Below are 55353 nucleotides of genomic sequence, written 5' to 3'. Positions count from 1 at the left end.
CGGCTCGACGATGTTCCTGAATACGCAGGATCGCGTTCGTGTCGAAGATCTGCTGCGCGGCATTATCGTTTTGTCGGGCAATGACGCCTGCGTCGTCATTGCCGAGGCGCTCAGCCCGGATGGAACCGAAGCGGGATTTGCGCGATACATGACCCAGCGGGCCAAGCAGATGGGCATGAACAATTCGAACTTCGCAAATTCGAACGGCTGGCCCGCCGCCGGGCATATGATGTCGGCTCATGATCTGGCCGTTCTTGCAGACCGGCTGATTACCGACTTTCCGGAATACTATCCCCTTTTCGCCGAAGAAGTTTTCGAATTCGATGGCCGCGCGCCGTCAAACGCCCGCAACCGCAACCCGCTGCTGCGGCTGGATATCGGCGCAGATGGCCTGAAAACCGGCCATACACAAGAAGCGGGCTATGGCCTTGTCGGGTCCGCCAAACAAGGCGACAGGCGTGTGATCTTTGTGCTGACGGGTCTCGACAGCACCGGCCAACGGGCAGAGGAGGCTGAGGCCGTGGTTAACTGGTCGTTTCGAAATTTTGTCGAGAGGACAGTTGCCACCGCGGAAACGCCGATAGCCGAAGCCAAACTGTGGATGGGCGAGAAAAAGACCGTGGGGCTTGTTCCCGAAGGTGATCTGAATGTGCTGTTCCCGGTTCTGGGCACTCAGAATGTCGAGGCCGAAGTGGTCTATGACGGCCCGATCAACGCGCCCGTCAAGAAAGGTCAGCAACTGGCCGAACTGGTGATCAAGCCCGAAGGGTTGCCGGAAATCCGGCGCCCGCTGGTGGCAGCCGAAGATGTTGCGATTGGCGGGTTTGTGGTGCGCATGCTGACCGTCGGCGGTATCGTGTTGAAAGACGTGATCAACAACCCGCTGGAGTCGATGTGACGAAAGCGGGGTTATTTCTGACCTTCGAAGGCATTGACGGTTCAGGCAAGTCAACACAGGCGCGGATGCTGGCGGAACATCTGCGCGCGCAGGGTCACGAGGTGGTACTGACGCGCGAACCCGGCGGTTCTGCGGGGGCCGAGGAAATTCGCAGCCTGGTTTTGGAGGGCGACCCGGATCGCTGGTCGGCCGAGACCGAGATCCTGCTGTTCACAGCAGCCCGCCGCGACCATCTGGAGCGTACAATCGAGCCCGCGCTGGCGGCAGGGAAGGTGGTGATCTGCGACCGCTTTGCTGACAGCACACGTATGTATCAGGGCTTGTCCCGGGGTGACCTGCGAAATCTGGTGGATCAGTTGCACAGCCTGATGATCGGGCGCGAACCGGACATGACGCTGCTGATCGATATGGACCCTGAAACGGGCCTGGCACGCGCCAAGGGGCGACAAGGCACCGAAGAACGGTTCGAGGATTTTGGCCCGAAATTGCAGAAGAAGATGCGCGCCGGCTTTCTGGCGCTGGCCGATGAGTTCCCCGACAGGTTTCACATCGTGGATGGCAACAGGGACATGGACAGCGTTGCGCAGGATGTGACAGAAATCGTCCAGGCAGCACTGCGGTAGACGATGAGCGACGATATCCCTTCTCCGGATCAGGTGCCGGGCGCACCACATCCGCGCGAAACCGTTCGGCTTTTTGGCCAGGATGCGGCTGAACAGGCATTCCTGACCGCCTACACGTCGGACCGTTTGCATCACGGTTGGCTGCTGACAGGGCCACGCGGTGTCGGCAAGGCGACCCTTGCCTGGCGAATTGCAAGGTTTCTGCTAGCCACGCCGCCGGCCGAGGATGGCGGCTTGTTCGGCGCGCCGCCTCCGCCCGAGACGCTCGATATCGATCCCGATCACCCGGTGGCCCATCGTATTCAGGCCGGGGCAGAACCGGGTTTGGCGGCGATAACCCGGTCGCTGAACGATCAGGGACGGCTGCGCGGTGAGATCGTCGTGGATGACATCCGCAAGCTTGGAAAGTTTTTTGGCCTGTCTTCTGCGGACGGCGGCCGCCGCGTCGTGATCGTGGATTCAGCAGACGAAATGAACGTCAGTGCTGCCAACGCGTTGCTGAAAATGCTGGAAGAGCCGCCTGCCCGTACCACCCTTTTGCTGGTATCGCATCAACCCTCACGCCTGTTGCCAACCATCCGTTCACGCTGTCGCACGCTGCGCTTAGGCCCGCTGAACGCGCAAGACATGCAAGCCGCCCTGTCACAAACGGAAACCGAAATTCCCGCGCAGACAGAACACCTTGCCGCGCTTGCCGCAGGTTCAGTCGGAGACGCCGTGCGTTTGATCAATCTGGGTGGTCTGGACATCTATGCCGAACTGATCGCCATTCTGGGCACCTTGCCCCGCATGGATCGCCAGCGCGCGCTGGCCCTGGCCGAAGCGGCAGCACAGCGCGGCGCGGCGGACCGGTTCGAACTTTTGCTTACCCTGATCGACATCGCTCTGTCACGGCTGGCCCTGACCGGGGCAACGGGCACGCCCCCGCTTCCGGAAGCCGCCCCCAACGAGGGTGAAACACTGGCGCGTCTGTCAGCATCGCCGGATCAAGCCCGTCGCTGGGCCGAGGTCGCCGCAACGATCACAGCCCGGGCGCGACATGGTCAGGCTGTCAACCTTGACCCTGCCGCTCTGGTCCTAGATACGGTGTTCAAGATACAGGAAACCGCCGGTCAGAACAGATGAGCGACACCCCCCAGATTACCGACAGCCACTGCCATCTGGACTTCCCGGATTTCGAAGGCCAGTTGGACGACATCATCGCGCGTGCAGCCCAGGCTGGCGTGACCCGGATGGTGACGATCTGCACCAAACTGCGCAACGAACCCGCTGTCCGTGCGATTGCCGAAGCCCACGCGCCGGTCTTCTATGCCGCTGGCACACACCCGATGAGCGCCGCGGACGAGCCATTGGCCTCGGTCGATGATCTGGTCGCCTTGGCACAGCATCCGAAACTCGTCGGCATCGGTGAAACCGGCCTGGACTATCACTATACCGCAGATAGCGCGGAAGCTCAGAAACAGTCCCTGCGCATCCATATCGAAGCAACCCAGCGCACCGGGTTGCCCCTGATCATTCACGCCCGCGCAGCTGATGAAGATATGGCCGGCATTCTGGCCGAAGAATATCGCAACGCGCCCTATTCCTGCGTCATGCACTGCTTCTCCTCCTCTGCTGAACTGGCCAAGGCCGCCTTGGATTTAGGTTTTTACCTGTCGATGTCCGGCATAGCCGCCTTCCCCAAGAGCCAGGAATTGCGGGACATTTTCGCAAGCGCCCCGGTGGATCGCATTTTGGTGGAAACCGACGCGCCCTATCTGGCCCCGCCGCCCTATCGCGGCAAACGAAACGAGCCGGCCTATACTGTGCACACGGCCCAAAAGGGGGCCGAAATCTTTGGCATGGACTATGCCGCTTTTGCTGACCAGACACAGGCAAACTTCGACCGGCTGTTCACCAAAGCGGCATCATACAAGGCCGCCGCATGACCGGCTTCCGATTTACAATTCTGGGCTGCGGGTCCTCTGGCGGCGTGCCGCGGCTGGGCGGTCAGTGGGGCGATTGTGACCCTGCGAACCCCAAGAACATCCGGCGCCGCTGTTCGATGCTGGTCGAACGCGACGGGCCAGATGGGACAACCTCGGTTCTGATCGACACCACGCCGGATATGCGCAGCCAGTTGCTGGACACGGGTACAGGGCGGTTGGACGGGGTCGTCTATACGCACTCCCACGCAGACCATGTGCATGGAATCGATGATTTGCGCATGATCGTGTTCAACATGAAAACCCGCGTTCCCGTTTGGGCGGATGGAGACACCCAGAACGCCTTGTTGGGGCGGTTTGGATACGCGTTCATTCAGCCGGAAGGCTCTCCTTATCCTCCGATACTCGAGCTCAAGTCCATCAACGGTCCATTTGAAATCGACGGCCCCGGCGGCCCGATTCCGTTTCGTCCTTTCAAAGTGAATCACGGTTCGATCGATTCCCTTGGATTCCGCATAGGGCAACTCGCCTATCTTCCGGATGTCGCCGAGATCTACGACGATGCCTGGCCCGAAATGAAAGGGCTGGACTGCCTTGTCATCGACGCCCTGCGCCGCTCACCTCATCCAACGCATGCGCATCTGGAAAAGACGCTTGGGTGGATCGAAGAACTCCAACCGAAGCGCGCGGTTCTGACCAACATGCATATCGATCTCGACTATGCCACCGTCGATGCGGAAACCCCCGACCACATCACCCCCGCCTTCGACGGGATGGTGATCCATCAGTCGCAGTAGGCCGCTGCCCGTCGCCCGCATGATATCGCAGCAGGCCCGTCGCACGGGGGCCACATGCTGCAAAGCCTGATCGACGTCATTCTTCCCGTTTTCCTTGTGATCGGGGCCGGGTATACGGCAACCCGCACGGGGTACTTCAAAGAAGCGCATGTCGATGGGCTGATGAAGTTCACCCAAGGCTTTGCGATTCCCTGCCTTTTGTTTCTGGCCATCGCGCATCTGGACCTCAGCGCCAGTTTCGACCCCCGGCTTTTGGCCAGTTTCTATTCCGCTGCCGCCCTGTGTTTCACAGCAGGCCTGTTCGGCGCGCGCATCATTTTCGGGCGCGATTGGGAAGATTGCGTTGCCATCGGGTTTTGTTGCCTGTTCTCAAACTCTGTCCTGTTGGGTTTGCCGATAACCGAACGCGCATATGGGCCCGAGAACCTGACCGGCAACTACGCGATCATCGCCTTCCATTCTCCGTTTTGTTACGGCGTCGGGATCACGGTGATGGAGGTCGTGCGAAATCGCGGTCATGGTGGCGTGCGCATGGCAAGGTCTGTTTTGTCCGCAATGTTCAAGAACGCGCTGATCCTTGGTATCGCCCTTGGGTTTCTGGTCAACCTGTCCGGCCTGGCGATCCCTGCCGTGGTCGACGAAGCACTGGGGTTGATCACCCGTGCTGCCCTGCCCGGGGCGTTGTTTGCCCTGGGCGGTGTGCTGGTCAAATACAAGCCCGAGGGCGACCTGCGCACCATTGCTTATGTCTGCTGTATCTCTTTGATGCTGCATCCCAGCCTGGTGTGGGTGTTCGGCAAATCCACGGGCCTGCCGCAGGATCTGTTTCGGTCTGGGGTTTTGAATGCGGCCATGGCTCCGGGTTTCAACGCCTATATCTTCGCCAACATGTATGGTCGCGCAAAACGAGTCGCAGCTTCGGCCGTACTTATCGGAACGGCCTCGTCCATTCTGACCGTCTGGCTATGGCTGACACTTCTGGGCTAACTGAGGTGTTGACTTCAGGTTGATGTGAAACACCTATCGCGCAACGCAGCAGGAGATCCGAATGTCACATGCCATAATTGTCGCTCATGGCCAACCGTCAGACCCGGAACCGGCCGAAGCTGCACTTGCGGCATTCGCCGCCAAGGTCAACGCGCTTACCGAGCATGTAGCGGTACATTCAGCCACTCTGGCGGCGCCGGGTGCGTTGGAGGCGAAGCTGAACCGCGCGCCCGAAAACACGGTCATCTATCCACTTTTCATGGCAAAAGGGTGGTTTGTCACCAGCGCGCTACCCAAACGGCTTGGGCACCATCCGGCACGGATTTTGGACCCGCTTGGAATTGACCCGGACCTGCCGGCCCTGACCGCAGAGGCCCTGCGATCGGAATTGTCCGACAAACACTGGGCCGCTCGGTCCACCGATCTGGTCATTGCCGCGCATGGTTCCGGGCGCAGCCGGAACCCGTCGACCGTGGCGTTGCAGTTTGCGAAACAGCTTGCAGAACTGATTGCGTTCAAATCCGTTCGCGTCGGTTTCGTCGAAGAGCCACCTTCCATATCTGACGCTGCAAACGGTACCGAAGGTCAGGCGCTGTGCCTTCCGTTCTTTGCCTGTGCCGGAGGGCATGTGCAGGAAGACGTCCCGCAAGAGCTGGATCGCGCAGGGTTTTCAGGCGTGGTCCTGCCGGTGGTGGGAGAGTTGCCTCCGATCCGGCAACAGATAGCCAAAAAGATAAATGCGGCATTCGATTCAGCCTGAAGCCCCGATACGTGCCCATCGTGTTTTCTGAACGCATTCAGGTTTGCGCCTTTCTCAACGCTGAATACATGCGATGGCAAGACCGGCCGTCGCGCTTGGCCTGATAAAGGGCCAAATCTGCTGCGTGAAGAATGTCGGCGGCATTGGGGCAGTCGAACTGCGTGGACAAGGCAGTGCCAATACTGGCCGAGATCGAACAACTCTGATTCTGAAAGGTCATCGGTTCCTTCAACCTTGATATCAGACGACCAGCAATGCAGGCCAGAGTATCTTCCCGAGTCAGATCTTTGAAAACAATGACGAATTCATCCCCGCCGACCCGGGCCACGGTGTCGTTGCTTCGTGTTTCCTGCTGCATGATGCGGGCGGCCTGCTGCAAGACGAAATCACCCGCCGCATGGCCCAGCTTGTCATTTACAGATTTGAAAAAGTCCAGATCCAGATGCATGAGCGCGAAGGTGGAATTCCCCGAAATCAAATGCTCGAGCAAGTGATCCATCGCCCTGCGGTTCTTAAGTCCGGTCAATGTGTCGGTAAAGGCCTGCTCTTCGGCTGCAAGCATCGCACCCTGTAGCCGAAGGTTGAGAGAGCGGGATGCCTCCATCGCGGCGGATTTGGCTTCGACCAGATACAACAGCTCAATCGCCAGATCCGTGCCCGAGAAATCAGCACTTGTCAGCGCATAGTCCCGTACCGCATCCAAAATCGAGATACCAAATGACAGATTGATGACCGCGCCACCGGAATGCGGCAAAGGAGCGACCAAGCCTTTGAGGGTTGTGCGCGGTTCATCATGAAACCTCAGATGCAGCTTCGCCCCCGCCATTGACATCAGGGCGGGAATGGTGGTGATCGTTCTGGGGCGGATCAGTTCAAACACATCCAGAAATCCCTGCCCCACCAGCGGCAGTTCAGGTCGCAACTTTTGCAGGGTCGGACCTGCTTGCTGAATATGCCCGTTTTGGTCCACCAACAGGAACATCGGGCAAAGCGTTTCCAGCAGACCTGCCAGTTCTTGGGTATCTGTCATCCGTTCCGAGCCCCCAGATCAAAATGCCGCCCCTCGGCAAAAGCGCTTTCAACCAACATGATGGAAATGACGTCACTGCCTTGCTGCTGCCCCTCGTGTGACAGCATCACCAGCGCACCATAGTCATCCGCCATTGCGCGCAGGACCCCAACCATGACATTGGAATACCCTGGCAGGCCCGGAGAGCAACTCAGCTGAAATTCCGTGGCTGACAGCTCTCTCAGTTCCAAGGCCGGCAGGGTCAAATCAGACACGGCCAGCCGCACGCGGTCCGCCAGATCGTCGAGCGAATGAAGAAATTCCACGTAACTGACGCCGCCGAACCTGAGAAGTCGGCGCAGCCCTTCCATATTCGGATGAGACACGAGATACGTTCCCAGGTCCTCAAACACTTCGGCTTGCGGCCGATCGAGGTCTGCGCTCAGCGCCTCCATTACCTTGGACGTCATGTCATCGTCATAGACGAGCATGGCCTCGAACTCGACAAACCCCAGCCGCGCGGCTTCGGTCACGCGCAACCAGCAGGATCGCCCGTAGGTCGCACAGACAAAGGACTGTATCGCCCGATTGATCAGACCATGCATCAGTTGCCCCAGTTTGGTGTCCTGTGCACTGTGGCCGGAAAAACCTTAACAAATAGCCAAAATCCACCCTGAGTTGTAGCTAATTCAACCGAGTATCAGCGCGATACCACCTGTCCGGTCAGAAATCCGTGGGCGCGCCGCCTTCCGCTTTGCGGCGTTCGACAAAAGCGGCCAGCTCCTCGCGAATGCTATCATCGATCGGGGGGGCTTCAAAGCTCGAGATGATCTCCTTGAACATGTGATGCGCGCGTTCTGCCGTCCAGATACCGCCGGCGACCTCCCACCCTTCATAGTTTTTCCAATCACTCAGGAAGGGTTGATAGAATGCCGTGGTATAGCGATCCTGCGTATGCTGAATGCCAAAGAAATGACCGTCATTGCCGACTGCCCTGATCGCATCCAGTGCAATCTCGTCCGGCCCTGTGGCGGTCAACTCGGGGTTCATATAGCGTTGAATTTGCTGTAGGATTTCGCAATCCATGATAAACTTTTCCGGGCTGGCGATCAGACCGCCCTCAAGCCAACCGGCTGCGTGGTAGACCATATTGGTGCCCGATTGCACGGCGGCCCAAAGCGAGTTCGAAGTTTCCCACACCGACTGCCCGTCCGGCACATTTGCCGCACAAACACCCGAAGACCGCATGGGCAAACCATAGAACCGCGCCATCTGGCCGGTCATCTGGGTCGAACGCATGTATTCCGGTGTTCCAAAGGCCGGCGCGCCGGATTTCATATCCACATTCGACGTGAATGTACCGATCACACAGGGAATACCGGGGCGCACGTATTGGAACAGCGCAATGGCACACAGCGCCTCGGCCAAGGACTGCGCCACGGCACCCGCCATGGTAACGGGGGCCATCGCACCCGCCAGCGTAAAGGGCGTGACAACAATCGCCTGACCACGCCGCGCCAGGCGCAGACACCCGTCGATCATCGGGTGATCGTGTTTCAGCGGCGAGGTCGAGTTGATATTGGTATACATCCGCGGCGCGGCTTCGAACTCCTCGTGACTCAAACCGCCTGCGATGCGCACCATCTCCATGACATCTTCGACGCGTTCCTTGCCCAGCGAATAGGCGTGCATCGCCTTGTCGGTCAGGGTCAGCTTGTCGTACAGCACGTCCAGATGGCGCACGCTGGCGTGGATATCGACCGGCTCGACCGGGTATCCGCCGGCGAAATGGATGCAGTTGAAGTATTGCGTCAGCTTCAGAAGGTTCCGGCACATCTCGCGATTGCCCGGTACTTTTTTCCCGATCTCCATGTCCCAGTAATTCGGCGGGGAAGAGACGTTGCCGAACAGGATGTTCTTCCCGCCGATTTCGATCTTGCGATCCGGATTGCGAGGGGTGATCGAAAAACGGCTGGGAGCCTTGGCGATCATCTCCATGACAAAGTCCCGCCCCATGCGGACATTGTCGCCGTCGATGGTGCAACCCGCCTCGCGCAGGATGCCTATTGCCTCTTCGTTGTAAAACTCGATCCCGATCTCTTCGAGGATGCGCATCGCCCCTTCATGGATCGCTTCGATACCGGCCTGATCCAAAGGTTCTGTGGGGCGATCGATATTGACCGGCGGATCCCAGGGCATCTGGTCAATCGCTGCACTGCCCCTGCGCGCAGCCGCCCCTGCGCGCCCTCCTCCGCGGCGCTTGCGTGTCTTGGTCTCGGCCATCGGTGCCTCCTGTTCTTGCTTTCGTAAAGCAAGCCCCGAAGAGACGCCTATGGCCGCTCCGTCTGCGACAGAATATGTCGGTTTTTCATCCCGTTTTGTCGAATCTCGGATTTGAAAATCAGATTTTGGCCAACCATTCGGTAATATGTCCGATATCCGGCAAAATCACATCCGCCATCGGAGCCAATGCATCCGCCTCGGCCAAACCGGTCAAAACACCGATCGTGGTCATCCCCGCCGCACGCCCGGCCTGCAAGTCATGAAGACTGTCACCCACCATCGCGATACGAGATGGCTCGACCCCAATATGGGCGGCAAAGGCCAGCAACTGGCCCGGTCCCGGCTTGAACCCGTGACCGCTGTCATACCCGGCGACGAAATCGAAATGCCCCCTTATCCCGACAGATTCGAGATGCTGCAAAGCGGGATGTTCACTGTCATTCGTCGCAACGCCCAGCTTGATTCCGGAATTTTGCAGACCTTCCAGGAAAGGAACCAATGGCACGGCGGGCACCTGCGGGGCCGAGGCGGCCTCGGAGTTCATCAAATCAATGATCTCCTGCAAGGTCACGCCATCGACATGGGCAATCAGAACTTCTGCGATTTCCTCGACCGTGGCGGCGATTACAATGCTGTCTTCGGTATATTTCCCTTGCTCGAAATCATATCCGATGACACGGCCAAGCTTGGTCGCGCGATCTTCGTCCCCGTTGGACAGGCGCAACAGCATCGAGCGTCCGAACCCTCCCCACGTATTGGCAAAGTCAAACAGCGTGCCATCTTTGTCAAAGATGATCGCATCTATCGGCATCCGGTGCTCCTGCGGAAAATATGGTTATGTCCAGTGTATCTCAGCGCCGCCGGACAATACCGCCCTTGCCTGGGCGGGAAGATCATAGGCGAGTGAATTGGCGTCACAAAACGCCATGACCCACGAATCGTCAAGCACCAGAAAATCAAGAACCGATGCCAGAAACTCGGTATCGCTTGCCCGATCGCGCACATCCTCGATCGATGCGCCCGTAGAGCCCAGAAAAACAGGCAAAAGCTCGTCATTTCTGACCAGCCAGGCCAGGGCCGTCAGCGCAAGAGTTTCGGCGGAATCAGAGGATATCGGCATAAACTTGGGTCAGATCCGGTCTTGGAAAGGGTTTGTTAACCAGAGTCATAAACACTTTGTTCACGCATGCAATCAACGGTGAACAACTATGTCTGTGCAGGGAACCATCCTTGTCCTCGACGGGGTATCGACCAATCGCATCATGCTGAAGGTACAGCTGACGGCGGCCTGGTATCACGTGGTGCAGGGCGAAAAGCTTGAAGGGTTGCCCGGACTCGTGCGGCGTACGCAACCGGATCTGGTTCTGACGGCCCAGACGTTGCCGGACGGAACGGCTGCGGATGTGAAGAAGGCGATCGCGAAGGAACCCGGCCTTGACGACGTTCCGGTCGTGGTGATTACCGCGCAAAATGACCGGGACGCCCGGCTGCGGGCGTTGAAGGACGGGCTGGATGATGTTCTGACGCACCCGTTCAAAGACACTTTGTTGTTGGCGCGGATTCGCAGCCTTCTGCGTGCCCGTGCGGCCACTCAGGATTTGCAGGTCAGCAACGGATCGCAACCGATTGGCTTCGCAGAGCCGGCCCAACCGGTAATCAGACCGTTCAAAGCGGCGCGGGTTGATATTCTGACCCACACGGCCCGAAACGGCACGCTTTGGCAAAAGGCCCTGGAAGATCAACGTCAATTTGATTTGAACTGGCATCTTCAGTCAAACCTGCGAGGTGTTTTGTCCGGCTCTGTTCCTGATGCGATCGTGGTTGAACTGGGCTCGAACCCGGCAGGTCTGAATATCCTTGCCGACCTGAGATCACGCGGCGTGACTCGGCACACGGTTTTGATCGGGGTGCTGAAAGACGAAGACTCCGGACAGGCTTCGGAAGCTCTGGACCGAGGGGCCGATGCTGTCTGTCTGGGCGGGTTCTGCGCGCAAGAGATCCTGCTGCGGCTTGAAAACCAGATTGCCCGCAAAGCGCGACTGGATCAGATGCGGGTCTCTCTCAAAAGAGGCATCGCGGAATCCTGGATCGACCCGTTGACCGGGCTGCACAATCGCCGCTACGCCATGCGCGCGCTGGATCAGATCGCGCGCCAATCGGCCAGAACGGGGCGCAGTTTTGCGATCATGCTGGCCGATCTGGATCACTTCAAGGCAATAAATGATGGCCATGGCCATGCAAGCGGCGATTACGTTTTGACGCAAGCGGCGGAACGTATGCAAAATGCCTTGGGATCCCGTGGCTTTGTCGCCCGCATCGGGGGAGAAGAGTTCATGATCGGCGTGCCCGATGTATCGCCCAAACAGGCGCTGAACCTGGCCGAAACCGTTTGTGACAGCATCTGTCAGTCCCCGTTCCTGTTGCCGGACCATGGGGCACAAGTTGATGTGACGGTCAGTATCGGGTTGAAGTTGTCTCAGGTCGGTTTCGCCCGGCAAGACTGTGCGGCTGAAAGCGTGGAAAACCTTATCAAATCCGCGGACAAAGCGCTTTATGCTGCGAAGAAGGCAGGGCGCAATCAGGTGAGTATCAGGCAAAGTGCCGCCTGATCTGTTCAGTCTCTTTTCTTGTGCCCATGCGGCCCGCGTTTGACGACCTCCTGCAATCGGTCTGCATAGGCCTGCCGTTCCTCATCACTCATGGCGGTCACACGTGCCAGCCATTGCGTTTGCAAGGCCTGCTGCAAATCGGCGGTGGCCTGTGCTTGTTGTTGCAACAGAACCTGAACGGCCACCGGGTCAAAGGGCGTTGCACGCAACGCCTGACTGAGCGCTTCAAAATCCTGAGCACGACCCTTGGATCCCTTTTTGTGCAGGCCCGTCAGCTCGCCTCGCATCGCCTTTCGATCATCCTTGGGCAGGGCCCGGTACAACGTGGGGCCGAAGCCGGGCGGTGATTTGGCATGATCCCCACCTTTGAGGCGCAATACGGTGCCCACAGCGACACCGACAACCAGCAGGTTCAGCGCCAGTGACAGGGCCAGGACGACAGGCACCCACCTGCGTTTGGGCTTGGGATCAGCGTTCATTCCGTGCTCTCCAGAAAACTCGAGTCAAATCCAAGGTCCGCCACCAGGAAGGGTGTCTCCTCTGACGTCAACAGGTTGGCCGGGTCCGGCAGAAAGGCCGGTGCGGAAAACCCGATCCAGACCCCGGCAGCGCTTGCGGCGACAAGCCCGCCAAGGCCCTGCCATCCTCCTACATTGCTTATCAACCTGTTCCATATCGAAGGCATCGGCTGCGGTGCGGGCGCAAGGCGACCGAGGCGAACAGTTTCAGCATCCGTCTGGATGCGCACGGCAAGATCGTCCGGCAGTGCTGGTCGCTGCCGCTGTGCTTGTGCAAACAAGTGATCCAGTTCCAGGTCTTCATCCGCCATTGTCATACCCCAGTTCTTCGCGTCGTCCGGCCAAGATCGCGGTCAGGCTGCGCTTGCCTCTTGCGGTCAGGCTTTCAACTGCTTCTACCGAAATGCCCATTATCCCGGCAATCTCGGGGTTGGGCAGCTCTTCAATATGGCGCAGCACGACCGCTTGTCGCTGCCGCTCGGGCAGCTCTGCCAAAGCCGACTGCAAGGCCTCCTTGCGCGCCTCGTCCTGCATGCGGTCAACAACGCTGGCCTTGCCATCTTCGGGCTCGGGAACGTCCGACAACCTGTCGGGTGTCTTCTTGCGCCTGATGTCCACGCACAGGTTCAGCGTCACCCGATACAGCCAGGTCGATACCTTGGCCTGACCCGAAACCCAATTCGGCGCCATCTGCCACAACCGCATCATCGCATCCTGCGTCACGTCTTCCGCCTCGGCCCGATTGCCCAACATGCGCAAAGCAACCGAGTAACAGCGTGGCCCCAAACGATCGGTCAGGATCCGTGCTGCCCCCGCCTCGCCGTCGGCGAATTGCCTCAGCAACGCATCGTCGCTGAGTGTGTTCGCGGCGCAATCCGCACCGCGAACATCTTGTGGGTGGGAGGTCAGATCCTCCATCCTGCATCAGTTATCGCTTGCATTCGATTTTTGATGCTTTTTCTTATGGTGCCGTCCCATCCGATCTTTGGCATCGGCAAATTCCTGTTCCGAGATTCCGCCACTGTTGTCCGCATCCATCCGATCAAACATCTTGTCAGCCCGGCGCGGTTTCGGCAACTCATCCTGGCTGAGGAAGCCATCTTTGTTCGCGTCGTTGTTTTCGAACATCCTGGCAACCCGATCGCTGGCTTTCTTCTGGGCGGCAGCCTGCATTTCTTCCTGGCTCAGCATTCCATCCCCATTGGTGTCCGCCTCGGTGAAACGAGCGGTGCGATGCGCCTCCATCTCTTGTTGCGTCACCTGACCATCGCCATCGGCGTCCAGTTCCTGAAAGGACACCGGCTCGCGGCCACCCGGGCCAGCGGCCAGAACAGAAGTACCGGTAATCGCAACAGCCGACATAACAATGGCCGAGATGAATGTAACGTTTTTCATTTCCGTTTCCTTTTGTTGACGCGGCCCGAGTGCCGCCGCTCATACCCATTCAAACGGGCGGCGCCAGGATATCCGTCGCTGAAATCGAATTTATTTTTGAAAGGTTCGGGGTCGCCCCATGCCGACGTGTCGGGCAGACGTTGCAAAGCGACGCACCCCCCTTTTAAATTTTCACGATCAGGCCCATTATCCGCAAAAGATTACTGCGCGAGTTACATTATGACGGATCAGACGATCGAAACGACCTCTGAAGATGAGCGTGAGACATGGCCCGCCCTGGTCAAGGGGTTTCGCTGCAAATGCCCCAACTGCGGGGAAGGCAAGCTGTTGCACAGCTATCTCAAGGTCAATGACTCCTGCTCGAACTGCGGGCAGGAGTTGTTTCACCATCGCGCAGATGATGGGCCCGCCTACCTGACAATCCTACTGGTCGGCCACCTGCTGGCGCCAGCTCTGCACGTGTCCTATGTGCATTGGCGGCCCGATCCGTGGACCATGGCCATCGGCTTTTCCGTCGCCTGCGTTGCCCTGTCCCTGTACCTGTTGCCACGCCTGAAAGGTGCGGTGGTGGCGTATCAGTGGGCACGCCGCATGCATGGCTTTGGAAAAACCGCGTGACCCGACCCAGTTGACCAGTTTGGACATGACACCCGACAAAACAGCCATCCGGGACGCAGCGACGGTTATCGTGCTGCGGGACAGATGGACAAACCCCTCGATCCTTATGGGGCAGCGCGGGTCCAAAGCGGCCTTCATGCCGAACAAGTTCGTCTTTCCCGGTGGCGCGGTTGATCCGGCTGACGCGGATGTTCCATTGGCAACGGATTTGCCGGATCTGTGCTTTGAACGTTTGGGCGAACAGGCCGAGCCGGGGACTCAACGCGCCCTCGCCGCGGCCGCCATACGCGAGCTTTGGGAAGAAACCGGTCTTGTTCTTGGCCAGCCGGGCACATGGCCCGGTCATGTATCTGACGATTGGCAGAGCTTTGCCGCGTTGGGTTACCTGCCAACTGCCGCTGCGCTTCAGTTCGTCTTTCGCGCGGTAACTCCGCCTGGCCGGCCCCGCCGGTTTGATGCGCGGTTCTTTCTGGTCGACGCCGACGCTCTGCAAGGTGATGTGGATGATTTCAGTCACGCCTCGGATGAGCTGTCGCACCTGCAATGGGTGCCACTGGATCGGGCACGGGATCTGGATCTGCCGTTTATCACCGAGGTCGTTCTGGCGGAAATAGCGGCCCGGGTTACGTCCCCCGAGCCGCCATCGTCGGTTCCATTCTACAAAAACAACGAAGAAGCCAACCTGTTCCTGCGTCTCAGGGGCTATCCGATGCCAACCCACGACTGACGGATCGGTTTCACCGCATCCGGCTGACCACCACCGTCACTTCGGGCTTTTTGCCAATTTCGGCTTTGGCTGTCTGCCGCACGATGCGGCGCATTTCTTCTTCCAGCTTGTCGTCATCGCGCAGGGTCTTGGCGGCGGCCCGCATCAGGAACTGGTTCAGGTCCTCTTCCAGAACTTCGACCAACGCGGCACGGGACGTGCCGGTTTCGGGCAGCCCCATGGTGTCGCACCACGGCTCGCCCAGCGGTTCGTCTTCTTCGTCCAGAACCACAGTCACCGTAACATGGCCGTTCAAAGCCATGCGGATACGATCCCGCACCACGCCGTCAAGGGCACCGATCTTCACGGTACCGTCCAGATATGTGCGACCGGTTTCAACATAATCGACGACCACAGGCGCATTGCCGCTGAGATCCAGCATGGTGCCGTTCACCGCCAGCACTCCGGTTCTGCCACCCTGCTCTGCCAGTTTGACATGCTCGCGCAGGTGCCGGTGTTCGCCATGCATCGGGATCACGAATTGCGGATCGGTCAGTGAGTGCACTTTCTCGAGGTCCGGCCGGTTCGCATGGCCCGAGACATGATAAAGGCCCGAACTGTCATCAACGACATCCACGCCCTTTTCGCTGAGCTGGTTCATGATGAAGATCACGCCCCGCTCGTTCCCGGGAATGGTTTTTGAGGAAAACAGGAACAGATCGCCGTCGGCCAGTTCCAGACCACGGTACTTGCCACGGGCCAGTTGGGCGCTTGCGGCCCGACGTTCCCCCTGGCTGCCGGTCACGATCAGCATCAGGTTCTGGCGCGGAAGGTCCAGAGCCTCTTCGGCGCTGATCACCTTGGGAAAATCCGCAAGAATACCGGTTTCGGTCGCGGCTTCGATCATCCGACGCATCGCGCGCCCAAGCAGGACGACGGAACGCCCGGCCCGCGCACCCGCCTCGGCCAGCGTTTTGACCCGCGCAACGTTCGACGCAAAGGTGGTCGCCACAACCATACCTTCCGCGCCTTCGACCAGCTTGACGATCTCGGGGCCAACTTCGGATTCTGAACGCCCCGGATGGGTCGAAAACACATTCGTACTGTCACAGACCAGCGCCTTGATGCCGGGCTTGGCGACCTCGGCCCACAGGTCAGGGTCAAAGGCCTCTCCAACGACCGGAGCAGCATCCAGCTTGAAGTCGCCCGAATGCACGACACGCCCTGCGGGTGTGTCGATGACCAATGCCGCACTTTCGGGAATCGAGTGCGAAACCGGAAGGAAGCCAACCGTGAACGGCCCGACGGACACCTGTTCAGGCCAGGCGGAAACGGTCGTGACCGCCTCGGCCGGGTGTGCGTGTTCTTCCATCTTGCGACGCGCGATATTGGCCGTGAAGGCACGTGCATAGACCGGCGCACCCAAGGCTTCATAACAATGGGCCACGGCGCCGACATGGTCTTCATGGGCGTGCGTGATGAAAACACCATCCAGCCGGTCGGCACGTTCTTTCAACCATGAGATATCGGCATAGATAAGGTCAACGCCCGGCGTTGTATCCATATCGGGAAACGTCACCCCCAGATCCACAAGGATCAGGCGTTCCTTCCCCGGTTCACCATAGCCATAGACATAGGCGTTCATGCCAATTTCGCCCGCGCCACCCAGCGGCAGGTAGATCAATCTTTCACTGCTCATATGGAGCCATTATCCTTGTTGTAGCGATGGATCACGGTCAGCCCGTGCATCGTCAGATCATCTTCGATTGCGTCGAACCCCACGTCGGCCTGATCGAACAAGGGGGCCAGCCCTCCGGTGCCAACGACTTTCATCGGCATTCCGTATTCGTCCTTGATCCGGGCGATCAGCCCCTCGATCAGACCGGAATATCCCCAATACACGCCCGACTGGATACAACCAACCGTATTCGTTCCGATCACCTTGTCCGGTCGGGTGATATCGATATGCGGCAGTGCTGCCGCGCCCTGGTGCAGGGCCTCTAGACTCAGGTTTACGCCCGGGGCGATTATGCCACCCACATAGGCACCATCGGCAGCGACGACGTCGAAATTCGTTGCAGTACCGAAATCCACGACAACCACATTGCCGCCATGACGATCAAAAGCGCCAACCGCATTGGCCAGTCGATCCGGACCGGGCACCGTGCCTTCATCCACACGCGGCGGGACAGGCAACAGGCAATCGGGTTTACCCACGACCAATGGTCGGCAGCCAAAAAAGCGATCGGCGAAGATGCGCAGGTTGAACACCACACGCGGCACGGTCGAGGCGATGATCACGTCGGTGATGTCCGCTTCGATCCCGTAATGCTTCACCAGCGTCGAATACCAGGTGAAATACGCGTCTGCCGTGCGTGCATGGTGGGTCGAGGTGCGCAGGGTGCACAGGAATTCCTCACCGTCCCAGATCGAGAAAACGGTATTGGTATTGCCGCAATCGATGGCCAGAAGCATCTGCGCCCCTCTCAGAAAAAGACATCCGCCGCAGGAATGCTCACGCGGCCCTTGGCGGTGTTTAAGACAAGGTTACCGCTTGCGTCCACCGTTTCGAAGGTCCCAACCGTTTCTGACGTTCCGGTCCGCGCGGTGATGACCTCGCCCAACCGGGCCGCGCGTGACAGCCAGGCGGTACGGATCGGTTCGAACCCATAGGTAACGAATTGGGTTTCGTAGTTGGCGTAGGCCGCGGCCAGTTCAGTCAAAAAGTCCTCGGGCGAGACATGTGCACCGGTTTCCGACAAAAGTGAAACGGGGCGGAGCGCACCGGGCTCTACCGCGTCGGCATCCGGGGCATTGGCCAGATTTACTCCGATGCCGATGGACAGATGCGCCACACCACGCCCCTGCCCCGTGCTTTCCAAAAGGATACCGGCAAGCTTGCCACCGTTCAGCAGCACGTCATTGGGCCATTTCAGCGACAGTCCGGCAGCCCGCCCGGTAACGGCGACACACGCGTCAAAAAGTGCCAGCGCCGCCACGAAACTGCGCAAAGCCGCCTGTTCCGGCGCGCCCTGAGGACGCATCAGCAGGGTCGCCGCCAGGTTGCCCATCGGGTTGGCCCAGCTTCGTCCGCGCCGCCCGCGCGCCGCCGTCTGGTGATGCGCCATGATCCAGACGGGACCACGCGCATTCGGAGCAATCCGCGCCGCTTCGTTCAGCGTACTGTCGACTTCCTGCACCTCGTGCAGGCCATAACCTTGGGGCCATTTTGTCATATCAAAAAGGCCCGGTCGCGCGACCGAGCCCCTCTTTCCGGTTGTGCAATACGATCAGTTGACAAGCGTGGCCGCCGCGGCTGCTGCCGCGCCCTCGACGCCGAATTGATAGAAGATACCGATCAGCATCAGGGCCGCAGACCCCATCAATGCCACCCACAGAACAGGGGTCGACCGGGTTTCGATCGGCTCTTCGTTCTCGGCCCCAAAATACATGTAGAACACGATCCGCAGGTAATAGAAGGCCCCGATGACCGAAGCGATGGCCGAGACGATCACAAGCCCGGTCAAACCAGCACTGACACCGGCCTGCCAGACACCGAACTTCGCGAAGAAGCCAAGCATCGGAGGCACGCCTGCGAGGCTGAACATCAGGATCAGAACAGCCAGCGCCTTGCCCGGATCACGCTTTGAATACTGGCGCAGAGCGTCAATGTCGGTGATGGGTTTGCCGTCACGCTCCATCATCAGAATGAAGGCGAAGGTGCCGATATTCATGGTCACGTAGATGGCAAGATACATCAGCATCGCCTTGATACCCAGCTCGGTGCCGGCGGCCAGACCGATCAGCGCATAGCCCATATGGGCGATGGACGAAAACGCCATCAGACGCTTGATATCGCGCTGTCCAATAGCCGCCACGGCCCCCAGCAGCATCGACAGGACAGATAGCAGGACAATCACTTGCTGCCAGTCTTTGACAATGCCGCCGAACGCGTCATGCAACAGGCGCGCGAACAACGCCATCGCCGCAACCTTGGGCGCCGTGGCAAAGAAGGCCGTGATCGGCGTAGGCGAACCTTCGTAAACGTCCGGTGTCCACATATGAAACGGAACAGCCGAGACCTTGAAGGCCAGACCTGAGATCAAGAAGATCAGGCCAAACAGCAGACCCAGCGAAACATCGCCGTGGTGAACTGTCTGGATGATGCCCGAGAACAACGTGGTACCGGTGAAGCCATAGACCAGCGACGCACCATAAAGCAGCAGACCCGAGCTCAGCGCACCCAGCACGAAATACTTCAGACCTGCCTCGGTCGATTTCGCGCTGTCACGACGCAGAGCAGCCACGACATAGAGCGACAGCGATTGCAGCTCGAGCCCCATGTAAAGCGACATCAGATCGCCTGCGCTGACCATCATCATCATCCCCACGGCGGCCAGTGCCACCAGCAAAGGATATTCAAATCGCAGCAGATCACGGCGCGCCATGTATTCCTGGCTCATGACCAGTACGGCACCCGCCGACAGCAGGATGGCAACCTTGGCAAAGCGAGCAAAGCCGTCATCGACGAACATGCCGTTGAAGGCCACGTTTGTACCCCCGCCCTGAGTTGCAATCCAGATTGCCAGAAGGGCCATAAGACCTGCCGTGGTCCAGACCAGCAGAGGCGCCAGCCCGTCCTTTGTCGTGTAGACAGCCCCCAGCAGCGCCGCCATCGCATAAAGCGCCAGAACGATTTCCGGCAGGATGATTGTCAGATCAGCCTGGATCATGTCCCCAAAGCTCCCTTAATGCGAAGCGGCTGTCTGGGTCGCAGCCTCAGCCGCGGCCAGAGCCGTGTCATAGTTCGAAATCAGAGCCGCTGTGGATTGCCCGATCACATCGGTTACCAGCGACGGGTAGACACCCAGCAGGATGGTCATCACGATCAGAGGGGCGAAGATCAACCGCTCGCGCGAGCTCATGTCGGTCATCGCCTTGAGGCTTTCCTTGATCAGATCGCCAAACACGACCCGACGGTAGAGCCACAGCGCATAAGCCGCCGAGAAGATCACACCGGTCGCAGCCACCGCCGTTACCCAGGTGTTGACTTGGAACGCGCCCATCAGGGTCAGGAATTCGCCGATGAAGCCCGATGTGCCCGGCAGGCCGACATTGGCCATGGTAAACAGCATGAAGACCAGCGCGTATGCGGGCATCCGGATCACCAGACCGCCATAGGCCTCGATATCGCGGGTGTGCATCCGGTCATAGATCACGCCGACACAGAGGAAGAGCGCCGCCGAGATGAACCCGTGGCTGAGCATCTGGAAGATCGCGCCATCGATGCCCTGCTGGTTTGCCGCGAAAATACCCATGGTCACAAAGCCCATATGCGCGACCGAGGAATAGGCGATTAGCTTCTTCATATCCTCCTGCACCAGCGCCACCAACGAGGTATAGACAACCGCGATGGCAGACATCCACAGCACCAGATCGGTCATCACGGCCGAACCAACCGGGAACATCGGCAGGCTGAACCGCAGGAAGCCATAGCCGCCCATCTTCAGCAGGATCGCCGCCAGTACGACCGATCCCGCCGTGGGCGCCTGAACGTGGGCGTCCGGCAACCAGGTGTGCACCGGCCACATCGGCATTTTCACCGCGAACGAAGCAAAGAAGGCCAGGAACATCAGGGTCTGCATGCCACCGACAACATAAATGCCCAGCACGCTGAAGCCCTCGGACGAGAACTGGTGCGTCATCAGCGCGGCAATATCCGTGGTGCCCGCATCCGCATACATCGCAACCATGGCGACCAGCATCAAGACCGAGCCGAGGAAGGTATAGAGGAAGAACTTGAAGCTGGCGTAGATCCGATCCTTGCCGCCCCATATCCCGATGATCAGGAACATCGGAATAAGACCTGCCTCGAAGAACAGGTAGAACAGTACAAGATCAAGCGCCATGAAGACGCCCAGCATCAGCGTTTCCAGCAGCAGGAAGGCAACCATGTATTCCTTGACGCGGTCCGTGACATTCCAGCTGGCCAGAATGGTCAGCGGCATGATGAAGGTCGTCAGCAGAACGAACAGGACACTGATGCCATCAACACCCATCTTGTATTTTAGGCCCATCAGCCACTCACCCTCTTCCACCATCTGGAAGCCGGGGTTCGACGGGTCAAAGCCTGTATAGATGCCGATGGAAACCAGGAAGGTCACAGTGGTGGCCAGCAGAGCAATCCACTTGGCGTTCCGCTGTGCCGCCGCATCGTCACCCTGCAGGAACAAGGCCAGAATGCCTGCGGCGATGGCGGGGATAAACGTGACGATCGAAAGGATATAGTCCATTACTGGGCCCCTCCGCCGATCGACATCCAGGTCACAAGGGCCGCGATGCCCAGCACCATCCAGAAGGCATAGGTAAAGATGTACCCGGTCTGCGCCTTGCCGGCGAGGCGGGTGAAGAAGGGAACAACGCCCATAGCTACTCCGTTCAGGAAGCCATCGATTGTATTGCCGTCACCGCGTTTCCACAGGAAGCGGCCAAGCGCCACAGTGGGTTTTACGAAGACCGCATCGTAGATTTCGTCGAAATACCACTTGTTCAGAAGGAACAGGTACAGCGGACGCTGATTTGCAGCCAGACGTGCCGGCAGCGACGTGTTTACGATGTAGAACCAATAGGCCACGACAAAGCCAAGCAACATGGCGACGAAGGGTGAAACCTTGACCCATTTCGGAGCCGCGTGCGCATCGTCCAAAACATGGTTGTCAGGCGCCATGTAAAGCGCGCCCTCGCCGGGCTGGCCCGCAAAGACATAGTGATGATCGCCACCCTTGGCATCCTTCTCACCATGACCTTCATCGGCATGGCCGTCAGCTGCGTGGCTTTCATCCGCATGGCTGTCTTCACCGTGCGAAGCATCCGCCGCCGCATGATCACCGGCCTCGGCATGTTCTGACGCTTCGGCAACCGGAATACCGTAGAACTTGCCGACCTTGTCCGCATGGCCAAAGAAATTGCCATACCAGATCATCCCGGCAAACACCGCACCCAGCGACAGAACGCCCAGCGGCACCAGCATGGTCATCGGGCTTTCATGTGCGTGGTCATGCGTATGCTTGTCCCCGCGTGGTGTGCCGTAGAAGGTCAGGAAAATCAGACGCCAGCTATAGAACGAGGTGAACATCGCTGCGATCACCAGCATCCAGAAGGCATAGCCGGTTCCGCCCGCATAGGCGCTTTCGATGATGGCGTCCTTGGACAGGAACCCGGCAAAACCGATTGTGGTAAGCGGAATGCCGACACCCGTGATGGCCAACGTTCCAATCATCATTGCCCAGAAGGTGTAAGGGATCTTTTTGCGCAGACCACCGTATTCCGTCATCTCCTGCTCGTGATGCATGGCGTGGATCACGGACCCCGCACCGAGGAACAGCAGCGCCTTGAAGAAAGCGTGCGTGAACAGGTGGAACATGGCCGCCGAGTACATGCCGACGCCCGCGGCCACGAACATGTATCCCAGCTGGGAACAGGTCGAATACGCAATGACGCGCTTGATGTCGGTCTGTACCAGACCCACGGTCGCCGCGAAGAACGCTGTCGAGGCCCCAAGGAAGGTGATGAACCCGGTCGCGCCCGGCGCGAACTCCATCAGCGGCGACATGCGGCAGACCAGGAACACGCCCGCTGTCACCATGGTGGCCGCGTGGATCAGGGCCGACACCGGCGTCGGGCCTTCCATCGCGTCCGGCAACCAGGTGTGCAGGATCAGCTGCGCAGATTTACCCATCGCACCGATGAACAGCAGAACACAGATCACCTCGACCGCGGTCCATTCGCCCCACAGGAAATGCAGCTTTTCTTCTGCAAGCGCGGGTGCCAATGCGAAAATGTCCGAGAAGTTGATGCTGTCGGTCAGGAAGAACAGCGCAAAGATGCCCAGAGCAAAGCCGAAGTCTCCCACACGGTTGACGATGAACGCTTTCATCGCCGCCGCATTGGCCGAAGGCTTGCGATAGTAGAAGCCGATCAGGAGGTAGGATGCGACACCCACGCCTTCCCAGCCAAAGAACATCTGCACAAGGTTGTCCGCCGTCACCAGCATCAGCATGGCGAAGGTAAAGAAGGACAGATAGGCGAAGAAACGTGGCTTATAGCTTTCGCCTTCGCGCCATTGCGGGTCGTGATCCATGTAGCCAAAGCTGTAGAGATGCACGAGCGCCGAAACCGTGGTGACCACGATCAGCATGATGGCGGTCAGCCGGTCCAGACGAATGGCCCACGAGGTCGAGAGCGATCCGCTTTCGATCCAGCGCATGATCTCGATCTGTTGTGTGTGCCCATCGAACGAGAAGAACACGAGCCATGACAGCAGACAGGCCAGAAACAGCAGGCCCGTGGCCGTCCACATGGCCGCTTTCTCACCTATGAACTTCCAGCCAAAGCCGCAGATCAGCGCACCCACCAGCGGGGCAAAGAGGATTGTGGTTTCCATGATCCCTTACCCCTTCATCATATTGACGTCTTCAACCGCGATGGTGCCGCGGTTGCGGAAGAAGCAGACCAGAATGGCCAACCCGATCGCCGCCTCGGCCGCCGCAACGGTCAGCACGAACAGCGTGAAGACCTGCCCGACCAGATCGCCGAGGAAACTGGAAAACGCCACGAGGTTGATATTCACCGCCAGCAGCATCAGTTCGATGCTCATCAGCAGGATGATGACGTTCTTGCGGTTCAGGAAGAGACCGAAGATGCCGATGACGAACAGCGTCGCCGCGACCGTAAGATAGTGTTCAAGTCCGATCATGGTCTCAAAGTCCCTGCCCCGGTTTCACGTCCTTCAATTCCATTGCCTTGGCCGGGTCGCGCATCATCTGGCCGACGATGTCCTGACGCTTAATGTCCTGACGGTGGCGCAGCGTCAGCACGATGGCACCGATCATAGCCACCAGCAGGATCAGGCCCGCCAGCTGGAACAGAAGGAAGTATTGATCGTAAAGGATGACACCCAGCGCCTCGGTGTTGTGGCGGTCCGCCGGGACCGGCTGCGCCAGATTGGCCGCCGCACCTTGCGCGCTGTCCCAGGCCCCGAAGGCCATGACGAACTGCATCAAGATGACCAGACCGATCAGCAAGGCCAGCGGCATATAGCGTGCCATTTCGGCTTTAAGCTCGGCAAAGTCCACGTCCAGCATCATCACCACAAACAGGAACAGAACCGCGACCGCGCCCACGTAAACGATGATCAGCAGCATCGCCACGAACTCGGCCCCCAGCAGCACGAACAGCCCCGCCGAGGATAGAAACGCCAGGATCAGCCACAGCACCGAGTGCACCGGCTGGCGGCTGATCACCGTGAACAGCCCGCCGGTGATGGCGCTGATGGCAAACAGATAGAAGGCAAAGACGGTCATTGATCCTCATCCTCGTTGTCGCCCATGACCTCTTGCGCCAGATCCAGCGCGCGGGTCATGGCCGGGATGCCGGCAAAGACCGACATCTGACCGATCGTTTCCACGATCTCTTGTTTCTTTGCGCCTGCCTCCAGTGCATGGCGCACAGTCTGGCGTACGGCCGAGTCCGCCTGAGCGCCCTGACAGGTCAGCCCGGCCAGCGTCAGCAACAGGCGAGTCTTGGCATCCAGCCCGTCCTTGTTGACGGTGTTGCCGAACATCATCTCCATGACCTCTTTCGGCATGGTCGGCCACAGCGCCTCGAACCCCTTGGGCGAGAAGCTTTCCATCGCCGGGTTCATCGCCTTGGCCATGTCCTGAGCCTGCTTCATCATCAGCTCGAACGGATTTGTCGGGCTGTCAGTCATCGGTAAGGCGCGTCCAGTTCCAGATTGCGGGCGATCTCGGCTTCCCAGCGTTCGCCGTTGTCCAGCAGTTTCTGCTTGTCATAGAACAGCTCTTCTCGGGTTTCCGTCGCGAATTCGAAATTCGGGCCTTCGACGATGGCATCGACCGGGCAGGCCTCTTGGCAGAAACCGCAATAGATGCATTTGGTCATGTCGATGTCGTACCGCGTGGTGCGGCGGCTGCCGTCTTCGCGCGGCTCGGCGTCGATGGTGATGGCTTGCGCAGGGCAGATCGCCTCGCAGAGTTTGCAGGCGATGCAGCGTTCTTCACCATTCGGATAGCGGCGCAGAGCGTGTTCGCCGCGGAAACGTGGGGACAGAGGCCCCTTTTCGTGCGGATAGTTCACCGTGGCCTTGGGCGCGAAGAAATACTTCAGCCCCAGCTTCATGCCGACCCAGAAGTCTTGCAGAAGGAAGTATTTGGCAGCGCGGGTATAGTCAATTTGAGTCATATCAGCCTCCTACGCTCCAACGGGCAAATGCGCCCCAGAACCAGTCGAATTTCGCCGCGAAGGCCACGAAAACCACCCAAGCCAGCGAGAATGGCAGGAACACTTTCCAACCCAGCCGCATCAGCTGGTCATAGCGGTAGCGGGGCGTGATCGCCTTGACCATCGCGAAGATGAAGAAGAAGAACGCCATCTTGGCAACCATCCAAAGCACGCCATCGGGCAGGCCCGGGATCGGCGACAGCCAGCCGCCGAAGAACAGCAGAGAGGTCAGCGCGCACATCAGGAAGATCGCGATGTATTCGCCTGCCATGAACAGCAGGAAAGGCGTGGCCGAGTATTCGACCTGATAACCGGCGACCAGTTCCGATTCCGCCTCGGGCAGGTCGAAGGGCGGGCGGTTGGTTTCGGCCAGGGCCGAGATGAAGAACAGGAACACCATCGGGAAATGCGGCAGCCAGTACCAGCTGAAGAACCCGAACGAGCCGTCCTGAGCACGCACGATGTCACCAAAATTCATCGAGCCGGTCGAGATGATCACACCGATGATGATCAGGCCGATCGAAACCTCGTAGGAAATCATCTGCGCGGCCGAGCGCAGCGAGCCCAGGAACGGGTACTTTGAGTTCGACGCCCAACCGCCCATGATCACGCCATAAACCTCGAGCGAGGACACGGCGAATACATAGAGGATGGCCACGTTGATATCCGACAGAACCCATCCATCGTTGAACGGGATCACCGCCCAGGCGATCATGGCCAGAACGAAGGATGTCAGCGGTGCGAGGATAAAGACCGTCCGGTCGGCGCCCGCAGGAATGACGACCTCTTTCACCACATATTTCAGGGCATCCGCCACCGATTGCAGCAGGCCATAGACGCCCACCACGTTGGGGCCGCGGCGCATCTGGACAGCGGCCCAGATCTTGCGGTCGCCGTAAACAAGGAACAACAGTGAAATCATCACAAAGGCAACAACGGCAAGCACTTGCGCCAAAATGATGATGGCTATTCCGCCTGGGGTGTTAAAGAATTCAGCCATTGGTCCTCACACCGTGGGTATTCCGTTTTCCGCGCGCGATGCAAAGGCCAGAAGCCTGCGCAAATTGCGGCTGGGTCGGCGCGTTGGTGTAAACAGCATCTGCCGCCATTGCGCCACCCTTAATATTCGGTTTCACACGCAAATCTGGCGCGGCGAACTGCCACCCGGCAGCCGCTTTTGCCTGCGATATGAAACAGGTCTGGGTCATTCCGCCGCGATCTTCTCGGATTTGCGGGCCTGCGCCTGTGCCGACAGCTCGGCCATCAGCTGTGAAGCCCGTGCAATCGGGTTGGTCAGGTAGAAGTCCTTGATCGCATAGCGGAAAGTTGCGTTGCCCAGAGTACCGGTGTCGAGAGCTTTCACTTCGTTCTCGATCACTTCGTCGATGCGGGCCAGATGCGGAACCGCTTCGATCAAGGCCGTGCGCAACTGCGCCAGAGAGTCGTAGGGCAGTGTTGCGCCCAGTTCGGCCGACAAGGCGCGCAGGATGGCCCAGTTCTCCTTCGCCTCACCCGGCGCAAAACCGGCCCGCATCGCCAGTTGAGGGCGACCTTCGGTGTTTACGAACACGCCGTTTTCCTCGGTATAGGCCGCGCCTGGCAGGATCACATCGGCGCGGTGTGCGCCCCGGTCACCATGGCTGCCCTGATAGATCACAAAGGCGCCTTCGCCGATCTCGACCTCATCCGCACCAAGGTTGTAGATCACATCGGCGGCGCTGATCGCGTCCATTCCGCCTTCGTTCGTGGCGCCTACATCCATCGCACCGACGCGCGACGCCGCAGTGTGCAAAACGATCAGACCACTTTCCGTATTGGCCGCGATGGCTTGCGCAGCAGCCAGCACGGCGGCGCCGTCCGCTTCCTGCAAAGCGCCCTGCCCGATTATGACCAACGAACGTTTGCCCTTGATCTCATCATCTCCGCCCATGTCGACAACTTTTTGCAGCGCTGTTCGATCATCGCCAACATGGTGATACTCATATGTCAGATCGACCGCAGGACCGACCAAAGCGACTTCGGCCCCATGCGCCCACGCCTTGCGGATACGCGCGTTCAGGACAGGCGCTTCGTCACGTGGGTTGGTACCGATCAGCAGGATGCGTTCCGTGGTGTCGATGTCTTCAATCGCGGAGGTACCAGCGTAAGCGCCGCGATTGCCCGCCGGAAGCTTTGCGCCATCGGTACGGCATTCGACAACACCACGCTGCCCTTCGATCATCTGTTTCAGCGCAAACGCCGCCTCGACCGGAGCCAGATCGCCCACGATACCGGCAGGTTTCTCGGCGCCCTTCAGCGCCTCTGCTGCCTTGGTCAGCGCCTCGGACCAAGAGGCCGGGCGCAGCTTTCCGTTTTCACGGACATAGGGCTTGTCCAAACGCTGACGGCGCAGGCCATCCCAGACGAAACGTGTCTTGTCGCTGATCCATTCCTCGTTCACGCCGTCATGATTGCGCGGCAGGAAACGCATGACTTCACGACCTTTGGTATCGACGCGTATGTTCGATCCCAACGCATCCATCACATCGATGCTTTCGGTTTTGGTCAATTCCCACGGACGCGCAGTAAAGGCGTAGGGCTTGGAGGTCAGCGCCCCGACAGGGCACAGATCGATGATGTTGCCCTGCAAATTCGAATCCAGCGTCTGGTTCAGATACGAGGTGATCTCGGCATCCTCACCGCGCCCAGTCTGACCCATCTGAGTTATCCCGGCAACTTCGGTGGTGAAGCGCACGCAGCGTGTGCAGCTGATGCAGCGGGTCATTGCGGTGCCAACCAGCGGGCCAAGATCCAGGTCATCGACCGCCCGCTTTGCTTCCTTGAAGCGGGATCCGGACATGCCATAGGCCATCGCCTGATCCTGAAGGTCGCATTCGCCACCCTGATCGCAGATCGGGCAATCCAGCGGATGGTTGATCAGCAGGAACTCCATCACGCCTTCGCGGGCCTTTTTGACCATGGGCGAGTTCGTCTTGACCACCGGGGGCTGGCCTTCAGGCCCCGGGCGCAGGTCACGCACCTGCATCGCGCAGGAGGCCGCAGGTTTCGGCGGCCCGCCGACGACCTCGACCAGGCACATCCGGCAATTGCCAGCAATCGACAGACGCTCGTGATAACAAAAGCGCGGCACTTCGACCCCGGCTTGTTCACAAGCCTGGATCAGGGTCATCGCGCCATCGACTTCGATTTCCTGTCCGTCGATATTGATCTTGCGGAGGTCAGACATGGCTTTCAATTCGCCCTCAAATAAACGCCAATGGCGCTGTTTCTTTGGATTTCCTTCTGCCCCAGAGTGCAGAATGTGTTGGGGTTGTCATAGGTCACGCCATTCGAAGCCAGATACGCCTCGCCCTTGGCGCGCATCCGGTCCTTTTCAGCATCCGATTCGACGTAAGAGCGGATTTCGGTATCCGAATACCCCAGCTTGTTCGCCTTGGACCGCAGCCCCCACATCACACTGATCGCTTTCAATCGACGCCCGCTGATCGAGGGGCAATATTCCGAAATTTCATTTGCGATGGCGATGTAATAGAGTTCGTCGTCGATCTCTTTGACATCCCTCAAGGGCGGCTTCGCATTTGCGACGGCAGGCAATGTGATCAAGACAGCCAGGGTGAGTGTTTTGGCAAAAGACATGGATCTTCCCTTCGTTTTGGACGCACCAAAACGAACCGGTCCGGTCTTGCTAGGCAATAGCGGCCGGCAATCCGTGTCGTGATATGCAAAACCGCGCGTCATGGCCGTTGGCATTTTCCCGCAAAGGTCAATTGATCATCACTGATGCGCAGGTTCTGCGGTTCAGTGTCCGGCCCCACTTTCCAGTCGATCCGCGAAGACCCGAAATTCTGCACGCAAAACTTGGTTCCTTCGTGTCGGCCGGCCTCACGCGCGCCGTCCAGCGATGCGGACGCACCCTTTACCACAACGGTAAAGTCCGTTGGCGATGCTTTCTTGTCGACCGCCTTCGCCTTTGCCTTGAACGCCTTTCCATCGAACAGAATACGATCTTCCGACGGCTTGATGATGCCGCAGGCGGACACGCTTGCCAGTGCCAGCAGGACTACAAGGGTTTTTCGGGCCTTCATACTATCCCTCTTCGTGTTCTCATCTGCCGGGACGTCATCACAACGCCGCCACCAATGCCATAAGCCCAATCACAAACATGCAGGCCCAGCCCAATACATACAGCACGGACCGAAGGCCACTGTTCGGTTTGCCTATGCCTTTGATGTGCACCACCAGCATCACCAACCGCGCGACCAAAGCGACAGACGCCAGCAGATTGACCCAGAACGGGCTGGCGCCCAGCAATACCGCCGCAGTCACAACAGCCACAAACGCCGGAAGCGTTTCCGTTCCGTTCAGATAGGCCCGGTTCAGTCGATAGGCCTGATCAGAATAGTCCTGCTCAGGGGTTGCCCCAGGCGCGAGGCCCTTGCCCTGCTTGGCCAGCGCTGAAAACGGGGCCAGAAACAGAACCACCAGCGTGAAAAGCACAACAGATGAAATCGCGCGGCTGTATTCTGCGAACATGTCCATCCCGATCACTCCGCCGCCATCGCACCCATACGGCCCGATTTCTGAGCCTTGATGCGATCTTCGATTTCTTCGCGGAAATTCCGGATCAGGCCCTGGATCGGCCAGGCGGCCGCATCGCCAAGGGCGCAGATCGTGTGACCTTCCACCTGTTTGGTCACATCAAACAGCATGTCGATCTCTTCCAGCTCGGCCTCGCCGCGCACCAAGCGGTCCATGACCCGCATCATCCAGCCGGTGCCTTCGCGGCAGGGCGTGCACTGGCCGCAGCTTTCGTGTTTGTAGAATTTCGACAAGCGCCAGATCGCCTTAATGATGTCGGTGGACTTGTCCATCACGATCACCGCCGCCGTTCCAAGCCCCGAGCCCAGATCGTTGCGCAGATAATCGAAATCCATGATCGCGTCGCGCATGTTCTCACCGCGCACACACGGAACCGAGGATCCACCGGGGATCACGGCCAGCAGATTGTCCCAGCCGCCGCGAATGCCGCCGCAATGGGTCTCGATCAGCTCCTCGAAGGAAATCGACATCGCCTCTTCGACCACGCAGGGGTTGTTGACGTGACCCGAGATCGCAAACAGTTTGGTGCCCGCGTTGTTCTGGCGGCCGAAACCTGCGAACCAATCCGCCCCACGGCGCAGGATCGTAGGCACGACAGCGATGGATTCGACGTTGTTCACGGTCGTCGGGCAGCCATACAAGCCCGCACCTGCGGGGAACGGCGGCTTCATCCGCGGCATGCCCTTTTTACCTTCGAGGCTTTCAATCAGCGCGGTTTCCTCGCCACAGATATAGGCGCCTGCCCCGTGGTGCAGAAACAGGTCGAAATCCCAGCCCGAGCCGGCGGCGTTCTTGCCCAGAAGACCCGCGTCATAGGCCTCGTCAATCGCGGCCTGCAACGCCTCGCGTTCGCGGATGTACTCACCGCGCAGATAGATGTAGCAGGTGTGGGCGTTCATGGCGAAAGACGCGATCAGGCAGCCCTCGATCAGCGTATGCGGATCATGGCGCATGATCTCGCGGTCTTTGCAGGTGCCGGGTTCGGATTCGTCCGCGTTGACCACCAGATAGGAAGGGCGTCCGTCGCTTTCCTTGGGCATGAACGACCATTTGAGACCAGTCGGGAAACCCGCGCCGCCGCGTCCGCGCAGCCCGGAATCCTTCATCGTCTGGATGATCCAGTCGCGCCCTTTTTCAATCAGGCCAGCAGTGCCGTCCCAATGCCCGCGGGCCTGCGCACCTTTCAGCGTGCGTTCATGCATCCCGTAGATGTTGGTAAAGATCCGGTCCTGATCCTTCAGCATCGCGTGTTACCTTCAGCTGTCCTGACGCATGCGCCAGAGTTGAAAAATGTTGACGCCCGCATAGATGAAACCCGCCAGAGCGGCGAAATCAAACAGCAGCGCATGCCGGGTTGTCAAACCCAGCGCGGGACCAATGAACAGGTTCATCGCAAGCCAGATCAGCATGGTCACGGCGATGACCACCCCGATATGTCGGCCCTTGCGGGCTATGGCTTGTTCCTTGTCCTTGTCCATCTTCCCCCGAAGCCCGGAACGGGCATCCGTCTAGTCTTCGTATGTGCCCTCGGATTTGGCACGTTTGGCGAATTCGGTTTCCTCACCGGCAGCAAGCTTGGCCGCCTGCTCGATCCAGCCATCGCGTTCGATCCGGCCTTTGAATTTCAATCGCGAATCGACCCAGGCCACATGTTCGGGCGTCCAGGCCGCGATCTGGTCGTAGTGATAGAAACCAAGCTCGTTCAGCGTTTCTTCCAGCTTGGGGCCGACGCCTTTCAACAGTTTCAGGTCATCGGCCTTGCCGTCGCGTGCCGCGGTTAGAGTGTTAGGCTGGGTCTCCTGAACGTCCTGGCCATCCGTCTTTGCCGCAGCGCCCTCTGGAGATGCCGGTTCGGTATGGGTCGATTTTTTGGTTCCACTCTGTTGTGCCGCCGTCTTGCCGGGCTCCAGCTTTTTCGGCGGTTGAGGAGCGGAACCGGAAGCTTCGGCTTTGCCATTCTTGCCAAGCCAAGGTGTCAGGATCGGAACTTCGGTTCCGTCGATACGCTTGACCGTGTCTCCAAGCTCTGTCGCCAGTTCAACACTTGCGTTGTATTTCGGCTTGCCGGCTTCATATTCGGACAGGCTGGAAAGCCCTTTCAACGGCTCGGCCGCGTAACGCCCGTTCTGAGGGCCGGGCGTCGGCACCTTGCCCGCCACCAGATCGTCGAGGATCTTGCCAAAGCTCTCGGCGGTCAGATCCTCGTAGTAATCCTTGCCGATCTGCGCCATCGGCGCGTTGGTGCAGGAACCGAGGCATTCGACCTCTTCCCAGCTCAGCTTGCCATCGGCAGAAAGTTCATGCGGTTTCGCGGCGATCTTTTCCTTGCAGACCGCGATCAGATCTTCGGCCCCGCAGATCATGCAGGACGTCGTGCCGCAGACCTGAATATGCGCCACAGATCCAACTGGTTGCAGCTGGAACATGAAGTAGAAGGACGCAACCTCGAGCACGCGGATATAGGCCATGCCCAGCATGTCGGCGATGGACTCAATCGCCGGGCGGCTCAGCCAGCCCTCCTGCTCTTGCGCGCGCCACAGCAGCGGAATGACCGCGCTGGCCTGGCGGCCTTCGGGGTATTTGGTGATCTGCGCTTCGGCCCATTGCTGGTTGGCAGCGGTGAAGGCAAAGCTTTCGGGTTGTTCGGGATGAAGACGGCGGAGCATTAGCGGTCAATCTCTCCAAATACGACATCCATGGTGCCGATGATGGCGGCGACGTCGGCCAGCTGGTGGCCTTTGGCGACGTGGTCCATGGCTTGCAGGTGCAGGAAACCGGGCGCGCGCAGCTTGGCGCGGTAGGGCTTGTTGGTGCCGTCGGCGACCAGATAGACGCCGAACTCGCCCTTGGGGGCTTCGACCGCGGCATAGACCTCACCTGCGGGGACGTGAAAGCCTTCGGTATACAGCTTGAAGTGATGGATCAGGCTTTCCATTGAGGTCTTCATGTCTGATCTTTTCGGCGGGGTGATCTTGCCGCGCGCCAGAACGTCGCCGGGGCAGTCGCGGATTTTGACGATGGCCTGCTGGATGATCGACAGCGACTGGCGCATCTCTTCCATGCGGACAAGATAACGGTCATAGCAGTCGCCGTTTTTGCCGACGGGGATCTGGAATTCGAACTCGTCATAGCATTCATAGGGCTGCGCGCGGCGCAAATCCCATGCCAGCCCGGATCCGCGCACCATCACGCCCGAGAAACCGTATTTCTGAATGTCATCTTCGGTCACGACACCAATATCGGCGTTGCGCTGTTTGAAGATGCGGTTTTCGGTCAGTAGACCGTCAATGTCGTCCAAAACGGCGGGGAATTCGTGGCTCCAGGCCTCGATATCGTCCAGCAGTTCCGGCGGCAGGTCCTGATGCACACCACCGGGGCGGAAATAGGCCGCGTGCAGACGGGCGCCGCAGGCACGCTCGTAGAACACCATCAGCTTTTCACGCTCTTCAAAACCCCAGAGCGGCGGGGTCAGCGCGCCCACATCCATAGCCTGCGTGGTCACGTTCAGCAGGTGGTTCAGGATGCGGCCGATCTCGGAATACAGAACCCGGATCAGCGAACCCCGACGCGGCACTTCAACCCCGGTCAGCTTTTCGATGGCCAGACACCAGGCATGTTCCTGGTTCATCGGCGCCACGTAATCCAGACGATCGAAATACGGCAGGTTTTGCAGATAGGTCCGGCTTTCCATCAGCTTTTCGGTGCCGCGGTGCAGCAGGCCGATATGCGGGTCGCACCGTTCGACGATCTCACCGTCGAGTTCCAGCACAAGGCGCAGAACCCCGTGCGCCGCAGGGTGTTGCGGGCCGAAGTTAATGTTGAAATTGCGGATCTTCTGTTCTCCGCTCAGCGCGTCCGTGCTGCCGTCATCGTATCTTGAGCCGTCCATCAACGCCCTCGTTTCTTTTTCGCATCGGCCCGAACCCGAACCTTTTCCGCCTCGGCCGCTTTGGCTGCGGCCCCGGCCAGAAGAACCCCCAACGCGCCCAGAATGATCAACTCACCCATCATCTCAGCGGCGCTCCAACTCTTGCAGTTTCAGCCCGACCCACCACAGCAAGGCGATCGTGCCAAAGGGAACCAGACACAGCAGGCACCAGTATTTGTTGATCCCGAAGAACGGCAATATCTTCACCATCGGAATGATGGTCAGCGCAGACAGGATCAGCCACCAGATGCCACCCATTATTCAGTCTCCTGTTTTTCATCCCCCGGCAGAATGTAGTTCGCACCCTCCCACGGGGACATGAAATCAAACTGACGGTATTCCTGCACCAGGCTGACCGGCTCGTAGACCACGCGCTTTTGCGCCTCGTCATAGCGCACTTCGGTATAGCCGGTGGTCGGGAAATCCTTGCGCAGTGGGTAACCACGGAACCCATAGTCGGTCAGGATGCGCCGCAGGTCCGGATGGCCCGAGAACAGGATGCCGAACATGTCGAACACCTCACGCTCGAACCAATTGGCCGAGGGGTGCACGTCAACGATTGACGGCACCATGTCGTCTTCACGGATCGAGACCCGCAGCCGGATACGCTGGTTCTGGTACATCGACAGGAAATGGTACACCACGTCGAACCGTTTGGCGCGCTCGGGGTAATCCACGCCAGTGATGTCCACAAGGGTCGAAAACTGGCAGCTGCGATCAGATTTCAGGAACTCAATGAATTCCACGAGATTCGACGGTGCCACGTCCACGTTCAGTTCGCCATGGGTCACATCCCACGACAGAACACAATCAGACCGTTTCAGCTCCAGCTGTGCGCCGAGTTCTTTGAGTGCTTCACTCATTGCGGCCCTCCTGCAAAACTTCGTCATAGAACGTAGCTTCTGCGTCGTAAGATTTGAAAAACTTCGCCATAAAGTCGGGCATAACCGTCTTTGCGACGTTCTCGCCCGCATAATTCGCAACAGCGGCCATGTCACGCCATTTGGTCAGTACCATGACTTGGCAGGGATCCTGATCGCGCCGGACGAGGAAGGACACGCTTTCAAACCCATCCACGGCGCGCATGCCGGGGAGCGCACGTGTCCGAAAAGTACCGACCCACTCGGCAACATCTTCTCGGGCAACCACAGCCTCCCAGCGCCTGACAACCGGATCACTCATCGCACAATCGTTCCCGTGCGGCGGATTTTGCGCTGCAGCTGCATCAGACCGTAAAGCAGTGCCTCAGCAGTCGGAGGGCAGCCGGGCACGTAGATGTCCACCGGAACAACCCGGTCACAGCCACGCACGACGGAATAGGAATAGTGGTAATACCCCCCGCCATTCGCGCAGGAGCCCATCGAGATCACATAGCGCGGCTCGGGCATCTGGTCGTAAACTTTACGCAGCGCGGGGGCCATCTTGTTGGTCAGCGTTCCCGCCACGATCATCACGTCCGACTGGCGCGGAGACGCCCGGGGCGCGATGCCGAACCGTTCCGCATCATAACGTGGCATCGAGGTATGCATCATCTCAACCGCGCAGCAGGCCAGGCCAAAGGTCATCCAGTGCAACGAACCGGTCCGAGCCCAATTGATGATGTCTTCGGTCGAGGTCAGCAGGAAACCCTTGTCCTGCAACTCGGCGTTCAGGGCCTGAGTGGCGACTTCCTTGTCGACACCGGCAGTGTTGGCACCTGTCATCACTCCCATTCCAGCGCCCCTTTCTTCCATTCATAGGCAAAGCCGATGGTCAGAACACCCAGGAACACCATCATGGACCAGAACCCGACATCGCTGATGTCTCTGAAGCCCACGGCCCAGGGAAACAGGAAAGCGATCTCTAGATCGAAGATGATGAACAGAATCGAAACCAGATAGAATCGGACGTCGAATTTCATCCGCGCATCGTCGAAGGCATTGAAACCACATTCATATGCGCTGACCTTTTCGGGGTCGGGATTGCGGACGGCCAGTACGACGGCGGCCAGAATCAAGACGATCCCAAGGCCCACGGCAACGGCCAGAAACACCAGAATCGGGAGGTACTCCCGCAGCAGGTCTTCCACGAATAGCTCCTTTCCTGCGCACATGTCTTGTCGGGTGCGCCGTCAATTGGCGTGTTGACTGGACATTCTCTATCTCTGCGGGGTCAGAGGGTCAACCGAACACAGCCCCCTTCGCGATCAAACCTGCGTTTGACAGCGCGGCATAGAATCGCAGCACCTGCGTTTGACTTTGGCTTGGCGGAACCTGGTAAAACCTACTTATTCCATGCAGGTTTTCGTTTTTCAAAAAACGCCGCGATCCCTTCGCGTGCCTCTTGCGTTTCCCAGCGTTCGACCAGTTCGCCTATGGTCTGATCGATCGCGGCATCGTCGATGCGCGGACCCAGAGCGCGTACCAGCGCCTTGGCAGAGGCAACCGCCCCGGGCGCGCAAGACAAATAGGGGCGAATTTCGTCCTCAACCGCGTCCAAAAGCCGATCTGCCGAAACGGTTTTCGCCAGCAGGCCCAGATCAACGGCCTCGGACGCATCGAACAAACGGGCAGACATGAACACCCGGCGCGCGCGGGCTTCGCCCATGCGGGCGATGACATAGGGGCCAATTGTTGCAGGGATCAGCCCCAGGCGCGTTTCGGTCAGCCCCATCTTCAGACTGTCGACCCCGATCGCCACATCGCACACGGCCGCCATGCCTACCCCGCCCCCAAAGGCATTGCCCTGCAACGCCCCGATCAGGGGCTTTGGCATCGTGTTCAGAGCCTGCAACATCTCGGCCAGCTTGCGCGCCTCGACAAAACGCGTTTTTTTGTCGGCCGCCATCTGGTCCTGCATCCACCCCAGATCGCCGCCGGCACAGAACGTCTTGCCCGCTGCGGCCAGAACGACCGCCCGGACCGCGTCATCCTGACCAAGTTGCGATGCGGCCTCGGTCAATTCCGTGATCATCTGCCCCGACATGGCATTGTGTTTTTCCGGCCGGTTCAGGGTGAGCGTCGCGACACCACGCATATCCGTCGAGATCGTGATCGTTTCAAACATGTCAGCCCCTCAAAGCCCTGGCCATCCGCGCGGCCTCTTCAATGACGTCGATATCCAGCCCGGTTTCGTATCCCAGCCGCTGCAAATGTGCCGCAACGTCCTCGGTGGCCACGTTTCCGGCCGCACCCGGTGCGTAGGGGCAACCGCCCAACCCGCCCACGGCCGCGTCGAACACCCGCACGCCCAGCGCCAATGCCGCATCGATGTTGTCGATCGCGCGCCCGTTGGTGTCATGGAAATGCCCCGCCAGCCGCGTCACCGGAACCCTTTCGCGCACCGCCAGAAGCATATGCGCGACCTTGTCCGGAGTTCCCTGCCCAATCGTGTCGCCCAGCGAAACCTCGTAACAGCCCAGCGCAAAAAGCCGATCAGCAACCTCAGCCACTTTTTCCGGCGGCGTCGGACCGTCGTATGGGCAATCCGTCACGCATGAGACATAGCCACGAACCGGCAGGTCGATATGGCGCGCCGCCTCCAGAATCGGCGTGAACCGCTCGATCGACTCGGCGATGGAGGCATTGATATTGGCCTTCGAGAACCCTTCGGAGGCCGAGGCGAACACGGCGATCTCGTCCGCCTTGGCCGCCAGCGCGTCGCCATAGCCATGCATGTTCGGCGTCAGCGCGGCATAGCGCACCCCATTCGCACGCGTGATCCCCCCCAGCACCTGAGCGGAACCCGCCATCTGCGGCACCCATTTCGGGGACACGAAGCTTGCAACTTCGATCCGGCGAAACCCCGCACGGCTGAGACAGTCGATCAGGGCGATCTTGTCCGCGACCGGTATTTCGCGCTTTTCGTTTTGCAGCCCGTCGCGCGGCCCGACCTCATAGATTTCGACCAGCTCACCCATGTCCGCCCCCCTTCTGGATTGTCGTCGTTTCAAGCAAATATCGTCTGACCTTGGCACGCCGCGTTGCGCGGGTACAGATCAAGCTTCGTCCTCCAACCTCACCAGAGCAGCCCCGGCTTCGACCTGCGAACCATCCTCGACCAGCACTTCGGCAACGATCCCGTCCCGCGCCGCAAGCAGCGAATGCTCCATCTTCATCGCTTCCAAAATGGCCAGACGATCGCCTTTCTGTACGGTTTGTCCCGCTGTGGCAAAGACGGCTTTGACCAGACCGGGCATAGGCGCCTCGATCACATTGGTGTCGCCGGTCGCGCTGGTATCCCGGTCCAGCGGATCGATGACGTCGAAGCTCTGACCGTAATCGGTGAAAACCGTCAGGGTCCCGTTATGTGCGGCAACGCGAGGCATCGGCGTGCCGTTCAACATCCAGCGCCCGGCGGTGCGTTCCGCAACGACGCGGTTTTCGCCAACCTGCCAAATCTGGCGATCCGGCCCATCGACCTGCACGTCCAGATCCAGCACGTCGTCGCGACGGGACAATTGCACGGCACGATGCAGCGGCGCCCATAGCGAAAACCCGGTTTCCGGATCGACATCCACCAGATCCAATGCCGTCATCGCAGCCGCGACCGCAGTAACATCCGACGGCTCGGGTTCCTGCACCAACGTTTCAAGGTCCCGCCCGATCAGACCCGTATCGACATCGCCCGAGGCAAATCCTTCGTGACGCGTCAACGCGCCCAGAAAGGCCAGATTGGTAACAGTACCCGCAACTTCGGTCTGTTGCAGCACCCGGTTCAACGTCTCAAGCGCAACGGCACGCGTCGATCCATGCACCACCACCTTGGCGATCATCGGGTCATACCACGGGCTGATCGTGTCCCCGGCGCGAACGCCGCTATCGGCGCGACAATTGTCGGGGAAAACCAGATGAGTCAGCGTTCCCGTCGCGGGCAGGAACCCTTTCGGCACATCCTCGGCATAAAGACGGGCCTCGAAGGCATGGCCAGAGATCGCAAGATCATCCTGTTTCTTGGGAAGGTTCTCGCCTGCGGCCACGCGAAGCTGCCACTCGACCAGATCGATCCCCGTGATGGCCTCTGTCACCGGGTGCTCCACCTGAAGGCGCGTGTTCATTTCCATGAACCAGAATCTGTCGGGGCGCAGCCCGTCCGAGGCATCGACGATGAATTCGACCGTGCCCGCGCCTTTATAGCCGATCGCCTCGGCGGCGCGCACGCCGGCCTGCCCCATAGCCTCGCGCATTTCAGACGTCATGCCCGGGGCGGGGGCTTCTTCGATCACCTTCTGATGGCGGCGCTGCAACGAGCAGTCCCTTTCAAACAGATGAACGGCATGGGTACCATCGCCGAACACCTGCACTTCGATATGGCGGGGTTTGGCCACGAATTTTTCGACCAGCACGGCATCATTGCCGAAGGCGGTCCGGGCCTCGCCCCGCGCGCTGTCGAGCGCGGTCGCGAAATCCTCAAGGCGTTCAACAAGGCGCATCCCCTTGCCGCCGCCGCCCGCGACGGCCTTGATCAGAACCGGATAGCCGATCGCATCCGCCGCACCGGCCAGATGCTCGGGGTCCTGATTGTCGCCGTGATAGCCGGGTACGACCGGAACGCCGGCCTTCTCCATCAGAACCTTGGCCGCGTCCTTGAGGCCCATCTTGCGGATCGCATCCGCCGAAGGGCCGATGAACGTCAGCCCCGCCGCCTGCACGGCATCCACGAAATCGGGGTTCTCGGACAGAAAGCCATACCCCGGATGGATCGCCTGTGCACCGGTATCCAGCGCGGCCTGAATGATGACGTCGCCCTTCAAATAGCTGTCCGCCGGGGCGGGGCCGCCAATATGAACCGCCTCGTCCGCCATTTGCACATGCTTTGCCGCCGCGTCCGCATCGGAATAGACAGCAACGCAGGACACGCCCATCTTCTGAGCCGTCTCCATCACCCGGCAGGCGATCTCGCCCCGGTTGGCAATCAGGATTTTGTTGAACATGTCTTTCACCCTTCCACTGCCAGATCTTCGACTAGACGGAACCGTTCGCACACGAGTTTCATCTCAGGATCAAAGCCGCCGTTTCGCTGGAAATATCGACGATGATCTTCCCGCCATCCTTCAAGCGTTTCATTTTCACCTTCCGCCAAGGCGAATTCCTCGGTCACATCGCAGTAACGCTGGATCGAAACATCAACGGTTTCAATGACCAACGCCGGAGTGTCATCCCAGTTCAGCGCAATATCGCGGCGACCGGACTTGGGCATCTCAAGGCTGTCATCAGGATAGTTTCTGAGCGCGTCGCAGGTCGCTGTTTTACGGCCAGAACGGACCAAGGCCAGAAGCTCTGAACTCAGCACGGGGTTGTCGCCGAATTTGAAGGTTTGTGCACCCGGATAGCGGGCTATTATGTCTTTCAAACTCTCGCTCATCTCACATCCTGAACACGCCGAAACGTGTCTCCTCGATCGGGGCATTCAGCGCGGCGCTGAGCGACAGGGCCAGCACATCGCGGCTTTTGCGCGGGTCAATGATGCCGTCATCCCACAGCCGCGCCGAGGCATAGAGCGGATGCGACTGTTCCTCGAACATATCCAGCGTCGGGCGTTTGAACTCGGCCTCTTCTTCGGCGGACCACGTGCCACCCTGCCGTTCTATCCCGTCGCGTTTGACGGTGGCTAGAACGCCAGCGGCCTGCTCGCCGCCCATCACCGAAATGCGCGAATTCGGCCAGGTCCACAGGAACCGGGGCTGATAGGCACGACCGGCCATGCCATAGTTCCCGGCCCCGAACGAGCCGCCGACCAGCATCGTGATCTTGGGCACCGACGTCGTGGCCACCGCCGTAACCATCTTGGCCCCATGCCGCGCGATGCCTTCGTTTTCGTATTTGCGACCGACCATGAACCCGGTGATGTTTTGCAGGAACACAAGCGGGATTTTGCGTTGCGAACACAGCTCGACGAAATGGGCACCCTTCTGCGCCGCCTCGGAAAACAGCACGCCGTTGTTGGCGATGATCCCCACCGGGCAGCCTTTGACATGGGCAAACCCCGTGACCAGCGTTTCGCCGAAGCGCGGTTTGAATTCGTCGAACCGAGACCCATCGACCAGACGCGCAATCACTTCACGGATGTCATAGGGCGTGCGCAGATCAGCAGGGACAACGCCCAGGATTTCCTCGGGGTCATAGGCCGGATCTTCGGGGCTGGCCCAGTCCACCGTCTGCGGCTTGCGGCGATTGAGTGACCCAACCGCCCGACGGGCCAAGGCCAGCGCGTGCGCATCATCCTCGGCCAGATAATCGGCCACGCCGGACAGGCGCGTGTGCACATCGCCGCCGCCCAGATCTTCGGCGCTGACGACCTCGCCCGTCGCCGCCTTGACCAGAGGCGGGCCGGCCAGAAAGATCGTGCCCTGTTCTTTGACGATGATCGTCACATCCGACATCGCCGGCACATAGGCGCCACCGGCCGTGCATGACCCCATGACCACGGCGATCTGAGCGATCCCCTTCGCGCTCATCCGCGCTTGGTTGTAGAAGATGCGGCCAAAGTGATCGCGGTCGGGAAAGACCTCATCCTGATTGGGCAGGTTCGCGCCACCGCTGTCGACCAGATAGATGCAGGGCAGATGGTTTTCCTCGGCAATCTCCTGCGCCCGCAGGTGTTTTTTGACCGTCATCGGGTAATAGGTGCCGCCCTTCACGGTGGCGTCGTTGCAGACCACCATGACCTGCTGCCCCTGCACAAGTCCAATGCCCGCGATGACGCCAGCACAGGGCGCGACATCGCCATACATCCCATGCGCCGCCGTCGCCCCGATTTCGAGGAACGGAGACCCCGGATCAAGCAGGTTCGCCACCCTTCGGCGGGGGAGCATCTTGCCGCGGGATTCATGCCGCGCGCGGGATTTCTCACCACCGCCCATGCGGGCCGCTTCGGCGGCGGCAGAGATCTGCGCCAGCGCTTCAAGATGAGCGGCGCGGTTTGTCTTGAAGCCCTCAGATGCGGGCATGGCTTTGGATGTGAGTTTCATGCATCCTCCAAAAGTAATTCAATTTCAAAAAGTTGCTGCATCCACCAACTTGCAGCTTCGGACAAAAGTTCATCAAAAGACCAACCCGCAAACGGTCCCGTCGGCATTAGTATCGCTTTCATTGTTCTACCTTCCAAACCTTTGAATAGCGCAGCCGAAAACTGCTTTGATTCTTCTGATGCGTACGGCCCGGCTGGCAAAGTTCTCCACTTGAGTTCCACTTCGTTATCTGGAGACCAATTAGGCGCGTACTCTTTCAGAATTAGGTTTCTCTCTTTCTCGATGAACTCGGCAAAAATGAGATCTCGACCTTCGCCCTTCTTCCACCTTTGAAATCGTCTTTCGACTTCGGCCCCAATTTCGGGAAATTTATTGCAATCTACTTTATGTAATACGTGACCAAAAACTCGCAGCAGAGTTACCGCTGAAATGTACATCACTCTGGACTCGCCACCCGGCTGAATTGGGCCGTAAGCCCATTTGTAAATTGCGCTAGATGCATCATCCAGCGCTTCTTGCGATTTCAAGCGTCGCGTGCCCTCGCCAAAGGTGACCCAAGTCATGCTTGTACCTCCCCCGCCGCCCGGGCCTTCAGTTCTTTCCGGATCACCTTCCCGGTCACGGTCATCGGCAGTTCCTCCAGAAACGTCACCTCACGCGGATAGGAATAATGCGCCAGACGGTCCTTGACCCAATCCTGCAACTCGGCACCCGTGGCCTCGGCCCCCGGTTTCAACACCACATACGCCTTCACGATCTCGGTCCGCAGCGGGTCGGGCTTGCCGACCACGCCCACGGTGGCCACCGCCGGATGGGTCAGCAGGCAATCCTCGATCTCGGCCGGGCCAATGCGGTAACCCGCCGAGGTGATCACGTCATCATCCCGACCGATAAAGCGCAGATAGTCGCCTTCCCACACGCCACGATCTCCGGTGATCAGCCAATCACCCCGGAACTTCTCGGCCGTCGCTTGCGGATTGTTCCAGTATTCCAGCAGCATCGAGGCCGAACCCCGCCGGATGGCGACATCGCCTTCCTCGCTGGTCGGGATGCCGTCATCGTCGATCACCGCGACTTCATGCCCGGGCACCGGCTTGCCGATACAGCCGGGTTGAACAGGGAAATCCTCGGCGCAGGAGGATACGACCATGTTGCATTCGGTCTGGCCGTAGAATTCGTTGATCGTCAGACCAAACGCACCTTGGCCCCAGGCCAGCATCTCGGCCCCCAGCGGCTCACCCCCGGACGCGACCGAGCGCAAACCGGGGATCGCCTGATCCGCCGCCTTGAGCATCCGCAGGGCGGTCGGCGGAAAGAACACATTCCGCACCCCGCCCCGCGCAATGATCTCGGCGCAGGCTTCTGGGGTGAACTTCTCAAGCCGCGCCGCGACAACCGGGATTCCCAGCGCAAGGCCCGGCATCAGCACATCGAACAACCCGCCGATCCAAGCCCAATCCGCCGGGGTCCACAAGCAGTCACCTTCGCGCAGATGATTATGGCTGATCGAGACACCCGGTAAATGCCCGGTCAGAACCCGATACCCGTGCAGCGCGCCTTTCGGGCTGCCGGTTGTACCAGAGGTGTAGATCAATACGGCAGGATCCTCGGGCCCTGTCGCGGCATAGGGCAGCGCTGGACCGGTCACGCCAATTTCGGATGCGATAAGAGGTTCAGCCAGATTGCCCAGCAGATCCGCTCCTTCAGCATCGGTCAGCACGATCTGAACGCCTGCATCGCCCGCCCGCGACCGCAGCGCATCTTGCTTGAACAACTTGAACAAGGGCACCGAAATCGCGCCGATCTTCCAGATCGCCAGATGAGCTGCCGCACACCAGGGTGACTGGCTCAGCAGCACTCCGACCCGATCACCGGGCCGGACGCGGGCCAGCAGGGCGCGGGCGATCCCATCAGCCATTTGCGCCAGTTGCCCAAAGGTTACCAGCCGCTGCCCTGATCCGGTCAGATCGATAAGCGCCACCTGATCACCTGGATGGTTCAGACATTGCTGCGCCATGTTCAGCCGGTCCGGTATGTCCCAGCCTCCTCCTGAGCGCAAACCCGGTATGCGCTCAGCGTGCAGCAACGCGAATTCGCCTTGTTTTCCTGATGCTTCGCGACCTGACCTTGGGCAGACACATCACGCAAACTTGATGCAGATCAGAGTGGCCGGACACCGCCTTTGCGAAACCAAGAGCATCAACATAACCAAAGGCAAGAATATGACAAAGAAACTCGCCGCTTTGACACTGTCTACCGCGTTGGTCGCCCTGGCGGCTCCGGCTTTGGCCCAGTCGCAAGGGGACTGGACGCTGGGTATCGGTGTTGGCTATCTGGACCCGAAATCCGACAACGGCACGCTGGCCGGTGCGGCAGCGACGATCGACGCGGACACCCGCCCGATTTTCACCGCCGAGTACTTTATTCGCGACAACCTGGGCATCGAGCTTCTGGCTGCGACCCCGTTCAAACACACCGTAGCCCTTGGCGGTACGGACGCGGCCACGGTCAAGCACCTGCCGCCCACCTTGTCGCTGAACTATCACTTCCCGACCAACAGCGTCTGGAAACCCTATGTCGGCGCCGGTCTCAACTATACGATCTTCTTCGACGAGCAATCGCCTCTGGGCAACATCAAGGTCGATGACTCCTTCGGCGTCTCGTTGCAGGCCGGTCTGGATTACATGGTCACCGACAACGGGGCGATCCGCCTGAACGTGCGCTGGTTCGATATTGACTCGGACGTCTCGCTCAACGGCGCCCCCATCGGCACCGCGGAAATCGATCCCTGGCTGGTGAGTGTTTCCTACGTCCATCGGTTCTGATCCTGTTTCCAAAGCGCCCTGCGGTTACCTCGTCCGCAGGGCGTTCTTTCTTTCAGAGCATTTCATTCATCATTTCGCGGCCGATCAGCATCCGGCGAATCTCGCTGGTGCCTGCGCCGATTTCCATCAGCTTGGCATCCCGGAAAATCCGGCTGACCGGCGCATCCGACAGGAAGCCCGCCCCGCCCAGCGCCTGAACCGCCTGATGGGCCTGAACCATCGCCTGTTCCGACGCGTAAAGGCAGCACGCTGCGGCATCCTGCCGGGTCACGTCACCGCGGTCACACGCCTTGGCGACCTCATAGACATATGCCCGCGCCGAGTTCATCGCGGTGTACATGTCGGCAATCTTGCCCTGCATCAACTGAAAGCTGCCGATAGGTTTGCCGAACTGCTTGCGTTCAGCCAGATAAGGCATCACTTCGTCAAGACAGGCGGCCATGATGCCGGTCCCGATGCCTGCCAGCACGACCCGTTCATAATCCAGCCCCGACATGAGCACGGCAACACCCTTGCCCTCTTCGCCCAACACGTTCTCGAACGGCACCTCGACGTCTTCAAAGATCAGCTCAGCCGTGTTCGACCCGCGCATACCCAGCTTGTCGAAATGGGGCGAGGTTGAAAAACCCTTCATCTCTTTTTCGATCAGAAATGCGGTAATACCTTTCGATCCGGCATCGGGGTCCGTCTTGGCATAAACCACCAGAGTATCCGCATCCGGCCCGTTGGTGATCCAGTATTTGTTACCGTTCAGACGGTAATGGTCGTTCCGCTTTTCCGCGCGCAGCTTCATCGACACCACATCCGACCCGGCCGAAGGTTCCGACATGGCCAGCGCCCCCACATGCTCGCCCGAGATCAGCCGCGGCAGGTATTTCTGCTTCTGTTCTTCATTGCCGTTCAGCTTGATCTGGTTCACGCACAGGTTCGAATGCGCCCCGTATGACAAAGAAACCGAAGCTGAAGCGCGCGCGACCTCTTCGACGGCGATCGTATGCGCCAGATAAGACATGCCTGCACCGCCGTACTCTTCCGGCACTGTAACACCCAGCAGACCAAGCTCTCCCATTTCTTTCCACAGCTCGTTCGGAAAGGCATTCGTGGCGTCGATCTCGGCCGCCATCGGCTTGACACGCTCCTGCGCCCAGCGATGCACCATCTCGCGCAGGGCATTCACATCCTCACCCAGATCAAACTTCATCGTGGCCATGAACATCTGCGTCTTCCCTCCGCTTTAATGAACAAGTGTTCAATAAATCTCTAGCAGCGAATCTTTTGCCGGTCAATCTTTGTGACAGCGCGTCCAAAACGGAAAACACCGCCCCGAAAAGGGCGGCGTTTCAAAAGATCGAGCGTGCGCCGCAGGCGCACTCCGCTTGGTCAAGACTGATAAACCGCGCTCACTTCGGCCCGGATGATCCGGGCGATCAATCGACAATCCTCCAGGGAAAACGTCAAAGGCACGCGCATATCCATAACGCCGGCCAGAACGCGGTCACTTTTAGGCATCCGCTCGCTATCGAAATATCGCCAACTGTCATAGCGCGACGTGAATCCTGTCGGTTCGGCACCGCCGAACCACTTCAGCTCAACCCCACGCGCCGCGCAACGGCTGATCACTTCGGCTATCCGTTCAGGCGCCCAATCCAGCAGCAGGAACTGAATCGAAGACCCGACATAGGTTTCCTCTTCGGGCCGTTCGACGATCGTCAGGCCCGACGTACCCCGCAACCCGGTTTCGATCTCGCGATAACGTTCGTTCCACCGGGCCACCTGTCGGTCCAGATCCCGCAATTGCGGGCGCAGGATCGCCGCGCGCAAATTGTCCATCCGGCCCGAGACGTTGGGCGTGGTGTATTTGATCCGCTCGAACACGTCCGGCCCCGGCGCCGCAAGATGGCGTTCGTACAACATGTAGGACCCCGACAACATCGTAGCCTTTGCCGCCAGTTCCTCGTCATCGGTGACCAGCAAGCCCCCTTCGCCCGAATTGACATGCTTGTAGGTCTGACAGGAATAACACCCGATCGCGCCCTGCCGTCCTGACAACTGACCGCGCCAGGCTGCACCCATCGTGTGTGCGCAATCCTCGATCACGATCACCCCGGCCGCGTCACACATCTGCATCAGCCGGTCCATATCACACAGATGCCCGCGCATATGGCTGAGCATCAGAACACGCGCTTGATCCAGCTTGCCCTCAAGATCATCCAGATCGATGGTCAGGTCTTCCGTCACTCCGACAAAAACTGCCCGCCCTCCGACCGAGGCAATCGCCCCCGGGACCGGGGCCAGCGTGAACGCATTGGTCAGAACCGGGTCGCCCGGTTGCACGCCTACCGCACGCAGGGCCGTGGCCAGAGCGTAGCCGCCAGACGAAACCGCCAGACAGTATTTGGCCCCCATCTGCGCCGCAAATTCCTGCTCCAGCAGGGCCGTTTCCCCCAACTCTCCGGGGACGACATTGTATCGATGCAGACGCCCATGGCGCAGAACGGCCAGTGCCGCCTCGATTGCATCTTCCGGAAGGGGTTCCTGCTGCGTAAAGCTGCCAGAGAATACGTCGGTCATGGTCTTGTTCTGAGGCTCCGAAAGGGTCCGGTCAAGGTTTCAGGCTGCCGCACCGATCAGATCAGGCACGAGGCCGGGCAAGTCGTCAAAATGATGCAGAAGGGCTTCGGGTTCCAGCGCCGCCATGTCATCCCCCGATGGCCCGAAGGTAACCAGCACCGAAGGAACGCCCGCCGCCCTGGCGGTATTGCGGTCGGTATCCGAGTCTCCGACCAGTACGCACAAGTCCGGATCTCCCCCGGCACGGCGCGCGGCTTCACGCAACGGCGCCGGGTCCGGTTTGCGTACCGGCAGCGTATCGGCCCCGACCAAAGATGCAAAACGGTCCCGCACCCCCATGCGCGTCAGCAACAATTCGGCCAAATGTTCCGGTTTGTTCGTGCAAATGCCCACACCGTAACCCGCGTCACTCAGCACCTCGACCGCCTGTAGTGCACCGGGATAGAAACTGGTGTGGGTGTCGATGTCCTGCGCGTAGGCCTCAAGAAGAACCGGGTAATAGGCCTGCACCGTATCCTCGTCATAGGCCCCGACACGTTTCAACCCGTGGGTCAGCATCATGCGTCCACCTCGCAGCGCTATACCTGAATCTGCACCGTGGACCAGGACATCCCCGTGCCCCATCTCGCGGAAACAATGGTTCGCGGCAGCCAGCAAATCGCCGGATGTGTCCGCCAAAGTGCCGTCCAGATCGAAGATGACGGTGCGCATTTCGCCCCCTTGCTCGGCAGGTTTTCGCCGTATCCTGTTTCAATCGGCAATCTTGTTTGATGGCCGAACGGCTTGCGCCTTTGACCTCAGCGGATAAAACGGAAGGCAACAAAACACAAAGAGAAAACGAATTCATGACCACTGCCCTTGTCATCCTTGCCGCCGGAAAAGGCACCAGGATGAATTCGGACCTTCCCAAAGTTCTGCATCCCATCGCTCAGGTTCCGATGCTGATCCATGCGATGCGCGCCGGATCTGTCCTGTCGCCCGAACATACCGTGATCGTCACCGGCCACGGGTCCGAAGCTGTGGCAAAGGTTGCACGGGCCGAGGATGAAGGGGCGCAGATCACCGTCCAGGAAGACCAGTTGGGTACGGCCCATGCGGTCGCCCAGGCCCGAAGCGCATTGAGCGGGTTCGAAGGTGATGTGGTTGTTCTTTATGGCGACACCCCGTTCTTGCAGCCCGACACGCTGGAAAGGATGATCGAGGCACGGTCCGGGAATGACCTTGTCATTCTTGGCTTTGAAGCAGCCGATCCTGCCCGTTATGGCCGGCTGGTTATGACTGGCGACGTGCTGGAACGCATTGTCGAATTCAAGGATGCGTCGGATGAAGAACGATCCATAACATTCTGCAACTCAGGGCTTTTGGCCTGCAATGCGCAGCTGCTGTTTTCGCTGATCGACGAGGTCGGAAACGACAACGCTTCGGGCGAATACTATCTGACCGACGTGGTTGAAATTGCGCGCCGCCGTGGGCTGAACGTGACCGCAGTCGCGTGCGACGAGGCGCAGACGCTGGGCGTGAACTCTCGCGCCGATCTGGCGGCCGCCGATGCCGTATTTCAGGCACGCGCCCGTGCCGAGCTTCTTGACCTGGGCGTCACCTTGATGGCGCCTGACACGGTGTATCTGGCCGCGGATACGGTGGTCGGGCGCGATACTGTGATCGAACCGAATGTGGTGTTCGGCCCGGGCGTCACGGTCGAAAGCGGCGCAACGATCCGCGCCTTTTCTCATCTTGAGGGCTGCCATGTCAGCCGGGGCGCTGTCGTCGGCCCCTACGCTCGCCTGCGCCCCGGTGCCGAACTGGCCGAAAACACGCGGGTCGGCAATTTTGTCGAGATCAAGAATGCCGAAATCGCCGAAGGCGCGAAGGTCAATCACCTCAGCTATATCGGGGACGCTTCGGTTGGCGCTGCGACCAACATCGGCGCAGGCACGATCACCTGCAACTATGATGGCGTGATGAAGCACAAGACCACGATTGGTGAGAATGTCTTTGTCGGCTCGAACACCATGCTGGTAGCGCCGGTCACAGTGGGCGACGGCGCGATGACCGCGACGGGCACTGTCGTGACCAGGGATGTGGACCCTGATGCGCTGGCTGTTGCGCGGGCCAAGCAGGAAAACAAGCCCGGATATGCGCGCAAATTGTTTGATATGTTGAAGGCGAAAAAGGCTCGCCGCGATAAAAAGGCCTGAGATATGTGTGGAATAGTAGGTGTTTTGGGGCAGCACGAGGCCGCCCCTATTCTGGTAGAAGCCCTGAAACGGCTGGAATATCGCGGCTATGACAGCGCCGGGATTGCAACCGTCAACGACGGCGCATTGGGCCGGCGGCGCGCGGTTGGCAAGCTGGTCAACCTCAGCGACCTTCTGGTGCATGATCCTCTTCCCGGAAAATCCGGCATAGGCCATACCCGCTGGGCCACGCATGGCGCCCCGTCGGTCAACAATGCACATCCGCACAAGGCGGGCCCTGTGGCCGTCGTTCACAACGGCATCGTCGAAAACTATCGCGACCTGAGGGCCGAACTGGCCGAACATGGCGTTGATTTCCAAACCGAAACCGACACGGAAACGGTTGCCCTCATGACGGAACACCACCTGAACTCGGGCCTGTCCCCGGTTGAGGCCGCGTTCAAGACGATCGACCAGTTGGAGGGCGCCTTTGCGCTGGCCTTTCTGTTCGACGGAGAGGACGACCTGATCGTGGCGGCCCGCAAGGGATCACCACTGGCCATCGGACATGGGGATGGCGAGATGTATGTGGGCTCTGACGCCATCGCCCTGGCGCCTCTGACCAACCAGATCACATATCTGGAAGAAGGCGACCGCGCGGTTCTGACCCGAACGTCGCTTGAAATCCGCAACGAAGCCGGTGAGCTGGCCAACCGGGAAAAGCGCAAGATCAAGCTGGATCATACGCGTGCGGACAAGGGCGAGCACAAGCATTTCATGGCCAAGGAAATCGCTGAACAGCCCATCGTTGTGGCAGAGGCGATCCGGTCCTACCTGCCCACGGGTGGTGACCGCGTGGCACTGCCCGATGCCGATCTGGATTTTAGCAAGCTGGACCGTCTGACCATGGTGGCCTGCGGCACCGCGTTTTACGCCTGCCTGACCGCGAAATACTGGTTCGAGCAACTGGCCAAGATGCCGGTCGAGGTCGATATCGCCAGCGAGTTCCGCTATCGCGAGCCTCCGATCACGGATCGAACACTGGCGCTTTTCGTCAGCCAGTCGGGCGAAACCGCCGACACGCTGGCCGCGTTGCGATATTGTGAGGGCAAGGCAGACAAGATCGTTTCGGTCGTCAACGTGCCCGAAAGCTCGATTGCACGCGAAAGCGATATCGCCTTGCCGATCCATGCCGGTGTCGAAATCGGAGTGGCGTCGACAAAAGCCTTCACCTGCCAGTTGAGCGTGCTGCTGATGCTGGCGCTCAAGGCCGCAGCAGACCGGGGCACGATGACGGATGAGGACATCGCCGATCATGCCGCCGCGCTGCGCGGGTTGCCGACCGTATTGAACGCCGCACTCGATCAGAACCGGGCGATCCGCAAAGCCGCCCAACGCCTGTCCGAGGCGCGCGACGTCCTGTTTCTGGGCCGTGGCCTGATGTATCCGCTGGCAATGGAAGGCGCGCTGAAGCTGAAGGAAATCAGCTATATCCACGCCGAAGGTTATGCGTCAGGAGAGTTGAAACACGGCCCCATCGCCCTGATCGACAAGCATATGCCCGTGGTTGTCATGGCACCCCGTGACACCGTGTTCGACAAGACCGTGTCGAATATGCAGGAAGTGATGGCGCGTAAGGGCAAGGTGATCCTGGTTTCTGATGATGACGGCATTGACGAGGCCGGCGACGGCGTCTGGAGCACCATCCGCATGCCGCATGTTCACACCAGCCTTGCACCGATCCTGTATTCGGTTCCCGCGCAATTGCTGGCCTATCACACGGCGGTTGCCAAGGGCACGGATGTGGATCAGCCGCGCAATCTGGCCAAGTCGGTCACGGTGGAGTGAATTATGGCCAAGCAGTTCCCGCAGCTTGATGAAGCGCATCAAAAGTTCATCGAAGATCAGCACATGTTCTTCGTCGGCACCGCTGGGGCCGAAGGTCGTGTCAATATTTCCCCCAAGGGAATGGATTCGCTGCGGGTATTGGGGCCGAACCGCATCGTCTGGATGAACCTGACCGGCAGTGGCAATGAAACGGCGGGGCATCTTTTGCAGATCAACAGGATGACGCTGATGTGGTGTTCCTTCACCACACGTCCGATGATCCTGCGCACCTATGGCACGGCACGTTGCCTGCATGTCGGGGATGATGGCTGGGACGACCTTGCCGGCCTATTCCCAAATCACCGAAGCGCACGGCAGATCTATGACCAGTCGATCGACATGGTACAGACCTCTTGCGGCTATGCCGTGCCTTTCATGGAATTCCAATCCGACCGCGATACAATGCAGAAATGGGTGGATGGAAAATCAGACGAGGACATCCGCTCGTATTGGGTGGAAAGGAACAGCCATACGATTGATGGAAAGCCAACCGGCGTACCGACGTGAGCCCGATGCTGAGTGGATATCTCGATCAGATCAAAGCGCATGGTGACCCCGAGCGGGCGACCCAGATGGCCAGTTACCACAAGGCGGATCGCATCTATCTGGGCGTCGCGAACCCGGTTCTCAACGACCTGACCAAGGCGTGGCGGAAAGAACTGGACGTGCCGGCGCGGGTCGCATTGGCGGACGGGCTATGGCAAAGCAACATCCACGAAGGGCGACTTGCTGCATCCAAGCTTTTGACTCAGGCACGCATCCGACCGGATGCGGCGGTTTGGAATTTGCTTCAAAGCTGGCTGCCGGATTTCGATGCCTGGGCCGTTGCGGACCATGCGTGCATGGCGATGCAAAAACGGCTTTCAGCAGATCCCGAACGGTTGGACGAAGTCGAACTGTGGACCCGATCCGATCACATGTGGACCCGGCGCGCGGCCTTGGTTGCAACCCTGCCCTGGACCAAACAGAACCACCCCAAGCCTGACGATCTGCACCGCCGTGACCGCATCCTTGGCTGGGCTGCGGGATATGTTTCGGACCGCAACTGGTTCATCCAGAAATCCATCGCCTGGTGGCTGCGCGAACTGTCCAAACATGACCCGGAACGCGTGATCGCCTTTCTGAAACAGCACGGTGAGGCCATGAAGCCGTTTGCCCGCCGCGAAGCAGGCAAATACCTGAAAAATCAGTTCACATAGACCTCAAGCTCGACAAGTTCGTCGAAGGGCACCAACAGGGCCCTCATGGCGTCCAGCGACAAGCGGCTGCCGCCGCTGTCAGGACCGGAAACCGGGACCAACGTGATATAGGCCTGCGCCCCGGTCCGTGGCACGACAACACGCGCGGTAACTTCGCTGTCTACCAGCGGTGTCTGCATCCAGCGCCCCGGAGTGGTCGGATCCCCAAGCCCGGCGATGGTGGTCTTCGCCCCAACCCAGTTCGGGCGCGCGGAAACCGGTTCGGGTTGCAACACCTCTTCGGCAACTGCTGTGCCCGTTTCCGTGTCAGACACCGTCTGGGCGGGCGCGTCGCCCCCGCCGAACACTCGGTCAGTCGTTGACTGCACGGCGTCGCATCCGGCCGTCATTACGCATGTCAAAACAAGTATTTTCTTCATGCCGGAAACCTACAACCCTGCGCCCACCTGTTCCAGCGCAAAGCGCAGTTCGCCCTTGTCGCGGCCATGTTCCAGCTTTACCTATATGGCATGACAGCTCCGCTAATCGACCCGTTTGCCCGCGCCATCACGTATCTCCGCGTCTCCGTCACGGATCGCTGCGACTTCCGCTGCGTGTATTGCATGTCCGAGAACATGACCTTTCTGCCCAAGAAAGACCTGCTGACATTGGAGGAGCTGGACCGGATGTGTTCGACCTTCGTCAGAATGGGGGTCGAAAAGCTGCGCATTACGGGTGGTGAGCCTTTGGTGCGTCGCAACATCATGACGTTCTTCAATTCGATGACACGTCATCTGGACAGCGGTGCATTGAAGGAGTTGACGCTGACAACCAACGGTTCGCAACTGCACCGATTTTCCGAAGACCTTTATGCGGCCGGTGTGCGTCGGGTGAATGTCTCGCTGGACACTCTGGATGATGACAAGTTTGCCAAGGTGACGCGCTGGGGTCGCCTGAAACAGGTTTTGAACGGAATCGACGCCGCGCAAAAAGCTGGCCTGCGGATCAAGATAAATGCCGTTGCCCTGAAAGGGTTCAACGAGCCCGAACTTCCCAAAATCACGGAATGGTGCGCCCAGCGGGATATGGATCTGACCTGGATCGAAGTCATGCCCATGGGCGATATAGGAAACGAAGACCGCCTGGATCAGTACTGGTCGCTCAAGGACGTGCGGAAAGAATACGAAAACCGCTATTCGGTCACCGATCTGGCCGAACGCAGCGGTGGCCCAGCCCGTTACGTGCGGCTCGAGGAAACCGGCCAGAAAATCGGTTTCATAACGCCACTGTCGCACAATTTCTGTGAAAGCTGCAACAGGGTCCGCCTAACCTGCACGGGCGAACTTTACATGTGCCTGGGTCAGGAAGACATGGCCGACCTGCGCGGTGCCCTGCGCGATCATACCGACACCGAACAGCCACTTGAAGACGCGATCCGATCTGCGATCAATCTCAAGCCCAAAGGGCATGACTTCGACTATTCCCGCCAAGCCGTCGATGGCCGGATGAGCCGTCACATGAGCCATACAGGCGGCTGATATGCCGGATCACGACGGCCGCCCCACGGCGTTGTACCATGTGTACTGCGCCCTCACGTCTCTGGCCGCGCCCCTGATATGGCGGGTCGTTCGGAACAAGCTGCGGGAAGCAAACGTACCCGACAAGCGTCAACAAGAACGCCTTGGCCATGCCAGCCTGCCCAGACCGAATGGGCGTTTGGTCTGGTTCCACGCCGCCAGCGTCGGCGAAAGCCTTTCGGTTCTCAGCCTGATCAGACGGCTGGCAGACCGCCTGCCCGAGGCAGAGTTTCTGATCACCTCGGGCACCCCGACCTCAGCGGCTCTGATCGAAAAACGCCTGCCGCCCCGTACACGGCATCAATTCCCGCCGCTTGACACGGCAGGCCCGGTCCGGCGCTTTCTGAACCATTGGCAACCAGAGGGCGGGGTTTTCGTCGAAAGTGAGATTTGGCCGCGTTTGATCGTCGAAAGCGCCAGACACGCCGTTCCGCTGGCCCTTCTGAATGCACGACTGTCGGACAAGTCCGTTGCCGGTTGGAAAAAACGCCCCAGAACAGCGCGGTTCGTTTTGAACAAGTTCAACCTGTTCCTGACGCAAAACGACAAAACCGCAGCCAACCTGGCAGCCATGGGTGCCCCTGCCGGTCGCGTCCGGCCCGGCACCAATCTCAAGGCCATGTCAGACCCTCTTCCCATAGACCACGGCACGCTCGAAGACATCGGTTCTCAGATTTCTGGCAGACCTGTGTGGATCGCCAGTTCAACCCATGCCGGTGAAGAGGAAATCGTTCTGGCCGCGCATAAATCACTTCTGGAACGCTGGCCCGATCTGCTGCTGTTGCTGATCCCCCGCCACCCAGAGCGCCGCGGCGATATCGCAAAACTACTGGACGCCTCCGATCTCAACGCCGCGTTCCGATCAGAAAGTTCCCCGATCAAAACCGAAACCCAGGTATATGTCGCCGATACATTGGGCGAGACCGGCACATGGTACGCTCTGTCTCCCATCGTGTTCCTGGGCGGCTCCCTGAAAAACATCGGCGGCCACAACCCTTTCGAACCCGCCCAGGCCGGAGCCGCCGTGATAACCGGCCCCGGATACTTCAATTTCGCTGAAACTTTCGCGCCGTTGATCAAAACCGGTGGCGCCATCGAGGTTCGGACCGAAACAGATCTCTCTGCGGCGGTCGACCATTGGCTTTCAGACGACCAAGCCCTGACCCGGGCCCGCAGCGCGGCCCAATCCTGCGTCAAGACGCAAAGCAACGCACTGGATTCCGTCGTGGAAACGCT

At 59.5% G+C, this 55353-nt stretch carries 61 protein-coding genes (2 of these 61 running past the window's edge); 17 read left to right on the top strand and 44 right to left on the bottom strand.

Going from position 1 to position 55353, the window contains the following annotated elements:
• The 7 genes from GOW31_RS01430 to GOW31_RS01400 form a co-directional block, all read left to right on the top strand.
• Positions 1-898: the 3' portion of a D-alanyl-D-alanine carboxypeptidase family protein gene (locus tag GOW31_RS01430; protein ID WP_171115085.1), read on the top strand. It extends 269 nt beyond the left edge of the window; the window shows 898 of its 1167 coding nt (coding positions 270-1167); the start codon falls outside the window, past its left edge; its stop codon occupies positions 896-898.
• Positions 895-1521: a dTMP kinase gene (gene tmk, locus GOW31_RS01425; RefSeq protein WP_171167368.1), complete on the top strand. Its 627-nt coding sequence runs from the start codon at positions 895-897 to the stop codon at positions 1519-1521. Before GOW31_RS01430 ends, tmk begins: the two co-directional genes overlap by 4 nt.
• Before the next feature lie 3 nt (positions 1522-1524).
• Positions 1525-2646 carry a DNA polymerase III subunit delta' gene (locus tag GOW31_RS01420; RefSeq protein ID WP_171167366.1) on the top strand — a complete coding sequence of 374 codons (1122 nt, stop codon included), beginning with the start codon at positions 1525-1527 and terminating at the stop codon, positions 2644-2646.
• Positions 2643-3449, top strand: a complete 807-nt coding sequence (locus tag GOW31_RS01415; protein ID WP_171167364.1) for a TatD family hydrolase — start codon at positions 2643-2645, stop codon at positions 3447-3449. Before GOW31_RS01420 ends, GOW31_RS01415 begins: the two co-directional genes overlap by 4 nt.
• Positions 3446-4243: an MBL fold metallo-hydrolase gene (locus tag GOW31_RS01410; RefSeq protein ID WP_171167362.1), complete on the top strand. Its 798-nt coding sequence runs from the start codon at positions 3446-3448 to the stop codon at positions 4241-4243. The genes GOW31_RS01415 and GOW31_RS01410 overlap by 4 nt, the downstream gene beginning before the upstream one ends.
• A gap of 54 nt (positions 4244-4297) precedes the next feature.
• Entirely contained in the window at positions 4298-5230 is a 933-nt protein-coding gene (locus tag GOW31_RS01405) for an AEC family transporter (RefSeq protein WP_152458559.1), read from the top strand.
• Positions 5231-5291: 61 nt separating this feature from the next.
• Positions 5292-5990, top strand: coding sequence for a CbiX/SirB N-terminal domain-containing protein (locus tag GOW31_RS01400; protein ID WP_171167360.1), 699 nt, complete (start codon positions 5292-5294; stop codon positions 5988-5990).
• A 37-nt stretch (positions 5991-6027) separates the two neighbouring features.
• Here the strand turns inward: GOW31_RS01400 and GOW31_RS01395 are convergent, their stop codons facing one another.
• The 5 genes from GOW31_RS01395 to GOW31_RS01375 form a co-directional block, all read right to left on the bottom strand.
• The gene (locus GOW31_RS01395) at positions 6028-7020 is read right to left on the bottom strand and encodes a GGDEF domain-containing protein (RefSeq protein WP_171167358.1); all 993 of its coding nucleotides are present in this window, start codon (positions 7018-7020) and stop codon (positions 6028-6030) included.
• Positions 7017-7604, bottom strand: a complete 588-nt coding sequence (locus GOW31_RS01390; RefSeq protein WP_171167348.1) for a heme NO-binding domain-containing protein — start codon at positions 7602-7604, stop codon at positions 7017-7019. The genes GOW31_RS01395 and GOW31_RS01390 overlap by 4 nt, the downstream gene beginning before the upstream one ends.
• Before the next feature lie 118 nt (positions 7605-7722).
• Positions 7723-9282: a trimethylamine methyltransferase family protein gene (locus GOW31_RS01385; RefSeq protein WP_171167346.1), complete on the bottom strand. Its 1560-nt coding sequence runs from the start codon at positions 9280-9282 to the stop codon at positions 7723-7725.
• Positions 9283-9400: 118 nt separating this feature from the next.
• Positions 9401-10093: an HAD family hydrolase gene (locus GOW31_RS01380; protein WP_171167345.1), complete on the bottom strand. Its 693-nt coding sequence runs from the start codon at positions 10091-10093 to the stop codon at positions 9401-9403.
• Between the two features lie 24 nt (positions 10094-10117).
• Positions 10118-10402 carry a DUF3572 domain-containing protein gene (locus GOW31_RS01375; RefSeq protein WP_171115067.1) on the bottom strand — a complete coding sequence of 95 codons (285 nt, stop codon included), beginning with the start codon at positions 10400-10402 and terminating at the stop codon, positions 10118-10120.
• An 88-nt stretch (positions 10403-10490) separates the two neighbouring features.
• Between GOW31_RS01375 and GOW31_RS01370 the strand changes: the two genes are divergently transcribed.
• Positions 10491-11891, top strand: a complete 1401-nt coding sequence (locus GOW31_RS01370) for a diguanylate cyclase (protein ID WP_171167342.1) — start codon at positions 10491-10493, stop codon at positions 11889-11891.
• A gap of 5 nt (positions 11892-11896) precedes the next feature.
• Here GOW31_RS01370 and GOW31_RS01365 read toward each other — a convergent pair whose 3' ends face one another.
• From GOW31_RS01365 to GOW31_RS01350, 4 genes are read right to left on the bottom strand one after another with little or no spacing between them, the layout of a single operon-like run.
• Positions 11897-12370 (bottom strand): periplasmic heavy metal sensor, encoded by a 474-nt coding sequence (locus GOW31_RS01365; protein WP_171167340.1) that lies wholly within the window; start codon positions 12368-12370, stop codon positions 11897-11899.
• Positions 12367-12720 carry a hypothetical protein gene (locus GOW31_RS01360; protein ID WP_171167338.1) on the bottom strand — a complete coding sequence of 118 codons (354 nt, stop codon included), beginning with the start codon at positions 12718-12720 and terminating at the stop codon, positions 12367-12369. The genes GOW31_RS01365 and GOW31_RS01360 overlap by 4 nt, the downstream gene beginning before the upstream one ends.
• The gene (locus tag GOW31_RS01355) at positions 12710-13327 is read right to left on the bottom strand and encodes an RNA polymerase sigma factor (RefSeq protein ID WP_171167336.1); all 618 of its coding nucleotides are present in this window, start codon (positions 13325-13327) and stop codon (positions 12710-12712) included. Before GOW31_RS01355 ends, GOW31_RS01360 begins: the two co-directional genes overlap by 11 nt.
• Positions 13328-13333: 6 nt before the next feature.
• Positions 13334-13804 (bottom strand): EF-hand domain-containing protein, encoded by a 471-nt coding sequence (locus GOW31_RS01350; RefSeq protein WP_171167334.1) that lies wholly within the window; start codon positions 13802-13804, stop codon positions 13334-13336.
• A gap of 219 nt (positions 13805-14023) precedes the next feature.
• On the opposite strand from GOW31_RS01350, the gene GOW31_RS01345 reads away from it, so the two are divergent.
• Together GOW31_RS01345 and GOW31_RS01340 are read left to right on the top strand one after the other, a co-directional pair.
• Positions 14024-14422, top strand: a complete 399-nt coding sequence (locus GOW31_RS01345; protein ID WP_171115058.1) for a DUF983 domain-containing protein — start codon at positions 14024-14026, stop codon at positions 14420-14422.
• Positions 14423-14447: 25 nt separating this feature from the next.
• Positions 14448-15149 carry an NUDIX hydrolase gene (locus tag GOW31_RS01340; RefSeq protein ID WP_171168614.1) on the top strand — a complete coding sequence of 234 codons (702 nt, stop codon included), beginning with the start codon at positions 14448-14450 and terminating at the stop codon, positions 15147-15149.
• A 10-nt stretch (positions 15150-15159) separates the two neighbouring features.
• On the opposite strand, the gene GOW31_RS01335 is transcribed toward GOW31_RS01340, so the two are convergent.
• The 31 genes from GOW31_RS01335 to GOW31_RS01185 all read right to left on the bottom strand — a co-directional run bounded on the left by GOW31_RS01335 (position 15160) and on the right by GOW31_RS01185 (position 43988).
• Entirely contained in the window at positions 15160-16827 is a 1668-nt protein-coding gene (locus tag GOW31_RS01335) for a ribonuclease J (RefSeq protein ID WP_171167332.1), read from the bottom strand.
• Positions 16824-17603 carry a type III pantothenate kinase gene (locus GOW31_RS01330; RefSeq protein WP_117868414.1) on the bottom strand — a complete coding sequence of 260 codons (780 nt, stop codon included), beginning with the start codon at positions 17601-17603 and terminating at the stop codon, positions 16824-16826. The genes GOW31_RS01335 and GOW31_RS01330 overlap by 4 nt, the downstream gene beginning before the upstream one ends.
• Before the next feature lie 11 nt (positions 17604-17614).
• Positions 17615-18364: a biotin--[acetyl-CoA-carboxylase] ligase gene (locus GOW31_RS01325; protein WP_171167330.1), complete on the bottom strand. Its 750-nt coding sequence runs from the start codon at positions 18362-18364 to the stop codon at positions 17615-17617.
• Positions 18365-18418: 54 nt separating this feature from the next.
• A complete protein-coding gene (gene nuoN / locus GOW31_RS01320; protein WP_171167328.1) occupies positions 18419-19861 on the bottom strand; it encodes an NADH-quinone oxidoreductase subunit NuoN in 1443 nt (480 codons plus the stop codon).
• Positions 19862-19876: 15 nt separating this feature from the next.
• Positions 19877-21421, bottom strand: coding sequence for an NADH-quinone oxidoreductase subunit M (locus GOW31_RS01315; RefSeq protein ID WP_171167325.1), 1545 nt, complete (start codon positions 21419-21421; stop codon positions 19877-19879).
• Positions 21421-23571, bottom strand: coding sequence for an NADH-quinone oxidoreductase subunit L (gene nuoL / locus GOW31_RS01310; protein ID WP_171167323.1), 2151 nt, complete (start codon positions 23569-23571; stop codon positions 21421-21423). The genes GOW31_RS01315 and nuoL overlap by 1 nt, the downstream gene beginning before the upstream one ends.
• 6 nt (positions 23572-23577) lie before the next feature.
• Positions 23578-23883: an NADH-quinone oxidoreductase subunit NuoK gene (nuoK, locus tag GOW31_RS01305; protein ID WP_005984024.1), complete on the bottom strand. Its 306-nt coding sequence runs from the start codon at positions 23881-23883 to the stop codon at positions 23578-23580.
• 4 nt (positions 23884-23887) lie between these two features.
• Entirely contained in the window at positions 23888-24490 is a 603-nt protein-coding gene (locus GOW31_RS01300; protein ID WP_171115048.1) for an NADH-quinone oxidoreductase subunit J, read from the bottom strand.
• Positions 24487-24897 (bottom strand): carboxymuconolactone decarboxylase family protein, encoded by a 411-nt coding sequence (locus GOW31_RS01295; RefSeq protein WP_152458579.1) that lies wholly within the window; start codon positions 24895-24897, stop codon positions 24487-24489. The genes GOW31_RS01300 and GOW31_RS01295 overlap by 4 nt, the downstream gene beginning before the upstream one ends.
• The gene (gene nuoI / locus GOW31_RS01290) at positions 24894-25388 is read right to left on the bottom strand and encodes an NADH-quinone oxidoreductase subunit NuoI (protein WP_152458580.1); all 495 of its coding nucleotides are present in this window, start codon (positions 25386-25388) and stop codon (positions 24894-24896) included. The genes GOW31_RS01295 and nuoI overlap by 4 nt, the downstream gene beginning before the upstream one ends.
• Position 25389: 1 nt before the next feature.
• Positions 25390-26427 (bottom strand): NADH-quinone oxidoreductase subunit NuoH, encoded by a 1038-nt coding sequence (gene nuoH / locus GOW31_RS01285; protein ID WP_152458581.1) that lies wholly within the window; start codon positions 26425-26427, stop codon positions 25390-25392.
• Between the two features lie 204 nt (positions 26428-26631).
• The gene (gene nuoG, locus GOW31_RS01280) at positions 26632-28653 is read right to left on the bottom strand and encodes an NADH-quinone oxidoreductase subunit NuoG (protein ID WP_171167321.1); all 2022 of its coding nucleotides are present in this window, start codon (positions 28651-28653) and stop codon (positions 26632-26634) included.
• A gap of 5 nt (positions 28654-28658) precedes the next feature.
• Positions 28659-29063 (bottom strand): DUF5333 domain-containing protein, encoded by a 405-nt coding sequence (locus GOW31_RS01275; protein ID WP_171167319.1) that lies wholly within the window; start codon positions 29061-29063, stop codon positions 28659-28661.
• Between the two features lie 98 nt (positions 29064-29161).
• Positions 29162-29512 (bottom strand): hypothetical protein, encoded by a 351-nt coding sequence (locus tag GOW31_RS01270; protein WP_171167317.1) that lies wholly within the window; start codon positions 29510-29512, stop codon positions 29162-29164.
• Between the two features lie 37 nt (positions 29513-29549).
• Positions 29550-29966 (bottom strand): MAPEG family protein, encoded by a 417-nt coding sequence (locus GOW31_RS01265; protein WP_171167315.1) that lies wholly within the window; start codon positions 29964-29966, stop codon positions 29550-29552.
• Positions 29967-29971: 5 nt separating this feature from the next.
• Positions 29972-31270 carry an NADH-quinone oxidoreductase subunit NuoF gene (gene nuoF, locus GOW31_RS01260; protein WP_152458587.1) on the bottom strand — a complete coding sequence of 433 codons (1299 nt, stop codon included), beginning with the start codon at positions 31268-31270 and terminating at the stop codon, positions 29972-29974.
• Between the two features lie 12 nt (positions 31271-31282).
• On the bottom strand, positions 31283-31504 hold the full coding sequence (locus GOW31_RS01255) for a DUF5337 domain-containing protein (protein WP_171115038.1): 222 nt from the start codon (positions 31502-31504) through the stop codon (positions 31283-31285).
• Between the two features lie 30 nt (positions 31505-31534).
• Complete coding sequence (locus GOW31_RS01250; protein WP_171167313.1) at positions 31535-32692, bottom strand: NADH-quinone oxidoreductase subunit E; 1158 nt, start codon at positions 32690-32692, stop codon at positions 31535-31537.
• Positions 32692-33915, bottom strand: coding sequence for an NADH-quinone oxidoreductase subunit D (locus GOW31_RS01245; RefSeq protein ID WP_171167312.1), 1224 nt, complete (start codon positions 33913-33915; stop codon positions 32692-32694). Before GOW31_RS01245 ends, GOW31_RS01250 begins: the two co-directional genes overlap by 1 nt.
• Positions 33916-34038: 123 nt before the next feature.
• Positions 34039-34212, bottom strand: coding sequence for a hypothetical protein (locus GOW31_RS01240; protein ID WP_010442775.1), 174 nt, complete (start codon positions 34210-34212; stop codon positions 34039-34041).
• Positions 34212-34817 (bottom strand): NADH-quinone oxidoreductase subunit C, encoded by a 606-nt coding sequence (locus GOW31_RS01235; protein ID WP_171115033.1) that lies wholly within the window; start codon positions 34815-34817, stop codon positions 34212-34214. Before GOW31_RS01235 ends, GOW31_RS01240 begins: the two co-directional genes overlap by 1 nt.
• Positions 34810-35136: an antibiotic biosynthesis monooxygenase gene (locus GOW31_RS01230; protein WP_171167311.1), complete on the bottom strand. Its 327-nt coding sequence runs from the start codon at positions 35134-35136 to the stop codon at positions 34810-34812. The genes GOW31_RS01235 and GOW31_RS01230 overlap by 8 nt, the downstream gene beginning before the upstream one ends.
• Positions 35133-35666: an NADH-quinone oxidoreductase subunit B family protein gene (locus tag GOW31_RS01225; protein ID WP_010442777.1), complete on the bottom strand. Its 534-nt coding sequence runs from the start codon at positions 35664-35666 to the stop codon at positions 35133-35135. Before GOW31_RS01225 ends, GOW31_RS01230 begins: the two co-directional genes overlap by 4 nt.
• Positions 35657-36022: an NADH-quinone oxidoreductase subunit A gene (locus GOW31_RS01220; protein ID WP_068335558.1), complete on the bottom strand. Its 366-nt coding sequence runs from the start codon at positions 36020-36022 to the stop codon at positions 35657-35659. Before GOW31_RS01220 ends, GOW31_RS01225 begins: the two co-directional genes overlap by 10 nt.
• A gap of 194 nt (positions 36023-36216) precedes the next feature.
• The gene (locus tag GOW31_RS01215) at positions 36217-36999 is read right to left on the bottom strand and encodes a crotonase/enoyl-CoA hydratase family protein (RefSeq protein ID WP_171167310.1); all 783 of its coding nucleotides are present in this window, start codon (positions 36997-36999) and stop codon (positions 36217-36219) included.
• A 1-nt stretch (position 37000) separates the two neighbouring features.
• Positions 37001-37852 carry a hydroxymethylglutaryl-CoA lyase gene (locus GOW31_RS01210; RefSeq protein ID WP_171167309.1) on the bottom strand — a complete coding sequence of 284 codons (852 nt, stop codon included), beginning with the start codon at positions 37850-37852 and terminating at the stop codon, positions 37001-37003.
• Positions 37853-37930: 78 nt separating this feature from the next.
• Entirely contained in the window at positions 37931-39865 is a 1935-nt protein-coding gene (locus GOW31_RS01205; RefSeq protein WP_171167308.1) for an acetyl/propionyl/methylcrotonyl-CoA carboxylase subunit alpha, read from the bottom strand.
• A gap of 5 nt (positions 39866-39870) precedes the next feature.
• Positions 39871-40296, bottom strand: coding sequence for an ASCH domain-containing protein (locus tag GOW31_RS01200; RefSeq protein WP_171167307.1), 426 nt, complete (start codon positions 40294-40296; stop codon positions 39871-39873).
• Between the two features lies 1 nt (position 40297).
• On the bottom strand, positions 40298-41902 hold the full coding sequence (locus GOW31_RS01195) for a carboxyl transferase domain-containing protein (RefSeq protein WP_171167306.1): 1605 nt from the start codon (positions 41900-41902) through the stop codon (positions 40298-40300).
• On the bottom strand, positions 41899-42465 hold the full coding sequence (locus GOW31_RS01190) for a hypothetical protein (protein WP_171167305.1): 567 nt from the start codon (positions 42463-42465) through the stop codon (positions 41899-41901). The genes GOW31_RS01195 and GOW31_RS01190 overlap by 4 nt, the downstream gene beginning before the upstream one ends.
• Complete coding sequence (locus GOW31_RS01185) at positions 42462-43988, bottom strand: AMP-binding protein (protein WP_171167304.1); 1527 nt, start codon at positions 43986-43988, stop codon at positions 42462-42464. The genes GOW31_RS01190 and GOW31_RS01185 overlap by 4 nt, the downstream gene beginning before the upstream one ends.
• Positions 43989-44124: 136 nt before the next feature.
• On the opposite strand from GOW31_RS01185, the gene GOW31_RS01180 reads away from it, so the two are divergent.
• Entirely contained in the window at positions 44125-44727 is a 603-nt protein-coding gene (locus GOW31_RS01180; RefSeq protein ID WP_171167303.1) for an OmpW family protein, read from the top strand.
• Positions 44728-44779: 52 nt separating this feature from the next.
• Here GOW31_RS01180 and GOW31_RS01175 read toward each other — a convergent pair whose 3' ends face one another.
• The 3 genes from GOW31_RS01175 to GOW31_RS01165 form a co-directional block, all read right to left on the bottom strand.
• Positions 44780-45943: an isovaleryl-CoA dehydrogenase gene (locus GOW31_RS01175; RefSeq protein ID WP_171115013.1), complete on the bottom strand. Its 1164-nt coding sequence runs from the start codon at positions 45941-45943 to the stop codon at positions 44780-44782.
• Positions 45944-46107: 164 nt separating this feature from the next.
• On the bottom strand, positions 46108-47298 hold the full coding sequence (locus GOW31_RS01170) for a DegT/DnrJ/EryC1/StrS aminotransferase family protein (protein ID WP_171167302.1): 1191 nt from the start codon (positions 47296-47298) through the stop codon (positions 46108-46110).
• Between the two features lie 39 nt (positions 47299-47337).
• Positions 47338-48009 (bottom strand): HAD-IA family hydrolase, encoded by a 672-nt coding sequence (locus GOW31_RS01165; protein WP_171167301.1) that lies wholly within the window; start codon positions 48007-48009, stop codon positions 47338-47340.
• A gap of 134 nt (positions 48010-48143) precedes the next feature.
• Between GOW31_RS01165 and glmU the strand changes: the two genes are divergently transcribed.
• Genes glmU through GOW31_RS01145 form a run of 4 tightly spaced genes read left to right on the top strand, consistent with a single transcriptional unit; the run spans position 48144 to position 52561 of the window.
• Complete coding sequence (gene glmU / locus GOW31_RS01160) at positions 48144-49496, top strand: bifunctional UDP-N-acetylglucosamine diphosphorylase/glucosamine-1-phosphate N-acetyltransferase GlmU (RefSeq protein ID WP_171115008.1); 1353 nt, start codon at positions 48144-48146, stop codon at positions 49494-49496.
• A gap of 3 nt (positions 49497-49499) precedes the next feature.
• Positions 49500-51323: a glutamine--fructose-6-phosphate transaminase (isomerizing) gene (glmS, locus tag GOW31_RS01155; RefSeq protein ID WP_171167300.1), complete on the top strand. Its 1824-nt coding sequence runs from the start codon at positions 49500-49502 to the stop codon at positions 51321-51323.
• 3 nt (positions 51324-51326) lie between these two features.
• Positions 51327-51869 (top strand): pyridoxamine 5'-phosphate oxidase family protein, encoded by a 543-nt coding sequence (locus GOW31_RS01150; protein ID WP_171167297.1) that lies wholly within the window; start codon positions 51327-51329, stop codon positions 51867-51869.
• Between the two features lie 5 nt (positions 51870-51874).
• Positions 51875-52561 (top strand): DNA alkylation repair protein, encoded by a 687-nt coding sequence (locus GOW31_RS01145; RefSeq protein WP_171168612.1) that lies wholly within the window; start codon positions 51875-51877, stop codon positions 52559-52561.
• Here the strand turns inward: GOW31_RS01145 and GOW31_RS01140 are convergent.
• Entirely contained in the window at positions 52549-52980 is a 432-nt protein-coding gene (locus tag GOW31_RS01140) for a hypothetical protein (RefSeq protein ID WP_171115003.1), read from the bottom strand. The genes GOW31_RS01145 and GOW31_RS01140 overlap by 13 nt on opposite strands.
• Before the next feature lie 90 nt (positions 52981-53070).
• Here GOW31_RS01140 and moaA point away from each other — a divergent pair, with 90 nt between their 5' ends.
• Both moaA and GOW31_RS01130 read left to right on the top strand, forming a co-directional pair.
• Positions 53071-54078: a GTP 3',8-cyclase MoaA gene (moaA, locus tag GOW31_RS01135; RefSeq protein WP_171116477.1), complete on the top strand. Its 1008-nt coding sequence runs from the start codon at positions 53071-53073 to the stop codon at positions 54076-54078.
• Between the two features lies 1 nt (position 54079).
• A protein-coding gene (locus GOW31_RS01130) for a 3-deoxy-D-manno-octulosonic acid transferase (protein WP_171167295.1) crosses the window boundary here: on the top strand, positions 54080-55353 show its 5' portion. Its footprint extends 25 nt past the window's final position; 1274 of the gene's 1299 nt are visible here — the first part of the coding sequence; its start codon is at positions 54080-54082; the stop codon falls past the right edge of the window.

The organism is Ruegeria sp. HKCCA0370 (assembly GCF_013033705.1).
Classification (GTDB): domain Bacteria; phylum Pseudomonadota; class Alphaproteobacteria; order Rhodobacterales; family Rhodobacteraceae; genus Ruegeria.
This window is presented reverse-complemented; position numbering and strand designations above follow the sequence as displayed.

Excerpts from the sequence above, each read along its gene's own strand:
- GOW31_RS01405 (WP_152458559.1), top strand. The coding sequence starts at position 4,298 with ATGCTGCAAAGCCTGATCGACGTCATTCTTCCCGTTTTCCTTGTGATC.
- GOW31_RS01380 (WP_171167345.1), bottom strand. The coding sequence starts at position 10,093 with ATGCCGATAGATGCGATCATCTTTGACAAAGATGGCACGCTGTTTGAC.
- GOW31_RS01215 (WP_171167310.1), bottom strand. The coding sequence starts at position 36,999 with ATGTTTGAAACGATCACGATCTCGACGGATATGCGTGGTGTCGCGACG.
- GOW31_RS01170 (WP_171167302.1), bottom strand. The coding sequence starts at position 47,298 with ATGACCGACGTATTCTCTGGCAGCTTTACGCAGCAGGAACCCCTTCCG.
- GOW31_RS01230 (WP_171167311.1), bottom strand. The coding sequence starts at position 35,136 with ATGAGTGATCCGGTTGTCAGGCGCTGGGAGGCTGTGGTTGCCCGAGAA.
- GOW31_RS01295 (WP_152458579.1), bottom strand. The coding sequence starts at position 24,897 with ATGACTGACAGCCCGACAAATCCGTTCGAGCTGATGATGAAGCAGGCT.
- GOW31_RS01205 (WP_171167308.1), bottom strand. The coding sequence starts at position 39,865 with ATGTTCAACAAAATCCTGATTGCCAACCGGGGCGAGATCGCCTGCCGG.
- GOW31_RS01395 (WP_171167358.1), bottom strand. The coding sequence starts at position 7,020 with ATGACAGATACCCAAGAACTGGCAGGTCTGCTGGAAACGCTTTGCCCG.
- nuoH (WP_152458581.1), bottom strand. The coding sequence starts at position 26,427 with ATGGCTGAATTCTTTAACACCCCAGGCGGAATAGCCATCATCATTTTG.
- GOW31_RS01180 (WP_171167303.1), top strand. The coding sequence starts at position 44,125 with ATGACAAAGAAACTCGCCGCTTTGACACTGTCTACCGCGTTGGTCGCC.
- GOW31_RS01325 (WP_171167330.1), bottom strand. The coding sequence starts at position 18,364 with ATGACAAAATGGCCCCAAGGTTATGGCCTGCACGAGGTGCAGGAAGTC.
- nuoK (WP_005984024.1), bottom strand. The coding sequence starts at position 23,883 with ATGATCGGACTTGAACACTATCTTACGGTCGCGGCGACGCTGTTCGTC.
- GOW31_RS01355 (WP_171167336.1), bottom strand. The coding sequence starts at position 13,327 with ATGGAGGATCTGACCTCCCACCCACAAGATGTTCGCGGTGCGGATTGC.
- GOW31_RS01370 (WP_171167342.1), top strand. The coding sequence starts at position 10,491 with ATGTCTGTGCAGGGAACCATCCTTGTCCTCGACGGGGTATCGACCAAT.
- GOW31_RS01375 (WP_171115067.1), bottom strand. The coding sequence starts at position 10,402 with ATGCCGATATCCTCTGATTCCGCCGAAACTCTTGCGCTGACGGCCCTG.
- GOW31_RS01210 (WP_171167309.1), bottom strand. The coding sequence starts at position 37,852 with ATGGGTGAGCTGGTCGAAATCTATGAGGTCGGGCCGCGCGACGGGCTG.
- GOW31_RS01415 (WP_171167364.1), top strand. The coding sequence starts at position 2,643 with ATGAGCGACACCCCCCAGATTACCGACAGCCACTGCCATCTGGACTTC.
- GOW31_RS01315 (WP_171167325.1), bottom strand. The coding sequence starts at position 21,421 with ATGGACTATATCCTTTCGATCGTCACGTTTATCCCCGCCATCGCCGCA.
- GOW31_RS01400 (WP_171167360.1), top strand. The coding sequence starts at position 5,292 with ATGTCACATGCCATAATTGTCGCTCATGGCCAACCGTCAGACCCGGAA.
- GOW31_RS01265 (WP_171167315.1), bottom strand. The coding sequence starts at position 29,966 with ATGGACATGTTCGCAGAATACAGCCGCGCGATTTCATCTGTTGTGCTT.
- nuoG (WP_171167321.1), bottom strand. The coding sequence starts at position 28,653 with ATGTCTGACCTCCGCAAGATCAATATCGACGGACAGGAAATCGAAGTC.
- GOW31_RS01225 (WP_010442777.1), bottom strand. The coding sequence starts at position 35,666 with ATGGGAGTGATGACAGGTGCCAACACTGCCGGTGTCGACAAGGAAGTC.
- GOW31_RS01365 (WP_171167340.1), bottom strand. The coding sequence starts at position 12,370 with ATGAACGCTGATCCCAAGCCCAAACGCAGGTGGGTGCCTGTCGTCCTG.
- GOW31_RS01420 (WP_171167366.1), top strand. The coding sequence starts at position 1,525 with ATGAGCGACGATATCCCTTCTCCGGATCAGGTGCCGGGCGCACCACAT.
- nuoF (WP_152458587.1), bottom strand. The coding sequence starts at position 31,270 with ATGCTGAAGGATCAGGACCGGATCTTTACCAACATCTACGGGATGCAT.
- GOW31_RS01360 (WP_171167338.1), bottom strand. The coding sequence starts at position 12,720 with ATGGCGGATGAAGACCTGGAACTGGATCACTTGTTTGCACAAGCACAG.
- GOW31_RS01275 (WP_171167319.1), bottom strand. The coding sequence starts at position 29,063 with ATGTCTTTTGCCAAAACACTCACCCTGGCTGTCTTGATCACATTGCCT.
- GOW31_RS01340 (WP_171168614.1), top strand. The coding sequence starts at position 14,448 with ATGACACCCGACAAAACAGCCATCCGGGACGCAGCGACGGTTATCGTG.
- GOW31_RS01190 (WP_171167305.1), bottom strand. The coding sequence starts at position 42,465 with ATGACTTGGGTCACCTTTGGCGAGGGCACGCGACGCTTGAAATCGCAA.
- GOW31_RS01390 (WP_171167348.1), bottom strand. The coding sequence starts at position 7,604 with ATGCATGGTCTGATCAATCGGGCGATACAGTCCTTTGTCTGTGCGACC.
- moaA (WP_171116477.1), top strand. The coding sequence starts at position 53,071 with ATGACAGCTCCGCTAATCGACCCGTTTGCCCGCGCCATCACGTATCTC.
- GOW31_RS01345 (WP_171115058.1), top strand. The coding sequence starts at position 14,024 with ATGACGGATCAGACGATCGAAACGACCTCTGAAGATGAGCGTGAGACA.
- GOW31_RS01195 (WP_171167306.1), bottom strand. The coding sequence starts at position 41,902 with ATGAAACTCACATCCAAAGCCATGCCCGCATCTGAGGGCTTCAAGACA.
- GOW31_RS01165 (WP_171167301.1), bottom strand. The coding sequence starts at position 48,009 with ATGCGCACCGTCATCTTCGATCTGGACGGCACTTTGGCGGACACATCC.
- GOW31_RS01150 (WP_171167297.1), top strand. The coding sequence starts at position 51,327 with ATGGCCAAGCAGTTCCCGCAGCTTGATGAAGCGCATCAAAAGTTCATC.
- GOW31_RS01175 (WP_171115013.1), bottom strand. The coding sequence starts at position 45,943 with ATGTTCATGGCCACGATGAAGTTTGATCTGGGTGAGGATGTGAATGCC.
- GOW31_RS01200 (WP_171167307.1), bottom strand. The coding sequence starts at position 40,296 with ATGAGCGAGAGTTTGAAAGACATAATAGCCCGCTATCCGGGTGCACAA.
- GOW31_RS01140 (WP_171115003.1), bottom strand. The coding sequence starts at position 52,980 with ATGAAGAAAATACTTGTTTTGACATGCGTAATGACGGCCGGATGCGAC.
- GOW31_RS01250 (WP_171167313.1), bottom strand. The coding sequence starts at position 32,692 with ATGCTCCGCCGTCTTCATCCCGAACAACCCGAAAGCTTTGCCTTCACC.
- GOW31_RS01245 (WP_171167312.1), bottom strand. The coding sequence starts at position 33,915 with ATGGACGGCTCAAGATACGATGACGGCAGCACGGACGCGCTGAGCGGA.
- GOW31_RS01235 (WP_171115033.1), bottom strand. The coding sequence starts at position 34,817 with ATGAGTGAAGCACTCAAAGAACTCGGCGCACAGCTGGAGCTGAAACGG.
- GOW31_RS01330 (WP_117868414.1), bottom strand. The coding sequence starts at position 17,603 with ATGCTTCTGGCCATCGATTGCGGCAATACCAATACCGTTTTCTCGATC.
- nuoI (WP_152458580.1), bottom strand. The coding sequence starts at position 25,388 with ATGACTCAAATTGACTATACCCGCGCTGCCAAATACTTCCTTCTGCAA.
- GOW31_RS01350 (WP_171167334.1), bottom strand. The coding sequence starts at position 13,804 with ATGAAAAACGTTACATTCATCTCGGCCATTGTTATGTCGGCTGTTGCG.
- glmS (WP_171167300.1), top strand. The coding sequence starts at position 49,500 with ATGTGTGGAATAGTAGGTGTTTTGGGGCAGCACGAGGCCGCCCCTATT.
- glmU (WP_171115008.1), top strand. The coding sequence starts at position 48,144 with ATGACCACTGCCCTTGTCATCCTTGCCGCCGGAAAAGGCACCAGGATG.
- GOW31_RS01335 (WP_171167332.1), bottom strand. The coding sequence starts at position 16,827 with ATGAGCAGTGAAAGATTGATCTACCTGCCGCTGGGTGGCGCGGGCGAA.
- GOW31_RS01270 (WP_171167317.1), bottom strand. The coding sequence starts at position 29,512 with ATGAAGGCCCGAAAAACCCTTGTAGTCCTGCTGGCACTGGCAAGCGTG.
- GOW31_RS01300 (WP_171115048.1), bottom strand. The coding sequence starts at position 24,490 with ATGACCGTCTTTGCCTTCTATCTGTTTGCCATCAGCGCCATCACCGGC.
- GOW31_RS01240 (WP_010442775.1), bottom strand. The coding sequence starts at position 34,212 with ATGGGTGGCATCTGGTGGCTGATCCTGTCTGCGCTGACCATCATTCCG.
- GOW31_RS01410 (WP_171167362.1), top strand. The coding sequence starts at position 3,446 with ATGACCGGCTTCCGATTTACAATTCTGGGCTGCGGGTCCTCTGGCGGC.
- GOW31_RS01385 (WP_171167346.1), bottom strand. The coding sequence starts at position 9,282 with ATGGCCGAGACCAAGACACGCAAGCGCCGCGGAGGAGGGCGCGCAGGG.
- GOW31_RS01255 (WP_171115038.1), bottom strand. The coding sequence starts at position 31,504 with ATGGACAAGGACAAGGAACAAGCCATAGCCCGCAAGGGCCGACATATC.
- GOW31_RS01145 (WP_171168612.1), top strand. The coding sequence starts at position 51,875 with ATGCTGAGTGGATATCTCGATCAGATCAAAGCGCATGGTGACCCCGAG.
- nuoL (WP_171167323.1), bottom strand. The coding sequence starts at position 23,571 with ATGGAAACCACAATCCTCTTTGCCCCGCTGGTGGGTGCGCTGATCTGC.
- nuoN (WP_171167328.1), bottom strand. The coding sequence starts at position 19,861 with ATGATCCAGGCTGATCTGACAATCATCCTGCCGGAAATCGTTCTGGCG.